This window comes from Paenibacillus aquistagni, from assembly GCF_900177815.1.
Lineage (GTDB): Bacteria > Bacillota > Bacilli > Paenibacillales > Paenibacillaceae > Paenibacillus_B > Paenibacillus_B aquistagni.
On record NZ_FXAZ01000001.1, the window covers coordinates 1441790 to 1499460 of the forward strand.

52 protein-coding genes and 1 pseudogene (2 of these 53 running past the window's edge) are annotated in these 57671 nt (G+C 47.5%); 4 read left to right on the forward strand and 49 right to left on the reverse strand.

All coding sequences use genetic code 11. The annotated features are described in order from the left end of the window. The 16 genes from B9Y93_RS06755 to metH form a co-directional block, all read right to left on the reverse strand. Window positions 1-1256 carry the 5' portion of a hypothetical protein gene (locus B9Y93_RS06755; protein WP_085493533.1) on the reverse strand. It extends 847 nt beyond the left edge of the window, so 1256 of the gene's 2103 nt are visible here — the first part of the coding sequence; the start codon lies at window positions 1254-1256; its stop codon lies beyond the left edge, outside the window. Then, window positions 1219-3159 carry an ATPase, T2SS/T4P/T4SS family gene (locus B9Y93_RS06760; protein WP_244903306.1) on the reverse strand — a complete coding sequence of 647 codons (1941 nt, stop codon included), beginning with the start codon at window positions 3157-3159 and terminating at the stop codon, window positions 1219-1221. The genes B9Y93_RS06755 and B9Y93_RS06760 overlap by 38 nt, the downstream gene beginning before the upstream one ends. After that, window positions 3150-4016 carry a hypothetical protein gene (locus B9Y93_RS06765; RefSeq protein WP_085493535.1) on the reverse strand — a complete coding sequence of 289 codons (867 nt, stop codon included), beginning with the start codon at window positions 4014-4016 and terminating at the stop codon, window positions 3150-3152. The genes B9Y93_RS06760 and B9Y93_RS06765 overlap by 10 nt, the downstream gene beginning before the upstream one ends. Further along, on the reverse strand, window positions 4003-4734 hold the full coding sequence (locus B9Y93_RS06770; RefSeq protein WP_085493536.1) for a hypothetical protein: 732 nt from the start codon (window positions 4732-4734) through the stop codon (window positions 4003-4005). The genes B9Y93_RS06765 and B9Y93_RS06770 overlap by 14 nt, the downstream gene beginning before the upstream one ends. A 57-nt stretch (window positions 4735-4791) precedes the next feature. Beyond that, window positions 4792-5982 carry an SAF domain-containing protein gene (locus tag B9Y93_RS06775; protein ID WP_085493537.1) on the reverse strand — a complete coding sequence of 397 codons (1191 nt, stop codon included), beginning with the start codon at window positions 5980-5982 and terminating at the stop codon, window positions 4792-4794. An 85-nt stretch (window positions 5983-6067) separates the two neighbouring features. Beyond that, window positions 6068-7579, reverse strand: coding sequence for a serine/threonine protein kinase (locus B9Y93_RS06780; protein WP_170936537.1), 1512 nt, complete (start codon window positions 7577-7579; stop codon window positions 6068-6070). Between the two features lie 189 nt (window positions 7580-7768). Further along, window positions 7769-8851, reverse strand: coding sequence for an SAM-dependent methyltransferase (locus B9Y93_RS06785; protein ID WP_244903307.1), 1083 nt, complete (start codon window positions 8849-8851; stop codon window positions 7769-7771). A 14-nt stretch (window positions 8852-8865) separates the two neighbouring features. Then, on the reverse strand, window positions 8866-9645 hold the full coding sequence (locus B9Y93_RS06790; protein WP_085493540.1) for an ABC transporter ATP-binding protein: 780 nt from the start codon (window positions 9643-9645) through the stop codon (window positions 8866-8868). Next, window positions 9642-9977 carry a thioredoxin family protein gene (locus B9Y93_RS06795; protein WP_085493541.1) on the reverse strand — a complete coding sequence of 112 codons (336 nt, stop codon included), beginning with the start codon at window positions 9975-9977 and terminating at the stop codon, window positions 9642-9644. Before B9Y93_RS06795 ends, B9Y93_RS06790 begins: the two co-directional genes overlap by 4 nt. After that, the gene (locus B9Y93_RS06800) at window positions 9974-10312 is read right to left on the reverse strand and encodes a cyclic-phosphate processing receiver domain-containing protein (RefSeq protein ID WP_085493542.1); all 339 of its coding nucleotides are present in this window, start codon (window positions 10310-10312) and stop codon (window positions 9974-9976) included. The genes B9Y93_RS06795 and B9Y93_RS06800 overlap by 4 nt, the downstream gene beginning before the upstream one ends. A 76-nt stretch (window positions 10313-10388) precedes the next feature. After that, the gene (locus B9Y93_RS06805) at window positions 10389-11270 is read right to left on the reverse strand and encodes a deoxyribonuclease IV (protein WP_085493543.1); all 882 of its coding nucleotides are present in this window, start codon (window positions 11268-11270) and stop codon (window positions 10389-10391) included. After that, window positions 11270-12094 carry a DNA-formamidopyrimidine glycosylase family protein gene (locus tag B9Y93_RS06810; protein WP_085493544.1) on the reverse strand — a complete coding sequence of 275 codons (825 nt, stop codon included), beginning with the start codon at window positions 12092-12094 and terminating at the stop codon, window positions 11270-11272. The genes B9Y93_RS06805 and B9Y93_RS06810 overlap by 1 nt, the downstream gene beginning before the upstream one ends. After that, complete coding sequence (locus B9Y93_RS06815; protein WP_097675937.1) at window positions 12063-12959, reverse strand: TIGR01457 family HAD-type hydrolase; 897 nt, start codon at window positions 12957-12959, stop codon at window positions 12063-12065. Before B9Y93_RS06815 ends, B9Y93_RS06810 begins: the two co-directional genes overlap by 32 nt. Window positions 12960-13062: 103 nt before the next feature. Continuing rightward, entirely contained in the window at window positions 13063-14154 is a 1092-nt protein-coding gene (locus B9Y93_RS06820) for a Gfo/Idh/MocA family protein (protein ID WP_085494003.1), read from the reverse strand. A gap of 292 nt (window positions 14155-14446) precedes the next feature. After that, on the reverse strand, window positions 14447-15373 hold the full coding sequence (gene rnz, locus B9Y93_RS06825) for a ribonuclease Z (RefSeq protein ID WP_085493546.1): 927 nt from the start codon (window positions 15371-15373) through the stop codon (window positions 14447-14449). A gap of 165 nt (window positions 15374-15538) precedes the next feature. Continuing rightward, entirely contained in the window at window positions 15539-18976 is a 3438-nt protein-coding gene (gene metH / locus B9Y93_RS06830) for a methionine synthase (protein WP_085493547.1), read from the reverse strand. Window positions 18977-19147: 171 nt separating this feature from the next. Between metH and B9Y93_RS06835 the strand changes: the two genes are divergently transcribed. Next, the gene (locus B9Y93_RS06835; RefSeq protein ID WP_085493548.1) at window positions 19148-19690 is read left to right on the forward strand and encodes a 1,2-dihydroxy-3-keto-5-methylthiopentene dioxygenase; all 543 of its coding nucleotides are present in this window, start codon (window positions 19148-19150) and stop codon (window positions 19688-19690) included. A 97-nt stretch (window positions 19691-19787) separates the two neighbouring features. Here the strand turns inward: B9Y93_RS06835 and B9Y93_RS06840 are convergent, their stop codons facing one another. The 10 genes and pseudogenes from B9Y93_RS06840 to yneA form a co-directional block, all read right to left on the reverse strand. Next, window positions 19788-20975: a saccharopine dehydrogenase family protein gene (locus B9Y93_RS06840; RefSeq protein ID WP_085493549.1), complete on the reverse strand. Its 1188-nt coding sequence runs from the start codon at window positions 20973-20975 to the stop codon at window positions 19788-19790. 12 nt (window positions 20976-20987) lie between these two features. After that, complete coding sequence (phnW, locus tag B9Y93_RS06845; RefSeq protein ID WP_085493550.1) at window positions 20988-22181, reverse strand: 2-aminoethylphosphonate--pyruvate transaminase; 1194 nt, start codon at window positions 22179-22181, stop codon at window positions 20988-20990. After that, window positions 22178-22978, reverse strand: coding sequence for a phosphonoacetaldehyde hydrolase (phnX, locus tag B9Y93_RS06850; RefSeq protein ID WP_085493551.1), 801 nt, complete (start codon window positions 22976-22978; stop codon window positions 22178-22180). The genes phnW and phnX overlap by 4 nt, the downstream gene beginning before the upstream one ends. Window positions 22979-23014: 36 nt before the next feature. Next, the gene (locus B9Y93_RS06855) at window positions 23015-24751 is read right to left on the reverse strand and encodes a putative 2-aminoethylphosphonate ABC transporter permease subunit (protein WP_085493552.1); all 1737 of its coding nucleotides are present in this window, start codon (window positions 24749-24751) and stop codon (window positions 23015-23017) included. Continuing rightward, a pseudogene (locus tag B9Y93_RS06860) lies at window positions 24690-25055 on the reverse strand (putative 2-aminoethylphosphonate ABC transporter substrate-binding protein); the annotation flags it as partial. The pseudogene B9Y93_RS06860 and the gene B9Y93_RS06855, both read right to left, overlap by 62 nt. A gap of 219 nt (window positions 25056-25274) precedes the next feature. After that, window positions 25275-25694, reverse strand: coding sequence for a FixH family protein (locus tag B9Y93_RS06865; protein WP_085493553.1), 420 nt, complete (start codon window positions 25692-25694; stop codon window positions 25275-25277). 482 nt (window positions 25695-26176) lie between these two features. After that, the gene (locus B9Y93_RS06870) at window positions 26177-26989 is read right to left on the reverse strand and encodes an HAD family hydrolase (protein ID WP_085493554.1); all 813 of its coding nucleotides are present in this window, start codon (window positions 26987-26989) and stop codon (window positions 26177-26179) included. A 17-nt stretch (window positions 26990-27006) separates the two neighbouring features. Beyond that, window positions 27007-27513 carry a hypothetical protein gene (locus B9Y93_RS06875; RefSeq protein ID WP_085493555.1) on the reverse strand — a complete coding sequence of 169 codons (507 nt, stop codon included), beginning with the start codon at window positions 27511-27513 and terminating at the stop codon, window positions 27007-27009. A 137-nt stretch (window positions 27514-27650) separates the two neighbouring features. Beyond that, window positions 27651-27869, reverse strand: a complete 219-nt coding sequence (locus B9Y93_RS06880) for a DUF896 domain-containing protein (protein ID WP_085493556.1) — start codon at window positions 27867-27869, stop codon at window positions 27651-27653. 172 nt (window positions 27870-28041) lie between these two features. Continuing rightward, window positions 28042-28425 (reverse strand): cell division suppressor protein YneA, encoded by a 384-nt coding sequence (yneA, locus tag B9Y93_RS06885; protein WP_085493557.1) that lies wholly within the window; start codon window positions 28423-28425, stop codon window positions 28042-28044. Between the two features lie 184 nt (window positions 28426-28609). Here yneA and lexA point away from each other — a divergent pair, with 184 nt between their 5' ends. Then, window positions 28610-29239, forward strand: a complete 630-nt coding sequence (gene lexA, locus B9Y93_RS06890; RefSeq protein ID WP_085493558.1) for a transcriptional repressor LexA — start codon at window positions 28610-28612, stop codon at window positions 29237-29239. A 187-nt stretch (window positions 29240-29426) separates the two neighbouring features. After that, a complete protein-coding gene (locus tag B9Y93_RS06895; RefSeq protein WP_085493559.1) occupies window positions 29427-29759 on the forward strand; it encodes a hypothetical protein in 333 nt (110 codons plus the stop codon). 352 nt (window positions 29760-30111) lie between these two features. On the opposite strand, the gene B9Y93_RS06905 is transcribed toward B9Y93_RS06895, so the two are convergent. The 3 genes from B9Y93_RS06905 to B9Y93_RS06915 form a co-directional block, all read right to left on the reverse strand. Next, window positions 30112-30432, reverse strand: coding sequence for a hypothetical protein (locus B9Y93_RS06905; RefSeq protein ID WP_085493561.1), 321 nt, complete (start codon window positions 30430-30432; stop codon window positions 30112-30114). A 137-nt stretch (window positions 30433-30569) separates the two neighbouring features. Beyond that, window positions 30570-31094 carry a GNAT family N-acetyltransferase gene (locus B9Y93_RS06910; protein ID WP_085493562.1) on the reverse strand — a complete coding sequence of 175 codons (525 nt, stop codon included), beginning with the start codon at window positions 31092-31094 and terminating at the stop codon, window positions 30570-30572. 188 nt (window positions 31095-31282) lie between these two features. Continuing rightward, the gene (locus tag B9Y93_RS06915) at window positions 31283-31963 is read right to left on the reverse strand and encodes a queuosine precursor transporter (RefSeq protein WP_085493563.1); all 681 of its coding nucleotides are present in this window, start codon (window positions 31961-31963) and stop codon (window positions 31283-31285) included. Between the two features lie 256 nt (window positions 31964-32219). Between B9Y93_RS06915 and B9Y93_RS06920 the strand changes: the two genes are divergently transcribed. Next, the gene (locus tag B9Y93_RS06920; RefSeq protein WP_085493564.1) at window positions 32220-32591 is read left to right on the forward strand and encodes a hypothetical protein; all 372 of its coding nucleotides are present in this window, start codon (window positions 32220-32222) and stop codon (window positions 32589-32591) included. 50 nt (window positions 32592-32641) lie between these two features. On the opposite strand, the gene glnA is transcribed toward B9Y93_RS06920, so the two are convergent. From glnA to B9Y93_RS07020, 20 genes are all read right to left on the reverse strand, one after another. Next, the gene (glnA, locus tag B9Y93_RS06925) at window positions 32642-33970 is read right to left on the reverse strand and encodes a type I glutamate--ammonia ligase (protein WP_085493565.1); all 1329 of its coding nucleotides are present in this window, start codon (window positions 33968-33970) and stop codon (window positions 32642-32644) included. Window positions 33971-34034: 64 nt separating this feature from the next. Continuing rightward, window positions 34035-34445 (reverse strand): MerR family transcriptional regulator, encoded by a 411-nt coding sequence (locus B9Y93_RS06930; RefSeq protein WP_085493566.1) that lies wholly within the window; start codon window positions 34443-34445, stop codon window positions 34035-34037. Between the two features lie 207 nt (window positions 34446-34652). Next, on the reverse strand, window positions 34653-35894 hold the full coding sequence (locus tag B9Y93_RS06935) for a methionine gamma-lyase family protein (protein WP_425320337.1): 1242 nt from the start codon (window positions 35892-35894) through the stop codon (window positions 34653-34655). 232 nt (window positions 35895-36126) lie between these two features. Beyond that, a complete protein-coding gene (locus B9Y93_RS06940) occupies window positions 36127-37110 on the reverse strand; it encodes an AAA family ATPase (RefSeq protein ID WP_085493568.1) in 984 nt (327 codons plus the stop codon). 100 nt (window positions 37111-37210) lie between these two features. Next, window positions 37211-37867, reverse strand: a complete 657-nt coding sequence (locus B9Y93_RS06945) for an ElyC/SanA/YdcF family protein (RefSeq protein WP_085493569.1) — start codon at window positions 37865-37867, stop codon at window positions 37211-37213. Window positions 37868-38004: 137 nt separating this feature from the next. Continuing rightward, on the reverse strand, window positions 38005-40644 hold the full coding sequence (locus B9Y93_RS06950) for a PBP1A family penicillin-binding protein (RefSeq protein ID WP_085493570.1): 2640 nt from the start codon (window positions 40642-40644) through the stop codon (window positions 38005-38007). A 311-nt stretch (window positions 40645-40955) separates the two neighbouring features. Next, window positions 40956-41195 (reverse strand): RNA chaperone Hfq, encoded by a 240-nt coding sequence (gene hfq, locus B9Y93_RS06955; protein WP_085493571.1) that lies wholly within the window; start codon window positions 41193-41195, stop codon window positions 40956-40958. A 51-nt stretch (window positions 41196-41246) separates the two neighbouring features. Further along, window positions 41247-42194, reverse strand: a complete 948-nt coding sequence (miaA, locus tag B9Y93_RS06960) for a tRNA (adenosine(37)-N6)-dimethylallyltransferase MiaA (protein ID WP_176228876.1) — start codon at window positions 42192-42194, stop codon at window positions 41247-41249. Then, window positions 42184-42969 (reverse strand): class I SAM-dependent methyltransferase, encoded by a 786-nt coding sequence (locus B9Y93_RS06965; RefSeq protein WP_085493572.1) that lies wholly within the window; start codon window positions 42967-42969, stop codon window positions 42184-42186. Before B9Y93_RS06965 ends, miaA begins: the two co-directional genes overlap by 11 nt. A gap of 89 nt (window positions 42970-43058) precedes the next feature. Continuing rightward, window positions 43059-45302 (reverse strand): DNA mismatch repair endonuclease MutL, encoded by a 2244-nt coding sequence (gene mutL, locus B9Y93_RS06970; protein ID WP_085493573.1) that lies wholly within the window; start codon window positions 45300-45302, stop codon window positions 43059-43061. Window positions 45303-45343: 41 nt separating this feature from the next. Beyond that, a complete protein-coding gene (gene mutS / locus B9Y93_RS06975; protein ID WP_085493574.1) occupies window positions 45344-48127 on the reverse strand; it encodes a DNA mismatch repair protein MutS in 2784 nt (927 codons plus the stop codon). Window positions 48128-48226: 99 nt separating this feature from the next. Beyond that, a complete protein-coding gene (locus tag B9Y93_RS06980; RefSeq protein ID WP_085493575.1) occupies window positions 48227-49765 on the reverse strand; it encodes a putative amidoligase domain-containing protein in 1539 nt (512 codons plus the stop codon). Window positions 49766-49947: 182 nt separating this feature from the next. After that, window positions 49948-50505, reverse strand: coding sequence for an outer spore coat protein CotE (locus B9Y93_RS06985; protein WP_085493576.1), 558 nt, complete (start codon window positions 50503-50505; stop codon window positions 49948-49950). Between the two features lie 204 nt (window positions 50506-50709). Continuing rightward, entirely contained in the window at window positions 50710-51711 is a 1002-nt protein-coding gene (locus B9Y93_RS06990; protein ID WP_085493577.1) for an aromatic acid exporter family protein, read from the reverse strand. A gap of 258 nt (window positions 51712-51969) precedes the next feature. Continuing rightward, window positions 51970-52572, reverse strand: a complete 603-nt coding sequence (locus B9Y93_RS06995; RefSeq protein WP_169028044.1) for a 50S ribosomal protein L25 — start codon at window positions 52570-52572, stop codon at window positions 51970-51972. Window positions 52573-52795: 223 nt separating this feature from the next. Continuing rightward, on the reverse strand, window positions 52796-53641 hold the full coding sequence (locus B9Y93_RS07000; RefSeq protein WP_085493579.1) for an ABC transporter permease: 846 nt from the start codon (window positions 53639-53641) through the stop codon (window positions 52796-52798). Then, window positions 53634-54428, reverse strand: a complete 795-nt coding sequence (locus B9Y93_RS07005) for an ABC transporter ATP-binding protein (protein ID WP_085493580.1) — start codon at window positions 54426-54428, stop codon at window positions 53634-53636. The genes B9Y93_RS07000 and B9Y93_RS07005 overlap by 8 nt, the downstream gene beginning before the upstream one ends. A gap of 38 nt (window positions 54429-54466) precedes the next feature. After that, window positions 54467-55480 (reverse strand): ABC transporter substrate-binding protein, encoded by a 1014-nt coding sequence (locus tag B9Y93_RS07010; RefSeq protein ID WP_085493581.1) that lies wholly within the window; start codon window positions 55478-55480, stop codon window positions 54467-54469. Window positions 55481-55797: 317 nt separating this feature from the next. Continuing rightward, complete coding sequence (locus B9Y93_RS07015; protein WP_085493582.1) at window positions 55798-56940, reverse strand: ABC transporter permease; 1143 nt, start codon at window positions 56938-56940, stop codon at window positions 55798-55800. After that, window positions 56937-57671, reverse strand: partial view of an ABC transporter permease gene (locus tag B9Y93_RS07020; RefSeq protein WP_085493583.1) — the 3' portion only. Its footprint extends 408 nt past the window's final position; 735 of the gene's 1143 nt are visible here — the last part of the coding sequence; its start codon lies off the right edge, out of view; its stop codon occupies window positions 56937-56939. The genes B9Y93_RS07015 and B9Y93_RS07020 overlap by 4 nt, the downstream gene beginning before the upstream one ends.

Below are 57671 nucleotides of genomic sequence, written 5' to 3' on the forward strand. Positions count from 1 at the left end.
TGATACAGCCACGCTTCAGGCGCCTTTAATTGCTGAAATGAGACCACCTGCAGCATGATGCATACCCATAATGCCAGTGCACCTAATGCAGCAGCATTCCATAAACGATGTCGATACCAATGCAATAAAGACCTGGCTTCATTTGCTTCTCGCAGCAGATGAAGCTGCCGATGCAAGGATGTTCGTGGAATTCTGCTTATCCATAGCTCTACACCTCTATTCACCCACTTCCACGGTTCTGAGCGCTGGAAGGATGGCACCCGCGAACTTTGCGGCTGCAAACGCGGCTGTCTCCATTGGAGCTCCCCTAGCAACCGATGACATAGAATGACGCATAGAAACACAAGAAGATGGATAAGCCAGCCCGTCTGACTATCATAAAAATGATTCATATTGGGGAAAAAGGAGCGCGCCCACTGCTCTATTGGATTTGCAAACAATATCGGAATGACCGCAATCATCTTCAACCCTTTCAATAAGGAATCAAGCTTTCTGCGCATTAGATGCTCCGTTTGCATATCCGAAACAAGCATAGAAAGCCCTGTCAAATAAGTGGACCGATCCCTTTCGATGGGATCGCCATACTCGGATACCAAGCGCGACAGCCTTGCAAATAAACGATAATGACGGTTTGGCGCGTGCTCATCATACTCTAGCAATGCCTTGTCGCCATCTGGATCAATCTGTGATTGATACAGCCTTTCCAAATGAGGTCTAACAGCAGGCCCAGCCTGATCCAGCGCTTCTTCTATAGCCAGTTCGACCATGCGGTGCCGTTGATAGGCATGGCGTATCTGCGTAAACAGATGTATGCTTTGCTGAAGCAGCTGCAGATCGCCGCGTTGAATGACAAAGTCTGTATAGAGGCTCTCTGCGATACTTAGCACGAGAACCAGCATAAGAATAGATATCCAATCCTGTTCAAACCAAAAAAAGAAAACAATAACCGTTATGGCTGTAATCCACAGCCCCCACATGATTTGGGCAGACTTTTCTCGCAATATCCATTCATCGTAGCCATATAAGCTGGTGAGCTGGACACGAATCGATTTCAACTTCCTTCTTAGCAACGGCATTCGTTGAAACATAAGATAACTCGCTCGCAGCCCTCTTTTGTATCTGGGGATGGAAATGGATCGGAATGAATAGCTGAGAAAAGATGAGGATCGATCCATCCTTATGACAACAAACCACAGTCCGGCCGCGATGACGAGGCTGCTAATCGCAAGCAGCAGAAATAGCGTTTGCATGGACATGCTCCCCTCTCCTCGCTGTCAGCCACTGATCGAATTGAAACGCATCCTGCGCAGTCATCTCTTCCTTCATGCGATTGACCTGATGATCAGACAGCTCATTCACCCACATATATCGTCCGTCCTTATATTCGATAATGTTGCGATACTCAAACGCATGAGACTGCTGCTGTTCGATATAATATGCGGATGCCGCTTGAATATAGGGAGCCCATGCTCCTGACTCATCCGCCGAGCGTTCATCAGCATCTCTCCTTTCTACTTGATCCTGCTTCTTCCCATAGCGAGGAATGCACTCGGTGATGCGTTCAATATAACGTTTGCCTTGCGCATCACGTGTGAGGTGTATATTGTAATGAATTACCGCTGCGACCTGCTGCTCAGCAACCTTCTCATTTTGGAACATTCCTGTCTTCAATAAGGAGTTGCGAAGCGACAAGATCAGATCCGGAAAAGTCTTGGCATGATGCGTGAAAACCGTAAACAGGCTTGCAACCTGCGACATCTGTATCATCCATGCAGCAACAGGATCTGAAGCAACCTCGCCAAGAATATGGACAGCGCCATCGGTCTTCTTCTGTACGTCTAGTCCATCTTGACCTGCAATCATGTCGGTCTCACGCAGCGTGAGTATATTGCGTTCAGGATACATGTCTCTTAGGTGAAGCTCAAAGGCCTGCTCCTGAACACGAATTGGATAGAACCCATAAATAGACTGAATCATGGCCATCAGCAGCGTAGTCTTCCCAGAGCCTTGAGCTCCCGTTATTGCCGTAATTCTCGCTCCTTTCATAAGGAATCGCAGAAGCGTAATGGCAAGGTCCGCATGCTGGTCCATGAGGAGCAGCTCCAAGGACGGCTTGTCACGGTTGAACTTGCGCACAAAAAAGGACCAGGATTCTGCAAATGGAGGCCGAAGCACGACCACACGCGACCCATCCTTCATATCATTCACGCGATATCCATCTGCTTCCGTTAAGGGGCCAGGAGCTCCATGCTTATAGATATTGTGACATACTCGCTTCAACTCAGACTCACTTCCAAAGCCTAAAAAACTTAATCGAATCGATTTTCCTTGATAAAACAACCAGACACTATTGCATGCTTGAGTGTCTTCCCTGTACTCAAGCCCCTGATTCCAGTCCAAACGTGTAGAAAGAATGGTAGAGATACTCCCATAAGCCCCTGTTCCGCTTACACCGCCCGATATGCCATCAATCTTCATATCACGCAGTGCATCGATGACCGACAACCCTTTGTAGCTCTGATAGATCCGTTGGGCAACAATTGCGATGCGGTCTTCTGGTGTACAGTGTAATTGCTCAGTACGGTATGCATGTTTAATATCCTGCTCGTCAATCTCGTAATAATGGTATTCATCGCCATTGTCACCGCCTCGCTGCCTTAGCTCATCCCAATGATAGTTTTGCATCAGTCTGTGCATCGCATCATAACCATGCTGCTTGGCATTCTGATACAGCAAAATGTCAAATTGATCCCGAGCTGTAAGCAGATTCGGTTGATCGAATGCAATAAGCGCATTCCATTGTTCGTTTGACCACTGGACTTGCGACTGTAAAAGCTCTTTTATAATGGAGATGATGTATTTTTTTTGAGCCGTATCCCCACTTGCACAACTTCGTAATGCATTTCTTAATTGAGCTCTTCTCGAATATTCACGACGAAAGCTCTCTTCATTCCCGTAATGATCCAGCAATGGGTCTGAAGTCAGCTGCTGCAGCGCCTCTTTTACCATTAGCTCTAGCTGAAGCCAAGTCCATATTTTGGGGGCAGGAGGCCTTTGATGGACATCTCTCTGCTTGAATCGAATGATGACGATGCCAATAACCATAAGGAGGGTGGCAACAATTAAAGCGACATTCATTCCATGTGCTGCTACCCCCACCTTAAGTCCCTCCTCCATTTCGGACGTCCAACATGACTGGATACATCCATGATTTCTCTGACGATTCCGTCCACACTCTCAATCAATGGCACGGATTCCCCTCGCTCATGACGATGCTGTTCCTTTAAGTAATAAGCAATGAGCATGCCCTCTGCCATGCTCTGCCGCAGACTTGAATCATAAGGTATTGCATGTATGGACACGTCTTTGCACTTACGCTTGGCATAACGAATATTCATTGTCAGCAAAGGATCATGCATATTCAAAACAGCAGCTTGAAATGAAAAGGATGATTGACGCTTAGCAACAGCTTGAAATTCAGCTAGATTAGCTTCATCTTGTGATATTAGATGAATACAGCTCATTTGTACGTTATGATGTGCAGATTCTCGTTCTCGATAATAACCGATGTCCCATAAAATCAAGTCATAGGCAGCTGCTGCGATCTCCGTAATGCCTGTCTCTGCCTCCATGCTATCGTAAGGAAGTCTAGAATCCTGCTCACGCTGTCCATCAAGCTGCAGCTCCAATCGATCCAATTGGGGAAGCACCGGTATGGTAGAAGAAATGAAAAGCTCCGGGGTCAGCTGCTGGGATGCAGCCATGCGCGCGATTGCCTGCCAGCCTTCCAGCATCGTTGGTTGAGAAGTACGCCACTTCTCTTCAGGCGATGAAGCACTCGCTTGCTTCCATCTCGAACGGTAGGATTGAAATGCACAGGCGGAATAATGGTCGTGCACAATAAGCACTTTAAATCCATTCAAGGATAAATGCAGGCCTAAGAGAATTGTAATGGTTGTCTGACCCCTTGCATGTCGGTGAGCAGCATTAACCGTCCAATGCTTATATGGCTTCATGGTGTCTGCTTCCTCTCAGTGATCCTTTAATGATTGTACGCCATATCTTGTCCGTCAACGGACCTGCGGAGCTCTCCACCAATTCTCTCCATACATCCCTGGTCGATCTGGCATAAAGCTTAAGCTCAATGGTCTGGCGGGTATCGCTTCTAAGCTTAGCGATCCAGTCCGATTCTTCATACGGAATGACGAGCGGCTCTCTTGTTGAATGCACGCCCGCAGAAGTCAGGACCTGCTCGACATATCGTCTATCCTCTTGCGGATCCGCGGCATGCATAATAATAAACTGCAGTTGATCATTAATATCCCTTTGATGCTGCAGCTCATAGAGCATCATCCATTCCAAGTGACGATGGATGGAGCTTGTCTCTGCTGTCAGCACCAAGTATTTCTCATCCAAGCTGCTGAACCGTTCAGCTGGATAAAAGTCTATTTGGTCCGTATCAATGATGATATTGTCATATCCCTCAAGATCGATATGCAATGCCTGGACTAATGCTTCTACTTCATTCCAATCTCGAACTCCGGATGCGCAGTCCCATCCATTCCATGCCACCCACTGTTCCTTCGTGACCCATGCTCCGTTGCGGAACTTTAGCCAACCAAGGGTAGTTCCATCGATTAACAGCACTTTACGTTCCAAGCGACTTAACAATGCGGCTACAGCCAGCAGCATATCGCTTTTATCACATGCGCCCACATAATAAGCGATGTTCACGGTTCGCACTCCTCCTGTTTTATTCATATTGGAGTAAACAGATTATTCGATGACGTGCTACTGCGACGTCTTCATCTTTGGTTCACCTGGCAAGCTGTCTCCAATGGCCTTCCTGACATAATCTCCATAACTGTCCGAGGAAGCGCCTTCATTCCGTTCTTCCAGATTCTCAGACTGCTTTATTAATCCATCCTCCTGAAGCTGCTTCTGATGGTCTGTTGATTGCTGATAAGAGGGGGCAGGATCTTGAGGAAGCTCGGTTGTCGATGGCTCCAGTCCTTGTTCTCCGACAAACGGCGAAGTCCTAGCTGCCGCTTGCGAATGTCCAATAAATGGAGACTGGCTCTGGCTGCGATTCCTTATCCCCCCTCCTGCATGGTTAGCATCATCATTTATAAAGCTGAGGTGAGCTTCAGTCTGGGTAACAGCACTCCTCTGCAACCGCTCCTCAAGCACTTTTCGCGATTGAAGTGACAAGGCTTGACGAGCTGTCTCCAAGAGATTCGGATTCTTCTCCATAAGCTTATACACAGCTTCATTAACGGGATAATTGACGATCGCCTCCTGTTGAAGCATCGGTTCAATATATCGCAGTGCATAGATTTGCCCCCCATTTATGAATGCATCTACATATGCAGATGACATCGTTAGGAGTTCCTGCTCAGAGAGATACATCCAGAGTGTTGGCTGCTGAAGCTTTTTAACCCACTTTTTAGTTAGAACAACATAGTCTTGTCCATCAGAAAAACGAATCCGCACATCGATTGCTTCATTCTGCCTCAGCTCTAATGGAAGCTGAATCACAGCTGTCTCCACCCATCTTGCATCTTCTCTCACATCATCTTGTTGAGCTAACAGCTCACTCGTAATCGGGATGTTCGACCCGATCTGCAGCTTCATCACCTTGCCAACAATATCCTGTTGGCTCATTTGCATTGAAGGAGGAACCATTGATGCTGGAAGCCTTAGCCTGCCTATATCCTCCTCTTGAACAACAGCGCCTGCAGCCATTTCCTTTTGAAACACCCATGTGTCAGTCATTGTAATGGGAGCATCATCAATTTGGTATTGCGACATGATGTTCTTCGTCTCAAGCAAATCCTTGGCTAATGCTTGCTTCTCTTTTTGCCACAGATAATGGGTATAGAACTGCAATCCACCACCCAACGCACCAGTAGCAGCAATGGATATCGCTGCTGTCATAACGAGCTGCTTCGTCCTTCTTGTCCATCTTATATTTAATGACATTAACTAACTGCCCCCATCCTGCAGTTCACTTAGACTTCGATCAATATTTAATCTCATTAATTAAAAGCATTTGCTGAGCATTCTTCTATGAACTCAGCCACTTGTGAAAGTAAAATCTTCTTTTTTTCTTAGCTGCACTCTGGAACCACTGCTCCAGCCACTTCTCGATTCTCTCGTCTATCATAAACGGATTCGACACGGTTGGAACCGAGATAAGGTGTCTGCCATATGACCTTGCAGCAGAGGACCGCAGTTCCTTATCTCCAGCGTGCGGAACCGCACATATCCATTGATTGAATCTTCGCTCCTCAAGAAGATGTACGGCTTGCATGCACTGCTGATGCTTCCAAGCAGATATGCTGTGAATGAGCAAGCTAAAGGCAGCTCTCATAAATTCATCCACATGATCACTCGACTGCGAAAACCCGATATCCAGCACAATATAATCATACTCATGGAGAAGGAACGGCAAAAAATTGCCGTCGTGCTTGCGCTTCAAATGACTCGTGTGAAAATAATCCACTCCTTGATAGCGGAGCTTCTGCTCTTCCTGATAAAAACGCTCCTCGCCGTCAATAAAGGTTGATAATTGTTCAACCACCGACAGCTCAGTGCTGCTGTAATCGATGAATGCTATCCGACCGTGTGCTGTACGGTTTAACACATTGGCTATAAGGATCGACGCATGTGTACACCCTAGCCCTGCTGCAGCGCTCATGCAAGCAATAACGATGCCTTTGTTCAAGGCGCCGGTCGAATAGGGTTGAACAAGATCTTGTTGACTGGCATTGCCTGCCGATGCAGTTAGCAAACAGCCATGAAGATCTGTCCTGAGAGAATGAGCATCTTGGTAACGGTCCGCTGGCCTCTTGGACAGAAGCTTCAGTATAATAGAGACCATGCTTTCTGGCACATCAGACCGAAGCATGCTCGCTCGAAAGGAGTTGTGTCCCTGCCAGTGTCCATCTGACAGCACAAATGCCATCAGAGCGCCTACACCGTAAAGATCAGTTCTTGCATCACTTTGGACATCTTCATATTGCTCCGGCGCAGCAAACCCTAATGTACCGAGCTTTATCGTATCTGAGCTGATCTCGTCCTTATGTGCTCTTGCTATGCCGAAATCGATTAGCTTTACTTGCCCCAATCGCGTAAGCATCACATTAGATGGCTTCATATCCCGATAAATAATTGGCGGTGAATGTCCATGCAAATAACTTAACGCATCACATAGCTGTATACAGAGATCAACAGCCTCTCGAAAAGTGATCGATTGGCGGCTTATCCGCTCAGCAAGAGTCTCGCCGTCGATATACTCCATCACCAGATAAGCCCGGTCATCCTCGTGTGGAGGATAGAAGTCTACGATTAACGGCAAATTCGGATGTTTCAGTTCCGTAAGCCACTTGGCTTCCTGCAGCAGATGCGCTTGATTGTAGTGAATAGGGATGCTCTCCTTAATCGCCCAGGTCTTCCCCATTAAGCGAAGATCAGAGGCAAGATAGACGTAGCCCATTCCTCCAACGCCAATCAGCTTCTCTATTCGATAGCGCTGCTGAAACAAGCTTCCTACTTCTAATCGAGAAGCGGGCCTCACCTTCATTCCTCCTTCACAGAACTGCCAGAAAACACAAAAAACCCGAATACGGCCTCTTACAGGCCATACTCGGGATGCTTTCCCAGTAGGTATTCATTCATTTTGCGTTGTTGATGCTATTATAATAGGACCCTTACCTACTGTCTAGTCCATATTACCCAAAATAATGAAATAATTTATTTGATGTGGTTAATATTTAATCATATACAAGGTGATCTCGTCACGATTATGGAACAACTGCTTCGCTCTTAAGATCTGGAGATCATGTTCAAACATTTCCATGCAATCTCGTATCGTTTGCAGCGGCTTCTTATGCATAAGCTTTACCGTCACAATGACCGTTCCGCCACGCTGTACAGCGTCAAGCAATTGAATGACAAGCTGCGCCGTATGCTTGGGATTCCAACTCATATCACATACGAGCAAGTCAAATTCATTTGGCTCAAAAGCAACCTCGCCCGCATTCTGGTTAATGATTGTCAATTGAGGATGGCCCTGCAAGCTCTCATGCATTTTAGCGGGGTCAACCGCCGTCACTTCGACCCCGCGCTCAAGCAGCAAGCTGCTCCATCCGCCTGGCGCTGCTCCAATGTCCAAGCCGCTCTTGAATTGGCTAAAGTCAATGCCAAATACTTGTTCAGCCTCAAGCAGCTTGAACTTTGCACGCGAGATTTGCCCTTCCTCCCGTTGAAAGCGAATCGCGCCGCCGGGCCAATCCACCCCTTGATCTACCAATGTAGATAGACCAAAGTAAAGCATCTCCTCATGCTCATACACTGAGCAGATTAGATGCGGCGCCTGAATGACCACTTGATGGCCCTCGCCTTCCATGATTTGCTGCAAGCCTGCTCGGAGTTCGTGCAGATCGAAGCTGCTTAGCTTTCCACTTTTACGAGTATGAATCGATATCGATGTTGGTTCTTCTAGGTAGAGGCCTGCTCTTTCTTTAATCCTCTCCCATAGGTTCTCAAGCCGATCTTGAGTCAGTTCCTCACTTGTCTTTGCTGCAGCCAATATCGGAAACATATCTCTTACAAAGATCGAAGGTGCTGTACGCTGCATCTCCCATACCTTCTCATGATTTTCCGGAAGCTCCATAAGCGCCACTTCTCCTGAAACAAGAATTTGACTCTTCAGCTTGCCGTAAGTACGCCGCAATTCTTCCTGCGCATACGGTATAAAACCATGATTGGCCGTAATCATCCAATGGGATGATGTCTCAAACTGCTTGGGTAACTGTATATCCGATAATTGTTCACCTATATGTGTCAAAAAGTCGTTCTCCTCTAACGATTCGTCGTTCTCTTCACTCTCACCCATGGACGTTCATCCATCCAATCGAGCGATACGGGCATTCCATAGGTTTGAGAAAGATTTTGTTCTGTTAAAACTTCATGCTTAGGTCCTGCAGCAATAAATTGTCCGCCTTCTAGTAAGGCCACATGGCTGAAGATCGGAATGATTTCTTCCAAGTGATGTGTCACATACACAATGTGAACATCTCTCTCGCCTAAAGCTGCTAGATCGAGCAGCCATTTCTCACGCTCGTACAAATCTAGGCCAGAGCACGGCTCGTCCATAATCAGAAGCTTCGGATTGCTCATTAACGCACGAGCAAGCAGAATTTTTTTGCGCTCGCCTTGAGAACAGACACCGATAGGCTGATCTGCTAGATGTTCAAGGCGCACTAAGCGAAGATTCTCCTGCGCTCGTTCACGGATCTCGTCATCAATGTGTTCATAGAGGCGTAAAAACGCATTTGCTCCTGTCGCAACGATCTCCCACACAGGATCGCGCAGCGTTATCTTTTCCATTAAGGATTGCCCGATGTAGCCGATTTCTTTCCGAACCTCTCTAACATCAACTCGGCCGTAGCGATGGCCAAGTACATTGACCTGCCCTGTTGTTGGAAACTGGTATCCCATTAGGAGCTCCAGCAAGGTTGTCTTGCCTGATCCATTGCGCCCTAGTACGACCCACTGCTCATTCGCACTTGTCTTCCACTGCAAATCTTGCAGAATCCAGCGATCCTCTCGGCGATAGGATACATCGTTGATCTCAATCATTGATCGAACCTCCCTTGCAGCTCCTCATACAAATGCGTTACAGAATGCATGGCATAAATATATTTCGACTGCTTCTCAGGGTGTGATGAATGCCATTTTATAACACACGGCACACTTTTAATCCTCAGCTGGGCTGCAAGATCAGGATGCCGCATAATATTTAACTTCATTAATCGACAGTCAGGCAGCGATTCATTCACCACTTCCAACAAGCGTTCTGCCAAGCGGCAGGTTCCACAAAAAGGGCTGTATACATATAAGGCGTCCATTAACGGCAATACCGTTCCTTCACGCAGCGCTGCCTTGACCTGCTCGCCTGACACCTCGTTCATTGCGCCTCTCGCTTGACTTCCTCTAGGACAGCAATGGGCATCGGACCGTTGAACAAAGCAACGCCTTCTGGCTTATGCTCATACAGCAATTGATACATGCGCTGACGGCCTAAGGCGCTTGATGTGTGCAAATATATGCGTTTGGCATAAAGGCCGCGTCGAATCATCTCCTGCACAAGTTCGGTCCCTGTAGGCTCTCCAGGTCCCAAATCATGATCCAAGGATAAAATATCAACCTCATCGCTTTGAAGAAGCTCCAAGCACTCGTCCATATTGCGTGCAAGTACGAAGCCATCGGGTCGCCTGCGCCAGTCATCCAGATAAATATGAATCATCCATTCACCTCTCCCTTATACGTGCGTATTCAGATGGCTTGCAGCCATTAGCGGATAGCATACCTCAACTGTATGCTTACTTCTCATTCAGCAAACTTCGTAATTGCTCCCATTCATCCGCATGCAATTGAGGTCCGATCGGCTCTGTTTCAAGAATCATCGGCTTATGAAGCAGCTCCTCGCTTGTGAGCAGTTCCTTAAATGCCGCCTGAGAGATGATGCCAGTGCCAAAGCGAGCATGACGATCTTTTTTTGAACCAGCGGCTTCAAGCGTATCATTCAAATGAATGAGCTCAACATGGGGCCAGAAGCCATGCTCCGCTCCCGATTTGAGCAATTCTGCCGTTCCACCAGCTTCATCTGCGCGCCACAAGCCGCTGACATAAGCATGACAAGTATCGAAGCAGAAGCCGATCTTCTCAGGGTGCATGCAAAGCTTGCGGATATTCGTTAATTCCTCGAACATAATGCCAAGTCCACCGTGCATGCCCGCTTGATTCTCCAACAAAATCCGTGCAGATCCGTTCCATACCGGTGTGATTGTATTCAGCATCGTGAGAATGTCTTGATAGCCTTGAAGCTTATTTTGATGCTTAATGGTTCCAAAGTGAACGACAACCCCTTGTGCTCCAAGCGCATCTGCAATTATCAATTCTTGCATGAGGCTTGCTGCTGTCTTTTGAAACCATTCTGGCTGATCGCTGACATGTATCGCTAGATTCAATACATATGCAGAATGCGTAAAGCATCGAATGCCAGCTTGCTGAAGTTTGTCTTTACATATAGCCGCGTCCCGTTGCGACCATTGGTGCTGCTCTATGCTTCTCGGATTTTTGCCGAACAGCTGAATGCACGATACGCCTTCGGCTTCTTGAAGCCTTAACGCCTCGTCAACTGCATGAATGAAGCTTCCGTGCTTTTTCACATGACAGCCATAGTGAAGCTGGCGTGTCTTCATTACTTGGATGCATGAGCTGGGACCTGTGCATGCTCATGCTGACAGTTAGAACAAAATACCGCTTGTCGACCATTAATCTGTGTTTCTTCAAGCACCGAGTCACATTGCACGCAATGTGCGCCAGCTCGATTAGCAACAGCATAAATCTTATCTGCCGATGAATCTTCTGCTTCAAAGGAGTCCTTTAACCACTCCGTCAGTGCATGATACAGTGCTTGATAATCTTCATCATTCAAGGTTTCAATTCGTACCGTCGGCAGAAGTCCTGCACGAAAAGCGATCTCGTCAGCAAGCGTAGATGATATTCCAGCAATAAGGGCTGGATTTGAAAGTGCCGTTTTCAAGGACGATCTGCGCTTTTCAAAACGCTGCTTTAGAAGGGCTGGCGACATATTTCTCGACAATGGCTCAGGCCCCACTGCTTTCAGCTGCTCATCCAACTCCCTTGCGCTGATCCACTGTAACGTAATAGATCTTGCCCCAGCTATGCTCCAGCTTCCATCATCAAACGCAATAGACAGCTGCCATTTCTGCTGAGCATCCTGAGCATCATCCTTATTAAAGTCATGGGTATGGGTCGTTAGTTGACCAAGACTCGTCATATTTAACATCAAGCGATGTCCGTCATCCAAATGAAAAATAATGGATTTGCTTCTGCGTTCCGCATAGAGCAGCTGTCTGCCAACCAGCTGTTCTTGCAACTCTGTCAACGTCACATTGGCCCAAGACTCCTTCTGCAGCTTAACAGCACGAATCCGCTGCCCTACAAATCGCTGATCAAGCTTTTTACGCTCACGCTCGATTTCTGGAAGTTCCCACATCATATCTCTTCCTCTCTGTATGCTTCATTACACCTTGATTTCGAGTATATTCTCTGTATAACCAATCCTTCATCTCAGCTAACGTGCTGCAGATCACTTCAGGCTCTACACCGGATGATGCTTTATAGGATGCAAGATTCTCCGACGTGGTCACACCTGTAAGCACCAGCGCAGTACGACATCCAGCTCGCGCGCCTGCCAGCATATCCGTCATCATGTTGTCTCCAATAACGATAGCCTCCTGCGGTGTGCACTGAAGCCGATCAAGCGCAATATTCATTATAATGGGCTCAGGCTTGCCAATATAAATAGGCTTCACGCCTGACGCCGCTTCAATCGCTCGGCTAAGACTGCCTGAGCCTGGAGACAGCCCTCGATCTGATGGCAGCATAACATCAGGATTCGTTGCGATAAACACGGCACCTTTGCGCACTGCCGTGGAGGCTGCCTCAAGCTTTGCATAATTGAAGCTCCGATCGATTCCTTGTACGACGACCTCAATCTCACCCGCGTAAGCTTCATCCATCTCGACAGTCCAATTCAATCCAGCTTCATTACAGGCCTGCTCAAGACCCGTTTCTCCTATCATATATACCCGTTTTCCTTCATAATTACGCTTAATGTACAAAGCTGCAGCTTGAGCCGTTGTAAGCACATCTTCCGGGCGTGCAGGGATATCCATGTGGTTGAGCAGCCCTGACACCTCCTCCGCCGTTCTTGAAGAATTGTTCGTCACGAACAAATACGGAATGCTCCACTCCTGTAGCGCACGAATGAAGAGTTCCGCACCATCAATTCGTTCTGATCCATGAAACATCGTTCCATCCAAATCAATAAGCGCATATATTCGACCCGATGCAGAAGTCATCATCATCCATCCCTTTCGCATCGGCCATTTATTAATTTATAACATTAATTAACGACCGCTTTATTATCAATTCAATATTCGCATTCGACAGCGCCCTCTTCGGCTAGCTCTCGTTCTGCTCCGATTGCTTAAGCACATGATCAACCCATTTCTCGACGGCATACCCATCTCGAATCGTAGGCGCAAGTTCGCTCCAGCGCTCGTCACCAGCTTGACGCAGAATAAAATGATGCAGTGCTGCTGTGTGACTGTCCTGAAACACGCCAAGGGTTGCTTTATCATCTGGAAGCAGCTCCAACGCTGATGGAATAGGCAGTACCGGAACCGTTCCATCTAATAAATGAAGGGTTGGACGTTTATCTTTTTCCAGATCGGCTGTAATGCTTCCTTTTGTGCCGACAATGTCAATTCGGAAGGCATCCGCGCCATACGCGATACGCGACACTTCTACTTGTCCTCTAACCCCTTGCTCCGTCTGATAGGCCATTGTCGCCCAATCATCAACCTTCACGCGCACATGATCCGCTGCTCCAGCCGCAGAGGGACGTTCTGGCACGAACGTATACGCTTGACCGTCAACATGCTTGAACTCACCAAATAAATGACGCACAAGGTCAAGCGCATGAACACCAATATCGGTAATCGCACCGCCTCCTGACAAGGAGTCGCTAAGCCTCCAGCTCACCGGCCGCTTTGCATTCAGGTAACCTGAGCGCAGATACGTAACTTTACACTGCAATACCTCTCCAAGGACGCCTTCAAGGAGCCATTCCCGCATATGCATTACAGCAGGATGATATCGAAATACAAAAGCAAGCTGCTCGTTATATTGCTCGGGAATGTCCTGAAGCAGGGCACGAGTCGCTTGACCGCTCTCCGTCACAGGCTTCTCGCAATAAATCGCTTTGCCATGCTGTACTGCAGCTTTAACCTGCTCCGCATGCAGCGAATTAGGCGTACAAATGCTTACAGCTTGCGTTTGTTCACGCTTCAAAGCTTCATTAAGATCTGACGTAATATAAGAAAAGCCAATCTGTTCAGCTTGATGCTTAAGCTCCTCAGGTCTTCTTGTCACCAATGCATCCAGTACTGGCGTTAATGGCAGTGGCTTAATAATCGGCAGCGTCCTGAGCGCGACCATATGTGTCTTTGCAATGGTTCCAAAACCAACGATGGTAAACCCAAGTGTATTCATCTCCATCCGCCTCTCTTCTATGTATAACGCATCTGTAGTTGATGCTTCATTCATTGTAATGAACCCGCAGCCAACAGGCAAGGGAAGGACATGATTTCGACAGCATTAGCGATAGAGACCAGTCGAACCACAGAGAATGCGGTAGCCACGTGGAAAAGGCATCATTTTTTGTCATTCCCTGCGCTTTCCCGAGAAATAATTTGAGCCTCTGGAAATAAAAGAAACGGCTGAAACAGCCGTTTTACAGCATAACATCTACATTCTTTCTCGACGGGCCCTCTTGCATTCGATATTACTCAGCATCAACCGCGATTGCCTCAAGCTCTTCTGCAAGATAAGTCTCAGCGAATACCTCTCTTGCTTCGCTCAGCAATTGATCCATCTGCTCTTCGTCTTTGTAGCGGGAGCTGAAGTGCGTCAGCGCGAGCTTCTTCACCCCTGCCCTATCCGCAATTCTCGCTGCCTGCTTCGCAGTGGAATGGCCGAATTCGTGAGCATGCTCCACTCGATCCTCCATAAAAGTTGCTTCATGCACGAGGAGATTGACGTGGCGAGCAAGCCGAACAGCATGATCACAGGGACGAGTATCTCCCAATATCGCGACAGAGCGTCCTGGAATGGATTCTCCAAGCACAGAAGCAGCAAACAGAAACTCCCCGTCCGGCAGCTGAACATCCTTGCCTTGCTTCAATTGGCCGTATACTGGGCCTGGTGGAATGCCCTTCTCCTTTAGCAGCTCAAACTTCAGCCGACCTGGACGATCTTTTTCTTGAATCCGGTACCCTAAGCATGGGACTCGATGGTCTAATGGCAAGGCCGTGACCGAAAAAGTATCATCTGACCAAATGACGCCTCCGTCGACTTCCTTAATGACTAATGGATAAGGAACTTGGGTATGGCTGACTTCAAATACGATCTTCATATAATCCCCAAGCCCTGGAGGACCAAATACGGTCAGCGGCTTGGTTCCTCCCTGATGGCCTCTGCTCGACAAGAGACCAGGCAGGCCAAAGAGATGATCACCATGCAAATGCGTAATAAAAATAAATTCGCACTTGCTAAGCTTAAGCGAGGAGCGCAGCACCTGATGCTGGGTTCCTTCACCGCAATCAAACATCCAAAAGGTCCCGCGTTCTTCATACAAACGCAATGCAATGCTGCTCACATTACGCTTGGTGGTCGGCATGCCCGCACCTGTACCAAGAAAGTATACATCCATCTGTTACACCTTCATTTCTCTTACATCAATGATGGCTGAAAGGCCCCTGCACCATCAAGTGATACAGAGGCCTTTACCTATGTCTATCTTATCATGACCGAAAACAACTTTCATTAAGCAGAATGTTCAATATTCTATCAAAATGTATTCATTGAACACAAAAGACTATGCCTTATCAACATTAAAATATTGGGCTTGAGGATGTGCAAACACCATCGCACTAACTGAAGCCTCAGGCTCCATCATACAGCCTTCTGTTAGAATAACGTCGATATCCTCTGGCTTCATCAGCTTGAACAGCGGCTCCTGATCCTCAAGATTCGGGCAAGCAGGGTATCCAAACGATACGCGAATGCCTTGATAGCGGGCACCGAAGCGTTCCTTCATCGTCATGCTCTCTGGATCAGGATAGCCCCATACTTCGCGCATCATGTGATGCACGCGTTCAGCTAGACCTTCAGCCAGCTCAAGAGCGAGCGATTGCAGCGCATGCGAGCGCAAGTATTGCCCTTCCTGCTTCCACTGCTCGGCTTGATCACGTATGCCGCGTCCTGCTGTTACAACTAGGAAGCCCACATAGTCCATCACGCCGCTCTCCTTCGTACGGAGGAAGTCGGACAAGCAAAGGTACGGCTCAACCTGCTGCCTTGGGAATGTAAAGGTATGAAGAAGCTCCTTGTGATTCTCCGGATTATAAATATGAATAGAATCGCCTTCCGACTGAGCCGGGAAGAACCGATACATGGCATTGGCCTGCAGCAGTCCATTGGCAGAGCCTTCGCGAAGCAAAGATTCCACTATCTCTTTTAGCTCCAGAACCTTTGGATCCTTCTCCGCAACGAGCTTCTCTACATTTCCTTTAAGACCCAGATGATGGCCTAGAAGCATCTGCATGTTCAAATACGGTACGATCTGCTGTGTTGGAATATCTCGCAGCACATGGCGATCACAATCAGGCGGAAGATATACATCCGCTTCTTTGATGCTTGAGCGCACGGCCCTTGTCAGCACAGGCAGCGTCTTCTCTTCCTCTTGTTCGCGGGCAAGACGCTCCTTGTGTGCGCGCAGCTCCTCTACGAGCACATGCCGCTCTTCATTATTCATAATTCTGTTGGCGATATCGAGTCCATCCATCGCATCCTTCGCATAGAGGACCAAGCCGTCATATTCAGGACTAATCCGGTTCTTCGTAAACTTTCTCGTTAAGGCTGCACCGCCTACCAGAATCGGAACATCAATCCCAGCCGTGCGTAGATCCTGTGCCGTAATGACCATCTGCTGTGCTGATTTGACTAGCAAGCCTGACAGTCCAATCGCATCAGGCTTCTCCCGACGATAAGCTTCAATAAGCTGCTCTGGCGGAACCTTGATCCCTAGATTGACAATGTTGTAGCCATTGTTAGCAAGAATAATCTCGACAAGGTTTTTTCCGATATCGTGCACATCGCCCTTTACTGTCGCGAGCAGAATTTTGCCTTTAACCGCTGATTCCGCCTTCTCCATGTGAGGCTCCAAGAAAGAAACGGATGCCTTCATCACTTCCGCACTTTGCAGCACCTCTGCCACAATCAGCTCGTTGGCATTAAAGAGGCGACCGACCTCTTCCATCCCTTTCATAAGCGGGCCATTAATAATATCAAGCGGTGAATACTTGCTTAAGGCTTCGGACAAGTCAGGGGTCAGCCCTTCCTTTGTACCTTCAACCACATAGGATGCCAGCCGCTCTTCCAACGTTAGATTGCTTGCTTTCTCCTTCTTCTCCACCTTGCGATTGCGGAATGCAGCTACAAATGCGGCCAGCGTCTCATCATTCGTGTTGTAGAGCAATTCCTCTGAGAGCTTGCGCTCTTGTTCGGGAATGGACGCATAGCGTTCCAGCTTCTCTGTGTTCACAATGGCGTAATCAAGTCCCGCCTTCGTGCATTCGTACAAAAATACCGAGTTCAGCACTTCGCGGCCAGCTTCAGGCAGACCAAAGGAAATATTGCTGATGCCAAGAATCGTCTTCACTCCAGGCAGTGTTTCCTTAATCAGTCGGATGCCCTCCACTGTCTCTTTTGCAGATCCTATATACTGTTCGTCGCCTGTACCTACAGGGAACACGAGCGGATCAAAAATAATATCTTCTGGAGCAATGCCGTAATCATTCACAAGAATGTCATGCGAGCGCTTGGCAACTTCCAGCTTATCTTCACGCGTAATGGCCTGCCCGCGCTCATCAATCGTTCCGACAACCAGCGCACCGCCAAAGCGATGCACGAGCGGAACGACCTGCTCGAACTTCTCCAGACCATCCTCTAAGTTAACAGAGTTAATAATGGCTTTACCCTGTGTATATTTCAGCGACATTTCAATCACATTGCGGTCAGTCGAATCAATTACAAGCGGAACCTTCACCTTTTTTACAACCTCTTGTAAAAAGGATGCCATATCTTCTACTTCATCCCGATCCGGGTCCTGCAAACAGACATCGATAACATGTGCGCCATTCTTCACTTGAGCGCGCGCAACCTCAGAAGCTTCCTCAATCTTGCCTTCGCTGATCAAGCGCTTGAATTTGCGGGAACCAAGCACATTGGTCCGCTCACCAACCATATAAGGCCGTCCTTCATCTTCGATATAGACAGTCTCGATGCCAGACACTGCTGGCGCATGCTCGCCGTATTGTCGACGAGGCAGGTAATTGGACATCACCTTTACCATTTCTGCGATATGCGCAGGCGTCGTTCCGCAGCAGCCTCCAGCGATATTCAGCCAGCCCTGCTCTGCGAAGGTCCCGAGCTTGCGCGCAAGCGATTCCGGCGACTCATGATACTGGCCATTCTCATCGGGAAGTCCAGCATTCGGGTAGCAGCTGACTGCCGCATTCGCAATGGTTGCCAATGTGCGCAGATGGTCTCTCATGAATTCCGGCCCAGTGGCACAGTTCAGGCCAATCGATATCGGCTTCAAATGCTCCAAGGAAATGTAAAACGATTCAATATTCTGGCCAGCAAGCGTCGTTCCCATCGGTTCGATCGTGCCCGAGATCATAATCGGCAGTTCCTTGCCCGAGTCTTGCAGCGCGCGCTGTATCCCGATAGAGCCCGCCTTGACGTTAAGCGTATCCTGTGACGTTTCTAGGAGGAGGCAGTCTACTCCCGTCTCGATCAACGCCATCGCCTGCTCATAATAGCTGTCCACCAGCTCGTCAAATGTTACCCCGCCGGTTACCGACAACGTCTTTGTTGTCGGCCCCATAGCCCCTGCCGCATAACGAGGATGCTCTGGTGTGCTATACTTCTTAACGGCTTCAACCGCCAATCGGCCCGCAGCAAGATTCAGTTCTCGCGTGCGGTCCTGCAAATCATATTCGGCAAGTACAACACTTGTCGCTCCGAATGTATTCGTCTCAATGATATCTGCTCCCGCAGCAAGGTATTGTTCATGTATACTAGAGATGAGATCAGGACGCGTGACGACAAGAATCTCGTTACAACCGTCAAGACTTTCTCCCCCAAAGTCATCTTCGGTAAGATCCGCTTGCTGAATCATTGTGCCCATGGCACCATCTAATATAAGAATGCGCTCTTGCAAACTTTCTTCTAGCGTACGTTTACTCATCCTGTTGCCACCCTCTATCTTTACTCAAGTCCAAAACATTAGAAATAAGTGTATCAGAACTCCTCCTATTAGGAAAGAAAGGAATTTCGGTTTGAAATGTTTCTTGCCCATTCTTTTCCTGTGTATTATAATACCAATTAATTAATCATATTGGAGAAGTGGGGAATTGATATGGCACAAATACGTATTCGCAATACAGAGCAAGTCATCACAGGAGAAGAGAACGTGCGCGCATTCCTAAATGATCAAGGAGTATTGTACGAGCATTGGGACGCTGCGAAGCTTCCAGAAGCTTTACGTCATAGATTCAATTTGTCCGATGAAGATAAGGAGCAAATTCTCGCTGCCTTTGATGTCGAGATTCGCGACCTTGCTTCTCGCCGCGGTTACCTGACTTGGGATATTATCTCCTTGTCCGATGCTACACCTAACATTGAAGAGCTGCTTAAGAAGTTTGAGCAGGTGCATACACATACAGAGGATGAAGTACGCGCCATTACAGCTGGAGAAGGTATTTTTGTGATCAAAGGCTCTGATGAGGTTGGCTACATGGATGTTCTTGTAGAAGAAGGCGACGTCATTTCCGTGCCTGAGAATATCCCGCATTTCTTTACCTTGACTGAGTCGAAGAAGATTGTTGCTGTGCGCTTGTTTATTGAAACAGAAGGATGGATTGCTCATCCGTTTGAAGATCCTGCCTTCATTAAGGCATAAGCGATTAATAGCGCCATTCATGATAACACCCCCGTCAGTACGAGCCTGGCGGGGGTGTTCATATTCGTTAAGCATAGTTGAGGAGCACGGCATCCTTCTATATGAATACGGACGCATGTTCCTCATGTCGATCCACGACTTCCTCATGAATATAGATTTCTCTTCTCGCTAACTCATGAAATATCGTCTCTGGATTAAAGGCATCTTCAGGGTTCAGCATTCCTGCTTGCTTAACATGGCCGCTCGCAATCAATTCTGTGGCAATGGCAAGCGGGATGCCCACATTGCGCGTATAGGCTCTAAGCCCTTCCCATCCCGCAGCAGAACCATCGGACTTAGGATGAGTATGCGTGAGCACATGACGCCTTGAATTGCCTTCCTTCGTTCCACTCACCTCAACATGAAGCGCGTAGCCATATACTTCGGTTTCTTGACCATAGGAAGAGCCTGCTAGATAGGTGCTAATACAATCCAGCACCCCAACCTTCGTACCTTCTATATCCACAGTCGGGTTTTGCAAAATGCCATATTCGTACAATGAGCGTACGAGCCTCATATTCGCCTCTGGCCATGTTCCTCTCACTTCAATTAAGTGAACGCCCTTATGCTTTAATGCTTGAGCCAGCGTCCTCGTTTCACTATGGGGAATAATATATTGAGTGCTCACACCGTAAGGCTCAGGCAGCTTAATGTCAAGTGGTCTTGCGAAAGGAGGGACTTGAATAAACGCGCCATCTTCATAGACGACACGTCCTGGCAAGTCCGGGTCATATTCGTACGTTGTCGTCTCGGCGATCGACTTAGAGAAGGCAATCGGCCGATAAGAGCCGTGGCTGACACGAATCGTATCCACAACGTCTAATTGATTAGCCGCATGCATGGCCATCATTTGCGTTACCCCAGGTGTCATGCCGAACCCAGGCACATGAATCTTTCCATTTGCTTTGAACAAGTCAGCATAATGAAATTCCTCGCCAAAGCCGTTCAGATTAATGCCGTGACAGCCTGCGAGTGCAATGGCTCTAGTAGATAATCCATTAAGCGATATAGTCGTTGCGTCCATGACGATATCATAGCAAGACAAGTTGGCGGCCGTTTCTTCCGTCCGTCTTACATCAACTTGAACAAAATCAACACGGGGATCATTCAGCCATTCAACCACCTGTTGCCCTTCTTCTACGCTAAAGTCAGCCACTGTGATTTGATCAAACGAAGAATACTGGACAAGATCAAGCACAGCTTCCCTTGCGATCTTGCCTGCACCACCCAAGCAGCATACCTTCATATCTTCTCCCCCTCAGTCTGATAGAACGCACTCGCTTCCTTGTTGTTGCTTCATCACTTGCTTGACAGCATGAATGAATCGATGCATATCGTCTGGAAAGACATGGCCAATCGTGCCTACACGGAACGTATCCGCATCTGTAAGCTTGCCTGGATAGATGACGAACCCTTCCTTCTTCATTCCCTCGTAAAATAAAGCAAAATCAAATGCTGTGCCTGCCTCCCCTATCGGATAATGGAAGCTTGTAATAATCGGCCCCTGCAATTCAGGCGGGAGAACAGGCATGAAGCCAAGCGCCTTCATCCCTTCCACCAGCACCCTATGATTGTTCTTGTAACGCTGATAGCGTGCTTCTATTCCGCCTTCCTCTTGCAATTCCTTCATTGCGGTAGACAATGCATGAACCGTATGCGTTGGCGATGTATATCGCCATTTCCCTTGTGTCTTCTCCATCGTATTCCATTGGTCATAGAGATTGAGCGATAGAGACCTTGCCCAGCTATTTGTTTGTTCAATAGCGCTCCGCTTTGCAATGACATAACCGAAGCCTGGCACGCCCTGTAGACATTTATTGGAGCTGCTGACGACAAAGTCAATATCCAGTGCTTCGACGTTAATAGGAATGCCTCCAAAGGTGCTCATTGCATCAACAATCAGTGTACGATGATGCTGCTTGGCGACACGGCACAGCTCTTCTAGCGGATTCAGCATACCCGAGGTCGTTTCACCATGAACAAAGGCGACATGGGTAATATCCGGATGCTCCATCAGATATCTGTCCAGTCTAGCAGGAGATAACGGAGTCACGTGAGATTCTACCATCGCAATATGATCAATCCTGAGCGTAGCAGCAATCTCGACCATACGCTCGCCATAAGCCCCATTTGCTCCAATCAGGAGCTTTCCTTCAGGCGGCATCACACTGCCAATAACTGACTCAACAGCAAATGTTCCGCTTCCCTGCATGAGAACTGACGTATAAAGGCTGGGACTTGCCTTTGCCAAGCTTATGAGATCATTGCGAATACCCTCTGTAAGCGCCTTGTAATCCTCATCCCAAGTACACCAGTCGAGCATCATCGCTTGACGGACTTGGCTTGAAGTAGTGAGCGGTCCTGGAGTCAGCAGCAAGTAGTGTGATTCGGATGATTCATACGATATGACCGTGTCGCGTTCTTCCTTGTTCAACTGAGATGGTGTCTTCATAAGGCACGACCTCCTGTTGCCAACAGCATCTCAATATGCCGGATCGCTTGTGGAACGTCTGTGATGCGGTTGATGACAAGGTGAGCGCCATGTTCGATCAAGCGCTTATGCACCTCTTGCTTCCGCTCATTCAGTGCTTCTTCGCTTAGGCTCTCCACCTCATGCTTGCCGAGTCCAAGCTCACTGCTGCCTTCGATGACGCCTACTGTCCATACACCTGCAAGTCGTCCTTCCTGCATATCGCTCACAGTGTCGCCGATCTTCATGACTTCATCTTTTGAATCAATGCCTAAATGCTTCATATTTTCATAGATCATCCAAGGATATGGGCGTCCTGCTGGAACCTCATTAGGGGTAACGAGACAATCCGGGGCGTAACCATGTGCTTTCGCTACAGGTACAATCACATCCATCATCTCTTTGGTATAGCCGGTTGTGCTGCCAATTTTCAACCCGTCGTCTTTGAGCTTGAGAACCATGTCGGCGACGCCTTCCAAGGGTTCTCCATATTGATGAAGAATACGGAATAATGCTGGTTCAAACTGCGCATACAATTCGTCGATATCATTCTCGGTTGGCGCATGGCCGTATTTCTCTTCCCATAAAGCACTCACTCGTTCCTGGCTGCATATTGCCGCGATATGGTCTCGCTTCTGCATGCCCATTGGCTCTCTTGCTTCTCTATCTGTAATCTCAATCCCGCGCTCACAGAACACCTGCTTAAATACTTGCATAGGTGCAAAGCATCCATAATCAACCGTAGTCCCTGCCCAATCAAAAATAATGGCTTTAATCATCGTGTCTCCTCCTTTAAAGGTCCTTTCTCTTGCAGCTTATCGCTGCTGCCAATGTTCATTTTTCTTGCGAATCTTAGATGTAATCAGCTCATACATCAACCTTACTGCAATGCTTGTTAATACGATTAACATGGACAGAGCGGCCGCCGGGGCTACATCCCCCGCATCATCCATGTTCACAATGGCCACAGATGCCAGCTTCAGGTCAGCTGCATAGAGAAAGACCACCGCCGAAATCGTAACCATCGAATTGATAAAGTAATACATGCCAATCTCAAGGATCGCCCCCAAGGTCATCGGCACCGTGACCTTAACCATCGTTCGGTAAAAAGGGATACCAAGAGATGACGAGACACTCTCGAACTCTGTATCCAGCTTCTTCAAAGCAGACGAGGCTGTCACATAGGAGACCGAGAAGAAATGCACCATGTTAGCGAGTACGAGAATGCTAATCGTCCCGTACATGATATGAAGAGGATTGCCCTTTATATTGAAGAAAAGGATATACGCGATACCGATAACAAGCCCTGGCAGCGCGAGCGGGATGATTGCCAATAAGCGCGCAGCATTGCGCATAATAGGCAGCACCTTCATCTTTTCCACTGCATAAGCCGTTAAAAAGGTGATGATCGTCCCTGCCGCTGCTGTCCATAGAGATACAATGATGCTGTTCCAATAGGGATTCATTCCTGCACCAGCAGCCTTTGAGAAATCATAGTGTTTGAATGAGAGAGTCAGATCATAGGGCCACACCTTAACAAGCGATGCCCAAGCGACCGTCCCCATAAGCAGAAGGATCAGTCCTGAGATGACATAGCATACACTGCCTATTAAGCAATCTCTTAACGGGTTTTTGATCACCTTGTAAGGAACAGCCTTAGAGGAATAAGACATCTCCTGCTTCGAGGACACATACCGATCAACCCACCAAGCAGCAAGTGCCGGAATAAGCAGCACGATGCCTACTACCGCACCCATGGACATATTTTGCTGGCCAATCACATACTTGTAGAGATCTGTAGCAAGCACATTATAATTACCGCCCACAATCTTCGGTGCCCCAAAGTCTGTAAAGGCCAGCGTGAACGTAACAAACAGCGCACTTAACAGCCCATACTTTACCGAAGGCAGCGTTATCGTTTTAAACTGGCGATAACCGCTTGCTCCCATCGTCGTTGCTGCTTCATACAAGCGATAATCTGCCATTGCAAATGAGACGAGCAGGATCAAGTAAGCTTGTGGGAAAGTGTACATGACTTCAGAAATGATAATCCCGACAGGGCCATATAAAGGAATGGAGAACCCCGGAAAAAGGCCAAAACCTCCTGTCGTAATCACTCCTTGATTTCCAAACAGATAAGTCAGTGCAATGCCATGCATCATCGATGGAGCGAACAATGGCAATAGCGCAATATACTTAAGCCATGTCTTGCCTCTCAAGGAAATGCGGGTAACCCCATAGGCATATAAAAACGCTAGACTCACGGCAAAGATTGAGCTCATCACAGCTACCGTCATCGTATGAGTGAGTGATTGCAGCAAGCTTGGTGATGACAAGTATTCCATTATTAAAGAGAAGCCTGCGAATTGCCGCTGTTCATTAATAAATACTTGTGAGAATAAGGCAAACAGCGGCAGCAGCACCGCGCTGCCTAGCAAGAGCACAATAGCAACGATCATACTCCGCTGTAGATGCAGTTCATGCTTCACCCTTCGCTGGACTGTTCGTATCTTTGAACTGATCCTGGATGCGGTCAATGCCTTGCGGATCATAGCCTTCTAGCATATGATTCTGATCCAGCACAAGGAGACTCGTCGCCGCTACGCCCCATACGACATCAGCTACTGGATTATCCTTTTCTGCCAACAACTTTGCTGTAATTACCCCTGTTGAATCTCGCACCATGTTCAGTTTGATATCAGGATGTTTTTCTTTAAAAGAAGCCGTATAACTCTCGATGATGTCATCTTCTAATGCGGTGTAGATCGTAATCTCTTTCTGTCCCCCTGAGCTGCATGCTGCCAGAAAACTCATACTCATCATGATAGTCAATACCAGCGTTATCCACCTTTTCACGTTAGGTTCTCGCTCCTTCTATTCCATCAAATGTTGTGACATGATAAGCATAGTCCCTTAACGTAAATCTTAAATTATCGGGATGTTAAGGTATTGTATAGATTGTGCTGTCGACATAGGATCTACGGCTTCGAACAGCAAAAAAAGACCATTGATTCACTTCATCAATGGTCCTCTCTCATTCCTATGATCGCAATATGCTTTGATCAGAACAAAACGCTATTCTTTGACTTCAAATTCCTTCTTAGGCATCGAATGCATGCCTTCAGCAGAGACATGAGAAATAATCGTATACTTGCCAGGCTGATCGAAGGCATGCTTCAATTGAAATACTCCTTCGCCTCCAGATACGGCTTCTTCCTTTTGATGCGTCTCATCGCCTTCTTTCCAATACTCGAACTCTACCTTTTCCGCTTTTTCAATCGGCTTGTCCTTTAATGTCACGACAGCCTCAAAGGTAGCTTCTTCATGGACTCGAATCTCATCCGGGACCTTCAGCTCCACACTGATCATTGCTATTTCGCCATCCTCTTGCATGTTATGCCCGGCATGATTGCTGCCCTGACTGGCATTATTGCCCGAACATCCTGCCAAAAGACTTGCGGCAACCAACAATGCGACACTTGCTTGCTTCCACATGTTCTGTCACTCCTCAATTCCATCCCAACGAAGGATATCACCTTAATTTTCCCATATATCTATACTATAACGTAATGCGGATGGCTCGATGGGGCTATATATGATTGGAAGTCTTGAATATTTTGTGACATATCTCACACGAACTATATTTGACAAATCGAAGAAACAGCCGAGAAGGCAAAATGGAAATGAAGTTGACTTTGTAATCATTTGTTCCACCTCTATAGATCATGGCATTTCAAACGACGATCTTCGAAGCTTCAAAGGGCTTCTATGCGAAGAGCAATGGATGATCTGTTTGTGCACTCCTTCAATTTGCATATGTATCGTATTCGTTCCAAAGGATGAACGAACATGAAAAAGAGCTTGCGCATATCTCGCAAGCTCAGCTATAAGGAATATCTGCGCTTCTACTATAAGAGAGCACTCCGCTATTCATACTGTTGATCGTTCACAAACGATATGTCTATTCGATCTAGCCGCTACACCGTTGTCTGCTTCTGATTAATGTGGTGAATGATATCAAAAAGCTCTGATAAACTTGAAATTGTGTATTCAGGCGTAATGTCTCCATTCACACTTACTCCATGATGGTTGATCCAGGCATTATGCATGCCCGATCGAATAGCTCCGATGATATCTGTCGTCAGTTTGTCCCCAACCATAATGGTTTCCTCCGGCTTAACGCCTAACAAGCTCAGCGCGTGCTTAAACAAGCTTTGTGATGGCTTTCCTTCTGGATGGTCGCCTGAGATGACAATATGTTCGAAGTAATCTGCGATGCCCGGAACTCCTGCTAGCTTCTCTTGCTGAAGCGAAGGCGATCCGTTTGTCAAAAGCAAGAGCGGATACTGTTCGCGAAGCTTATCTAGAACCTCAAAAGTATCCTCATAGACATAAGGTCGATTGCGACGCTCCTGCATAAAGCGTTCAGCGCATGCCGCACCGAGCTTCTCATCATCAATTCCTAGCGCCAGCAAGCCATTCGTCCAAGCTGCTACTCGATATTTCGGTGCAATCTCTTCAAGCATCCTAAATTCCTTATGCTCTCCACCTGTAAAATGCGCCCACAGCGCCTCAAACGGATTGATTCCGATATTTTGTGTAAACGCATAAGTCTCATAGGAAGCATACAATGCTCTTGCCGCGCCTCTTACCTTCTCCTCCAGCTGGAGCGCATCAAGTTCTGTTTGTAGCGATGCGAATTGGCATGTGGCTTCAAACGCCTCACGTACACTGCGCTCATCCCACAGTAAAGTGTCATCCAAGTCAAAACATACCGCTTTAATTGTCACGGCTCCCCCACTCCCATTCAGTTGGTTTGTTCATACTCAACCTTTTGTTGTTGAGCAAATTGAATGAGTCGATCTGCCATTGCATCGGTGTCAAAACGGTTAGTCAGACGAACGAACACCCAATTCGATCCTTTCTTGGCCGGCTCAATCTGAACAGAGCCCTTCGTTAAGTGAATTTTCTTGATGTCCTTCGCATACAGCACTTTCACGCGGTTCCACTTGGTCGTAATCAGATGGTCTTTGGCAACCTTAAGATACGGCCGTTTGAAAAAGATCATTAGCGCTAACAGCAAATACAGTACAATGGTAATCCAATACAGGGTCGTCGACTGCTCCTGAGAAAATTGGAACATAAATCCGTAGACAACCGTCAAAATGATAAGCACACTCGGTAAAATAAGATTGCGTCCCTTGAACTCATCCGGCTCACCTGGCTTATTTGTTTGTCCAGCTCCATTTTTTTGACGATGCTTGTACATCTTTTCACTATTTTTTCGTACCTGACGCTCCCACGATCGCGACATTTGGCTTGTCCTCCTATCCCTTCGCTCATATCTATAATCTAGATGCATGAACCAGCAACTGCTGATTATCGCTGATCATACAGATGAACCTGACCGAATAAGACTTCAGCAGGCTCATGTTCTATATGGAGTAGACATTAATGGAAGTTGCGAGGATCGGAGTTCGCCTCTTGTTCCCCTTCTTCATCTTCTACATAGCGAATATTATCCAGATGATGACGAACCTGAGCTCGGAACAAGACTAAGTATTGTTCGCGTAATTTAGCCCGCTCTGCGATTTCATCTTCCGTCAATCCAACCGTCTTCTGTTTTCTTGCCAATTCATTAATCCGTGCAATCAATTTCTCATTGTTCATCGAGTAATTCTACCTCCATGTCATCCCTTGCATTAATCTTTACTTTGACATGGTAAAGGGGCATTGTCAAGTCTCAAGCCTGACAGGTCATGCAGCTGCAATGGAGGTGTGCTCGAATATCCGTCCATCTCACTTCACACACTCTTATAAATGAATTTCTTCAGAAAACTGCTCATCTAGAAGCTTTATTATAGATAGGAATCTCAATGACTTCACCAGCCATAAGAAAGCCTCCCCGTATATGATTATGCTTCGCAATCTCATTAACATAGTCGCGAATATCCATGTCATACGGCAAGTACTGCTTGGCGATGTCCCATAAAGTATCGCCGTTCATCACGATTACTTCCTTATATAAGGCATGATTTTCATTCTTGTCTTGAGTCCAGGCTTGGACAATCGAACCACATGCAATAAAAAGCATTAAGATGAACAAAGCAGTTACGATCATTCGACGAAGGCGGCGAGATTGTCTGCGATAGAATCTATGCTGTACGTTCTTCACGGTCTGATGATTGTTGCGAACTGAATAAATGGATTGATAGCTTGTATACATGCTCTTCACTCCTCCAAACGTTTGTTCTGTTTATAGCGATAATTTAACACGAACATTTGTTTGAGTCAATATAAAAAAAGAACAATCGTTCGTATTTTTTTAGCAATGTTTAGAACTTACGTTTGTGCGAACGGAGGTTCTATGTTATACTTTCTTAAAAGTGTACTCATTGGAGTTGATATCATTGACCAAATTATCAAGTCGTCAACAAGCGATCCTTGAATTTATACGCAACGAAGTTCGTCTTAAAGGCTACCCGCCTTCTGTCCGCGAGATTGGAGAGGCTGTAGGACTTGCTTCCAGCTCTACCGTTCACGGTCACTTGGATCGTCTTGAGAAGAAGGGCTATATCCGTCGTGACCCTACGAAGCCAAGAGCCATTGAGCTTTTAAGTCACGAGCAATCTGAACGCATCAGTGAATACAATCATTCCTTTATTCGTGTGCCGATTGTTGGTAAAGTCACTGCCGGCGAACCAATCACAGCTACAGAGAACATTGAAGATTACTTCTCCCTTCCCTATCATATGGTTGGTGACGAGGAGACTGTATTCATGCTTAGCGTGCAAGGCGAGAGTATGATTGAAGCAGGAATACATAACGGCGACTTTGTTATTGTTCGTCAGCAGCAGACGGCAAACAATGGGGATATTGTTGTTGCCATGACGGAGGAGAACGAGGCTACTGTGAAGACATTCTATAAGGAGAAGGATCATATTCGCCTTCAGCCTGAGAATATGACAATGGAACCTATTCGACTTCACCATGTGACGATTCTCGGGAAGGTTATTGGACTCTTCCGTGACTTCCATTGATTCAGATGTTGTTTGTTAAGCACGCAGGTACGATTTACAACATAATGTTATGCATATTAGAGACATGGTTTCCACTTAAGGAATCATGTCTCTTTACTATTATTTTTTCATATTGAAAACGGTGAATAAGTTTAGCCCATCATTCACATGATAAAGCTTGGCTAACAAATAAAGGAGGAGAATCTCTATGCATTCTCATACACAACAAATTCGTCAGGCTGTCGAGCAGCTTATTCAACAAACCAATCAAGCAAGCGCGAAGTATCAACAACTCATGCAGCAAGAACTTCAAAATGTTCAGCAGTTGGAGATGCTCGCACAACGTGAAAGACAAGCAGCACAAATGATTCAAACTGCACTGCAAGGACACCAAGTTGCCATCAACCAAATGCAGCATATCTTGCAGGAATGCAGTCATATTGAGTCCACACATACTGCTAACCCTTACACGCATGTTTATCAGCAGCCGATGAGCGCACAAGCATCCACTTACATGCCGCAGTCCTACACGAACCACTGAGCATAAGAGAGGCATCACTCAGCATGTCATTGGGAAGTGCTGCGATTAGAAGTTCAGTCTGCCATTTAAAATGATGCTTATATAATGATTGTGATGTCTACCAATGATGGACATGGCTATTCATGGATGGCAAAAAAAGAGCAGGGCCGTCGAGTAATCGAGAACGGCCTTGCTCTTTTGATTTGGAAGCATCATGCAAACAATAAACTGCGATATATCGTCATCAATCCATGTGTAGCTGCTGCCCATCCTAAAGCTGCTCATCACGTACACGAAGCAAGCCGTAATCTATTCGTAACAACTTTTATTCATGACAAGCAAAATGAAAGCATCGCGAAGCTTTATGTCGAGACTACATCCCTATATACGTATTTGAACGATTCGTATGATTCTTCCGAGCAGCGCTAAACAACAGCACAATGCCTGTGACAATATGCATAATCATGCCTACGATCGGAATCCAGGCGATAAGAGAGGTCACAATCCCGAGAGCAGATCCATACTTCGGCTCATTTTCCTTGGAAGATAGAATCCATGTGATGACATGCAGGATAAACATAATGACTAAAGGGGCGTAGGCTGTAGAAATAATGATCAACCCGCCTAATACCGGTATTCCAAGGAACACCTCGCATGCTCCTGTAATCCATTTCATTATTTTTGCATTTGTCATCCAATACTCCCCTATTCCATCTTTAGAATCAACTCTTACCCTTACCTTCCCCATTCGTCTGCATCATTTTGCTAAGCTGCCAACAATGTTATCCTCTCTCTTCACCACTTCCCTCATTGTATGAGAAGATCGATCGATTATTCGTTGGAGTTGTTTCGTCCATTATGAAATGTTATCGCCGTGCCCGGCAAATCATCATAAATACCTTCTACGTCATGATGCACCGTGTATTCGTTAAGGGTATACTCGGATACCACCTTCGTCCAAAAAGCGTAGGAACCTGGATTATGCGGATGCATTGTTAGCTCCCAGTGGCCTTTAAAGCGATCAAATACTTGTTTTGCCGCCGCTGAACCTACACCTAATTTCCGATACTTCCTCATTACAAAAAACTCTCCGACAAAATAAGCATCCACGTCCTTTAGAATGTAACAGTAATCACAGATCAGCACAAAACCGGCTAATTTCCCATCTACTTTAATGAAGAAAGGAGATCGCTTCTCTTGTGTCCAATAGTAATCCAAGTACGAATAGCCATATCGTCCATACGCATTGATATCCTTCCCCGTAAACTCTGAAAAATCATATTCGTACAATTCGATGAGCTGGCTTAAGATCGATTTTTCTTCTTCCAAGACAGGCACAATTTCAATATGCAGCATCAGCTGTAACCTCACATTTTCTCTATTAGATATGTATAAAGTGTATCAGCTTCTAGCTGAACATAGTATGGAATCATCATTTACATATGATTTTTCTAAGTGGAGCGACGAAAGAGATAATGGACGTCAACGAGTTTCTCTACATTTAAAAACCGCATGCTCTCATACGAGAACATGCGGCAAATGAATCAGCTCTTCACCTGAAAGCTGCGTGCCAAGTATAGAGCTGGCGTGGAAGCAACGGACACGACAAATTTAAGCAAATACGTCGTAAGGAAGATATCAAACCAAACATCCCAAGTATAGACACCTGCAAAGGCAATCGTACAAAATACGGCAGAGTCGATGAGCTGACTAATGCCTGTGCTGCCGTTGCTGCGAATCCAAAGCTGGTTCGGCTTGTTGAACCACTTTTTAATTAGTGTGTACAATCGGACATCAAGGAACTGGCTAACGAAGTATGCAGACAAGCTCCCAAGCGCAAGACGCGGCATCAAGCCAAAGATTGTCGATAGAGCGGACTGTGCTTCCATGCCTGATTCGTGAGGCTGGAAGACCAATGCCATCTGCATCATAATCGTTGTCATAATCAGCGTAAAGAAGCCGAACCATACTGCTTTCTTCGCTTCCTTCTCTCCGTATTTCTCATTCAACAGGTCACTTGTCATATAAATGGTCCCGTAAATCGTATTGCCTAATGTCATGACAAAGCCAAACATTTCAATATTTTTAGTAACCTGAATGTTAGCAATGACTGTGGCAACACCAATCCAAGCATACAGCCCTACCTTGCCAAATGCGCGATAGCAAATTAAAAACAAGGTGAAATTAACGAGGGCAAAACATACCCCAAACAGCAAGTTGAACAAAGTTGTCTCTCCTCCTAGTTTTGATAACGCGGGATGGTTACGAACCGCGGCCTTGACCTCTTTTTTGTCAAAGCAGATATCAATATAACATAGTTAACAAGAAGTTGCTAGTCTTGTGAAAAATTTATCTTGATAAGTAAATGAGATCAACGTAGTAAGCAAATGCGTACAAAAAGCCAAATAACTAGAACCCATTTATATCTCGCCACATACATTAGCCTATACAATGTTTGTGATAAAGGAGATGAAATCAACGATGTATCCTTATCCGCGAGGAATGGTGTACGGCTACGCTCACCCTGAGCAGCAGCATGGTCAACAGATGTATCGAGCAGAATTGTTTCCCTCCACAGCTACTAGAGTCAAAGACATAGGTAATGGATACAAGCTATTTCAATGGGAACAAGAAAAGATCTTGCGTACAAATTACACCAATTATTTTTTAAATGCTCCTTCAGGATCCATCATTATTAATGCTGGATATACATGCTATACATCAATTCCTCTGAACATTTTAACAAATACGGTGCTATCTGAATCAACATGGACTTTTCTTATACAAAACCCTTCTATGATGGATGCTGATATTGGCTTTGCACTGATGACTAAACAACTTACAGTGAATTAGATGAAGATGAACAAAGCCCCAGAAGCCTAACGGCTCTGGGGCTGAATAAATTAATATAAGGTCATGTATTGATCACGTTCCCATTGATGAACTTGTGTTCTATACATATCCCACTCGATTTCTTTTAGCTCAAAGAAATGCTGGAGGGCATGATCGCCAAGTGCTTCACAGATCGTCTCATCGCGAAGCAGCTCATCCAAGGCTTCCTTCAAGCTTGCAGGCAAGCTCGGAATGCCTTCTGCGATGCGCTCTTCTTCTGTCATCACATAGATATTGCGGTCTGTTGGAGCTGGAAGCCCCATTTGCTGCTTGATGCCGTCCAAGCCTGCTTTCAGAATAACCGCAAGCACCAAGTACGGGTTAGCGGATGGATCTGGATTGCGCACTTCAATACGTGTGCTAAGGCCACGGGAAGAAGGTATGCGAATCATTGGACTGCGGTTGCTTGCCGACCAAGCAACATAGCAAGGTGCTTCATATCCCGGTACAAGTCGTTTGTAGGAATTGACCGTAGGGTTAGAGATCGCTGCAAAGCTGCGTGCATGCTTCATAATACCGGCCATGAAGTAGCGCGCATCCTTGCTCAAGCCAAGAGAATCTGACTCGTCAACAAATGCGTTCTCTGCGCCTTGGAACAAAGAGATGTTGCAGTGCATACCAGAACCGTTCACGCCAAACAATGGCTTCGCCATAAAGGTTGCATGAAGACCATGCTGTCGAGCAATCGTCTTCACGACAAGCTTGAAGGTTTGGATTTGGTCAGCTGCTTTGATCGCATCTGCGTATTTGAAGTCGATCTCGTGCTGCCCAGGAGCAACCTCATGGTGAGAAGCTTCAATTTCAAAGCCCATTTCCTCAAGCTTCAATACGATCTCACGGCGGCAGTTCTCACCAAGATCCGTAGGAGCCAAATCGAAATATCCACCTTGGTCATTCAATTCAGTCGTTGGGTTACCTTTTTCATCTGTCTTGAACAAGAAGAACTCCGGCTCAGGACCAACATTCATCGCGGTAAAGCCCATTTCTTCCGCTTCTTTTAGTGCACGCTTCAAAATGCCGCGAGGGCAGCCTGCAAACGGTGTGCCATCTGGCATGTACACGTCACAGATCATGCGAGCGACACGGTCTTCTGTCACCCACGGGAAGATTACCCAAGTATCCAGATCAGGAACCAAATACATGTCAGATTCCTCAATACGAACGTAACCTTCGATGGAAGAGCCATCAAACATCATTTTGTTGTCGAGTGCTTTTTGAAGTTGACTCGTAGGAATTTCTACGTTCTTGATCGTTCCAAGCAAGTCTGTAAATTGCAGACGAATGAAACGAACATTCTGTTCTTTGGCAATGCGAATAATATCCTCTTTTGTGTAACCCACGGCATACAACTCCTTTTAGCATGGAATGCTAGAATAGAATGACTAGAATGAATTAGGACTACTGCTATTTAGTAAAAAAACGAGACAGCTCTCCTTGAATCAAAGATACCTGCCCCGGTCTTTTGCCGGTCATTAGTTGCTGCTTCAAGATGCGATGCAGCTGCATATCGGACAGCTCCTTGCGCTTTGTCTCCGTATCATCATTGAGAACCGTCGCCTCATCAGAGCCTTTCGTCACCGGGTTAAGCATCTGCTTAATCCCGGCAATATTTACGCCTTTTTCGATTAAAGCCTTGATCTCCAACAAGCGTTCCACATCATTGAAAGAGAACAGGCGTTGGTTCCCTGACGTTCGCGCTGGCATAATGAGTTCATGCTGCTCATAGTACCGAATTTGACGCGCGGTCAAATCAGTCAGCTTCATCACGATGCCGATCGGAAACAACGCCATATTTCTACGAATCTCATCACCCATCGCTCATCAACCTTTCTCATCAAGAATACCAATCTTTTTTACCATTCTACTCCTCGGGAGCATAAGTGTCAAGTTATGTTAGAATAACTCACAACCATTTTTCGGAGATTATTTTCCCACATTCATCCATTCATTCTATCCGTCCAAAAGGAGCGGCTAAGCCTTCCTCAAGCCATTGTTGTCCAACAACCAAAGCGGATCTAACCCTTATTCGTTCGACGACAAAACAAGCAGCTTGCGATCTAGCATGGTCTGGAGCGCTATCAATGCACCAAGCTTGGCATGGGCATAAGTTAATCCACCCTGCATATAGGCCGTATAGGGCTCTCGAATCGGAGCATCTGCCGACAGCTCTAAGCTGCCGCCTTGAATGAAGGTTCCTGCAGCCATGATAACAGGATGCTCATAACCCGGCATATCCCATGGCTCAGGAACGACATGTGCATCAACAGCCGAAGCGCGTTGAATCCCCTGTACAAAAGCAATCAGCTGGCCTGCCGTATCGAATCGCAGTGCCTGGATCAAATCCGTTCGCGGCGTCGACCAATGCGGCGACGTCTCATAACCAAGCTCTTCAAACAGCGCTGCGGCAAACACACTGCCTCTAACCGCTTGTCCCACCATGGCAGGTGCTAAGAACAACCCTTGATACATATAGCGTGTTGCCCCAAGCATCGCTCCTACTTCCGCACCAATTCCCGGTGCCGTTAAGCGCTGGGCAGCCTTGTCTACAAGATCTCGTCTGCCTGCAATGTAGCCGCCAGTCGGAGCAATGCCCCCGCCAGGGTTTTTAATTAATGAACCTGCAATAAGATCTACACCGACATCCGTTGGCTCATTGAGCTCGGTAAATTCACCATAGCAGTTGTCGGCAAACACAATGAGATCATGGCGAAGCTCCTTCACCCGCTTCACCATCTCGCCGATCTGCTCAACAGTAAAGGACGCGCGCCAGTCATATCCTCTGGAACGCTGAATGCCGATCACCTTGGTGCGTTCGTTAACCGCTGCTTGAACCTTGTTCCAGTCCACGCTGCCGTCTGGAAGCAGATCGACCATGTTCACTTTGATGCCCCAATCAGCAAGTGATCCATTGCCGTCATTCTCCTTGCCGATCACTTTATGTAGCGTGTCATAAGGAGATCCTGTGATATACAGCAGCTCGTCGCCTGGGCGAAGCACGGCAAACAAGGCCGTAGCTATCGTATGTGTTCCTGATGCAAAATGCGGACGAACAAGAGCAGCCTCAGCCCCAAACACCTCGGCATATACCTCATCCAGTACTTCTCTGCCTCGATCGTTATAGCCATATCCAGTAGAGTCTGCGAAGTGATAATCGCTAACCTTGTGCTTTTGAAAAGCTTGGATGACCTTCCATTGGTTTCGTTCCGCAATATGCTCAATATGACGAGTCATCGAAGCTATTTTTTGTTCTACTTTCGTTTCCATCTCAAGAAGTTCAGGTGTCCAATTCATTTCGTCTACGTTTCCCCTTGCTAAATTGAATTCATCATTACGCATGCGCACCATAAACGCCTCTGCCGACCATCCGCAGCAGTGAGATAACGCTTGCCCCTGCCTATAACGAAAAGCCCCCACGTCAAGACGACGTGGGAGCACGCGGTCTGTATGCAAGCGAACGCATCCGCTGGATGCAGCATGCACTTGCAAACAGTATACCTTATTTGCGCTCTGATTTTAAATCTTCGGCGTGCAAAGTCATCAATTCGAGCTTGCCAGGCGATTGCTCCGGGTACAAAGACAAGAGGCGTACAGCTTGATTGCGCATCGCTTTTTCCATCAGATTGCGAACAAATCTTGCATTGCTGAAGAGATGCGGCGACATCACCTTTTCTTCCAAGATCATGTCCTTTAGCAGCGCCAAGGTTTGCGGCATTAACACATAGTCCTGGTCCTTCGCCATAGTCTCTGCAATCTGCAGCAGCTGATCGACGTGATAATCGGGAAAATCAATATGAATGGGGAAGCGTGAAGGAAGACCTGAGTTCGTCTGGATTAGCGAATCCATTTCATCGGAATAACCTGCTAGAATCAGCACAAATTGATTCTTGTGATCCTCCATCGCCTTCACCAGCGTATCAACCGCTTCCTTGCCAAAGTCTTTCTCCCCGCCGCGAGCTAAGCTATAGGCCTCGTCGATAAACAATACGCCGCCCATTGACTTTTTAAGCAAATCCCTCGTCTTCTGAGCAGTATGCCCAATATACTCACCCACTAGGTCGGCCCGCTCCGCTTCAATCAGATGGCCTTTGCTTAAGATGCCAAGCTGTTGAAACATCTTGGCCATAATGCGTGCCACAGTCGTCTTTCCTGTACCGGGATTGCCCTTGAACAGCATATGATACACTTGATTGGAACTTGCAAGCCCCGCCTGCTCGCGCCTGCGATTCATCTGAATCATGGCGTACAGCTCAAATGCAATGTCCTTAATATGCTGAAGACCTATCAATCGATCAAATTCCTTATTAATCTCCGCAAACGTATGATGCCTTTCCAAATCTATGCCCGTTGAGCTTTTTTCGATTTCTGTGCTTAATGCTTGCGGTGGATCATACGGCCTAAGCACCACATTAATTTGACGAGACGGTCGGTTCTGAGATACCACATCGGTCGAAGCCTGGGCCGCCTGAGAACGACTATGCATAAGACTCACCCTCTCACATTCATAAACATGCTTAGAGCCACTTCTATTCACACTTCACTATAGCAAGCATATTCTATCTATTCTCAGGTTATTAAAAGAGTTACAGCCACAGCTCGTCCCATTTCCACTTTGTGTAGGCAAGTGTCTCGCGGCTGAAGTACCATAAATGGTTCATCACCCTGCTTGTAACGGTTTCAATGTTAATCCGACTATAGTCGAGCTTCTCGGCAATCTCTCTTGCTCTCGTTCCGTGAAAGTCATGTGTAATGATCGTTACCGAGCTGTGCTCTTCGTTCATCGCAGCCAGAATCGCTTTCGCATTTTGCAAATTCTCAAGTGTGCTCGTCGAATCATTTTCAAGATGAATGTGTTCCGAAGGAACGCCTAAGCTTTCAAGATAACGCTTACTGCCTTCAGCCTCAGAATATGGATCACTCGGAGCACCTTTTCCACCCGTAACAATGATCTCCTTGAATCTGCCTTCCTGATACAGTTCAGCCGTACGCTCCAGCCGCTCTGCCAATCCAGGACTTGGCCGCTCCCCCCACATTGCAGCGCCAAGAACAATCCCTACATCTGTTACCTCTTGAGAAGAGGCTCCGCCTGCCTTCGAGATTTGGAACTGTGTATAAGCCAGCCAGCCGGCACCTATCAATACGATCACCACGATTGATAATAAGATGTTGCGAACCCACCGTCTCGCCCTTCCCTTATTGTTTGCCGAGCGGCGAAGTGTTAGCTTATCTTGCTCTCCCACCGATTCATGACCTCCCCATGCTGTTGCTTGAAAAAAAGAGGACACACCAAACCTTGTGTCCTCTCATCGTAGCTGTTACATCTTATAGTCCAACTTATGAACGGCGTACAGCAGTAACACCGCATCTGCGAATCTACTTAAGCAGCTGGGGTTTCCGTCTGCTGGCCGCCATCTACTTCTGTAGCCGGATCAGACGAATTTGAGCCGTCATTCGGGTCAGAAGTCCCATTTCCGTTTGACTCGCTGCTTCCATTTCCATTCTGATTGCCGTTTCCGTTCCCATTGTTGCCTGAGTTTCCGTTATTTCCAGCATTGCCATTGTCCGTTCCCTCTCCAGATCCTGCACCTGGCTCCTGACCGCCATTGTTGCCAGTTCCACCGTCTGGCGGAGTAACCTCGCCGCCAGGCTCACTTGGGTCTGTAGGGTCGATCGGCGGCTCGGTTGGATCAATCGGCGGCTCCACTGTCTCATCCGCTGGAATCGTAACGGCCACTTCGCCGGACTTGCCGAATTCGCCTGGATTGTCATCGCTTGTAGCCGTGACATAATACGTATACGTTTGGCCTGGGAATACACCAATATCCTCTGCATTCAAGACGCTAAGATCAGCTAGGATCTTCGTGTACTGCTGCTCTTCGGCAGACTTGCGATAGATGTGGTACTTCACGTTCTCTCCCTCGATTGCATTCCAAGAAAGAGAGATCGTCTTCGTATTCTCAGAGTACGAGGCTGCGAGGCCTTCGATCGCAGATGGCAGCTCTGGCGTCGGCTTCTCTTCTACGTTGCCTGGCTTGCCGAAGCTTCCTTTATCCATGCCAGACATAGCCTTAGCCATGATCTTGCTGAACAATGCCGCAGGCTGGCCGCTGCTGCCTTTCATCACATGATCTTTATCGGTCTTATCATAACCCATCCATACCGCAGCCGTCCATTGAGGCGTATAGCCGACAAACCAAAAGTCACGGCTGCCCGGACCATTATATCCTGGAATCGAATGCTGCGTGGAACCCGTCTTTCCTGCTACCGGACGGTCCATTTGTGCGGCACGGCCAGTACCGCTGCGAACAACCTCTTCCATCATTTGCGTCATATAATAAGCAGTCTGCTCCTTCATAACCCGTTTTGCTTTTTCCGGCTTATAGGAATATACCTGCTTGCCATTACGATCATCAATCTTCTTGATGCTGTATGAATCGTAGTGAATGCCGCCGTTGGCAAACGCATTATACGCTTCTGCCATTTCGATCGGAGTTGCCCCTTTCGTCAAGCCTCCAAGCGCAATTGACAGGTTATAGTCTTCATCTTCAAAATGGATACCCATATTTTTTGCAAACTCAAAGCCATTTTTAAGCCCAATCTCGTTAAGGAGCCATACCGCAGGCAAGTTCGTCGAACGCTTCACCGCCTCCGTCATCTCAATCGCACCTACATATTTATTGCTGCCAAGGTCCGTTGGGCAGTAGTTGCCGAAGCACTGCTTATCATCGCGAAGCGTTGACCACGGGAAGTACTCGCCTGATTCAATGGCTGGAGCATAAGAGACAATCGGCTTAAAGGAGGAGCCCGGCTGACGCTTAACCGTTACTCGGTTCAGCCCCTTCACCGCATAATCCCGACCGCCCATCATCGCTACGATTGCACCATTCGAATGATCGGTAATGACCATGGCACTTTGCGACAGCACATCCGTATTGCTCTTCTCGAAGTTGTCCGCGTTCTGGTACTCTTCGAACATTGCTTTTTGTGCTTGGCTGTCCATCGTTGTGTAAATTTGATACCCGCCTCGACGAAGCTGATCCTCGGTAAAGCCTGTTCGCTCCTCAACCTCTTCCATCATATAGTCGATGAATGATTGATAAGCTGTGGTGCCCGAGGAGCCACCCTCTTTTTTAGAAGGCGCCAAGGAAGGATCATACTCCACCTTCTTCGCCTCTTCGAACTCCTGATCCGTAATATAGCCCTGCTCTCTCATCAAGCTGAGCACGACATTGCGCCGTTCCTTCGAACGCTCAGGATTAAGCAGCGGACTGTAATGCGAAGGCGCCTTCGGAATAGCAGCCAGTGTCGCCATTTGCCATACCTCAAGATCGTTAAGATCCTTCACGCCGAAGTACGTATAAGCAGCTGATTTAATGCCATACGCACCGCTACCGAAGTAGATGCGATTCAAATACATCGTCAAAATCTCATCTTTGGTGTGATGGTTTTCAATTGCGAGTGCGATCGACATCTCGGTTGCTTTACGGAAAAATGTTTTGTCTGAGGACAAAAACATGTTTTTAGCAAGCTGCTGGGTGATTGTGCTTCCGCCTTCAACGAGGCCGCCAGCCATGACGTCCTTTACCATCGCACGCCCGATTGACCAGAGGTCTACACCAGCATGCTCATAGAATCTGCGGTCCTCTGTCGCAACAAAGGCATCTTCCACCTTCTTTGGAATTTCGCCCGGCTCGGCGATCTCACGATTGCTTTCTGCTGCCCCGATCTTGCCAAGCTCCACGCCCTTGCGGTCATATATGGTAGAGGCAACAGCTAATTGGAACATGTCCTTTTCCTTATATTCGTTCATTAGACGTTCGCCATTCAGCAGGATAAACAAGTATCCGCCGACGGCACAAAAAATAGCAAATGTTGTGGTAAAGAATAATAGCCACCACGTCTTCTTCCATGTCCAGCGTTTCTTCGGCTTCTGCTTGCGTTGATTAGAGGCCTGAGAGCGGCTTGGACGATTGGGACGCTCTGGCTGAGTACGTGATCGATAATCTTGTCTAGACATACTTTCCGACTCCCTTTTTCCTAATTTCTCTATCTCTCTATACGTAGATACCCATTTCAGATAAGAATGCAGCACATTCCTTCTAGATGAACCGCAAATGACAGCTTGCCTAACTCTGACGAATCATACCTAGTATACCCCTTCATCGCCCATTGAAGGTTACATGAATGAAAAGAACAACCCTGTGTGGGTTGTTCTCATCAGAGTTCTATCCTATTAGACGTTTGATTTGCAATAAAGTTTCACAAACCTTCCATGCTTGCAGGAGTCGCCCAAAAGGGCTGCATAGGATAGAGATGTGCGTTGGCTCCTTAAGAATCAGAGCCGTTATCTTGCATCAGCGATACATTGCGCATTGGCGTAAAGGTAGAAATCGCATGCTTGAATACCATTTGCTGGCGGCCATCGCTGTCAATGACAATCGTGTAGTTGTCAAAAGCGCGAATAATCCCTCTGATCTGAAAACCATTTGTCAAATAAACGGTTACTGGAATGCTCTCCTTGCGCAATTGGTTCAAAAACGTATCTTGGATATTAATAGGCTTATTCATCGTCCGTAACCCCCATCATCATTCATATTGTGTTGAAATATATTCAACCTGCTATCGAAACTTTCCTGCTGTAAGCTTGCAAATTTCTAACAATTGTTGTTCATACTGACTGCTGTCTGTAACATCAATCCAAAGAATATCCTTCATATGACGGAACCAAGACAGCTGACGCTTCGCAAATCTTCGAGTATCTCGCTTCAACAGCTGAACGGCAGCCTCATAAGACATCTCGCCTTCTAGATATGCTGCAATCTCCTTGTACCCGAGTCCTTGCATTGAAGTCATCTGACGAGAATAGCCTCGTTCAAGCAGCTGTTCGACTTCTTGAACAAGCCCTTGCTCAAGCATAAGATCAATACGATCCTCTATTCGGTTATATAGCAATTGCCTATCCATTGTCAAACCTATCATGCATAAGTTGTATTTTGGTTCACGTTTTTGACCAGCAAGCTGATCTGACATCTTTATCCCAGTTAAGTGATAAATTTCCAGCGCTCGGATGACTCTTCGCACATCATTGGGATGCAGTCGATCTGCTGAATCCGAATCCACAAGCTTCAGCCTTTCGTGTAGGGCTTCATTCCCATGCTGCTCAGCAAAGGCTGCCATCTCCATGCGAAATGCTTCATCTGAGCCCTCTTGATTAAATTCAAACCCATAACACACCGACTCTACATACAAGCCCGTTCCGCCAACGATAAAAGGGATCTTGCCACGATCATCAATTTCCTCAATCAATGCCGTGCACCGATCCTGAAACTCCGCGACCGAAAATGGTTCATCAGGCTCATGAATGTCCATCATATGGTGCACAATTCCCTCTTGTTGCGAAACAGGCAGCTTGGCTGTACCGATATCCATGTAGCGATACACCTGCATGCTGTCTCCAGATATGATCTCTGCATCCACATGCTTAGCCAGCTGCAAACTGAGCTTGGTCTTGCCGACAGCAGTGGGCCCGACAAGCACAAGAAGTGGGCGCTTGGCATTAGTTGTTATCGGCAATCTCAATCACTCCATATGCTAATTTGGTTCCTGTTCGCTCTATTCGCTCAAAGCCAAGCCGCTCGAATTCACCGCTATGTTTAAGCTCCTTAAGCACTACGGTCTTTCTAGCAACACGCTTAGCTTCATGAATCGCCTCATGCGTCAGAGACTCATGATTGGCCACCTGCCTAAGCGGTTCAATGGAAGCCGACTCTTCGACAGGTACGCGAAACATAGGGTCAAAGTAGACAATATCCACCGACTTGTCCTCCAACTGCTTAAGCAGATCCAAGTGCTTCGCATGGCGCATCTCGATTCTTCGCATGGCTTCATTAATTACCGGTACTTGGGACATATAATGCGTAAGTCCCGTTTTGACTAATGCATACAAGGACAGCTCGCTTTCGCAGGCTATCACACGTCCACGTTCGCCTACTGCAACTGAAAAGACGAGTGAGTCGCTGCCAAGACCGGCCGTGCAATCGAGCACGACATCCCCTTCTTCTGCACGCGCTGCGACAATCATGCCCTCGGATCGGCCAGATAGAAGCCGCTTCGCACGTATAAAAGCCATACTAGGATGATAGACCATATCTGTCTGCCCGACACGAACGAATCTAACACGATCCTCCAGCAAGATGAGAAAGTCTTCCTCTCGATATTTCTTCGCCATTCTCGGTACAGACTGACCGCTGCGCACGACATAGCGCGCGCTTATCTCCTCCGCGATATGCTTCGCAAGCTCGATCCATTCAGGAGAAGTCGAGTCCCCCGTTGTTACAATCATTGGTGCCTCCTCATTATAACCAGGTTTCAAAATCAATTACAAATGTGAAACCGCCGCTGCGAAGGACTTCACATTTAACCCTCAATATGTTACATCACTCGCTTAAACATCTTCTCTAGATCATACGTTGTAAACTTCACAACGATCGGACGACCATGCGGGCAGGTATAAGGCTGATGGCATGCCCCAAGACGCGCAATCAGCGTCTCGGCCTCTGCATCAGATATCCGCTGATTCGCTTTTATCGAGGCTTTGCAAGAGCACATAATCGCAGACGCCTCTCGCATTGTGCGAATATCCGGCGATTTTTCCTTCAGCACCCATTCCATCATCTCGTGAATAAGGGCTTCCTCTTCCCCTGATGGAAACCAATAGGGATGGGAACGAATGAGGAAGGTCTGTGCGCCAAAAGGCTCAAGCACAATCCCCACCTGTTCCAGCAGGTGCATGCGCTCTCGTATTCGATCCGCTTCACTAGGCGTATACTCCAGTGTGATCGGAATAAACAGTTCCTGCGAAGCTTCAATCGGCTTGCCGAAAGCTTCAACATAATACTCATAATTAATACGTTCATGCGCTGCGTGCTGATCAATCAGGTACAGTCCTTCTTCGTTGCCGCAGATCAGATATGTTCCGTGCAGCTGGCCAATCAGCGACAAGGCTGGGAACGGAGGCAAGCTAACATCAGATGCAGGCTTGTCCAATACTCTATTCCATGATGCCACTTGCGCTTTGTCGCGATTAACGGTCCCTCTGTCTCCACTCGATCCAACATAAGAAGAAGGACGGACACTAGTCTGCGGCCGTTCCTGTGAGGCACTGATCTGGGAAGCTGCCTCGTGATGCCGGTCGCCTTCGCGTGGAGAGCTGCAAGCTGTCCCAGCTTTGTCTTGCAGCGATGTAAGTGCCTCTTGGCCAGTAGATGTATGTGAAGGCAAAGCATCTGCTGCGTTATCACCATACCCTTGTCGTTCTTCACGCACTGCTCTTGTTGGCAGTGGCTGCGGCTTGCTCCAAGCCGCGCTTTCATCCCGTTCCGATTGTGGTTCAACCGCCTTTGCAGGCATGACATTCGCTGCACTTGGATCTGACTTATCAGCCCCGGAATGGTCATGGACAGCCGAAGATTGGGTTGGTTCTTTGATGGAACCATCATTCGAGCCGGATGGGCGCCGCTCCACCTCTTCCCCAGCATGAGACGAAGCCTGTTGGTTCGGAACAAGCGCTCCCCGTGAAATAATCGGTACGCCTCGCTCATCCGTCGCCGCAGCCCAACTCCACTGCTCCTGCTCGACAAAGGTCTTTACCTTCGCTTTCTCATTGGAAGCCGCACGCGGAATAAGCGGCTCGCTGACAAGCTCCTGACGTAAGCTCTTCTCGATAAAATCAGCCAGCTCCGCTTCCTTGCTGAATCTGACCTCCATCTTGGAAGGATGAACGTTCACATCAACGAGTGTCGGATGCATATTCACCTGCATGACGATAATCGGGAAGCGATTGATTGGCAGCAGGGTATGGTACGCCCGCAGGGCCGCTTGATTAAGCGAATAGCTTCTCACGTATCGCCCATTCACAAACCAAGACAACGCATTGCGATTCGATCTAGTCAGTTCTGGCTTGCCGATATAGCCGGATATGTTGTAATCAAGCTGCTCCGCCTGAATGGGTACCATCTGCTTCGCTGTGTGGACGCCGTAGATGGCGGCAATCACTTGAAGCAAATCTCCGTTGCCAAGCGTCTGCAGCAGCGTATGATCGTTATGCTTCAGGGTAAAGCTGATGTTCGGATAGGATAAAGCAAGGCGATAGATCAGATCCGATACATGGCCAAGCTCTGTCTGAATCGATTTCATATATTTAAGACGCGCTGGAGTGTTGTAGAACAGCTCCCTTACCATGAACATCGTTCCTTGCATCGCAGCAGCAGCCTCGTGCTTGATCAGTCGGCCGCCTTCAAGCTGAATCAGCCGGCCCAGACCGCTGTTGTCTGTAGAGGTCAACATCTCAAGCTTGGATACGGCTGCGATACTTGGCAGCGCTTCTCCGCGAAAGCCGAGGCTTCGAATAGAAAACAGGTCTCGATTCGTTAAGATCTTGCTTGTCGCATGGCGTAGAAATGCGGTCTCGACATCATCCTCAGCCATTCCCGCTCCATTATCCTTAACCTGTATAAGCTGAAGTCCGCCCTCTTCCACGACAATATCGATTCGACTGCTGCCGGCATCAATGGCGTTTTCAACAAGCTCCTTCACAACGGATGCCGGTCGTTCTACTACTTCACCAGCTGCTATCTGGTTTGCCAGTTGATCATCTAATATATGAATGACTGCCATTCGAACACCTCATTTCTAATCCGTTATCGCTCAATCTAACATTAGGACGGAATGGCTCGCGCACGCTTCATTAGCTCATGAAGACGGTTCATGGCATCTAGAGGGGTCATGTCCATGACATTAACCTCACGAAGCTGTGCAAGCAATTCGGACAATTCAGGCGATATCTCTGTGCCTAATGCATCTTCCCCTGCTGCATCCTTTGGATTGTCAGCAACCGCCGCCTTTACACGCTGCTCCGTGCTATCGGCCTTTGCGCCAATCTGTCCTGCCGCCGCCGATTCCTTAGCTCCACTATCGATACCGAATAAATCAAGCTGAACGGGACTTTCCTTCACCTGCGCGGCCTCATCTTGCTCTGTAGTCGACATTATAGATACAAGGGCATCCGAGCATGCTGATTCCTTGTGTTCCACCGCTTGTTCCTTCTTCGGCACCATGCTCTCATACTGATGTAGAAGATCATAGGATCGGTCGATAATCGTATTCGGTAGGCCGGCGAGCTGAGCACAGTAGATTCCGTAGCTCGTGCTGGCGGCACCGGCAACAAGCTTGCGCAGGAAGGTGACATCATTGCCGTTCTCCTGCACAGCCATGCACACATTGAGAAGTCTTGGCAGGTGTTGATCTAGATGGGCAAGCTCATGGAAGTGGGTCGATACGAGTGCTTTGCACCCAATATGATTATGAACATACTCAATCACCGCTTGCGCAATCGACATCCCTTCGCTGGTTGATGTTCCACGGCCAAGCTCATCAATGATCACAAGACTGCGTCTCGTTGCCTTCTCAGTCATCACTTGTATATCCATCATCTCGACCATGAACGTGCTCTGTCCGCCAATGAGGTCATCCGCTGCGCCAATTCGCGTAAAGATGCGGTCAATGATCGGGATAGATGCTTGATCAGCGGGGACAAAGCAGCCAATCTGAGCCATGATGGAGATCAAGGCAACCTGTCTCATGTAGGTGCTCTTACCCGCCATATTTGGTCCAGTGATCAAGAGCATCGCAGACTCTTCGGCTTGAAGCGTCGTATCATTTGGCATGAAGCTCTCGCCTTGCATGACGGCTTCCACAACAGGATGGCGTCCATTTTGAATATGAAGATCATAACCGCTGTGAATAACAGGCTTCACGAAGCGCTGCTTGGCGCTTACTGAGGCTAAGGACTGATAGACATCAAGCTCAGCGATGCATTCTGACAACGCCTGAAGACGCTTGATGTGTTCATTGATGCGTTGTCTAAGCTCCGCAAACAGCTCATACTCAAGACCCGTCATCTTATCTTCTGCTTCAAGAATGAGCGTTTCCTTCTCCTTAAGCTCCGGCGTGACAAAGCGCTCTGCGTTCGCAAGCGTCTGCTTCCGCTCATATCGGCCTTCTGGCAGCGAGGCTAGATTCGACTTCGTCACCTCGATGTAATAACCAAACACTTTGTTGTAGCCAATCTTCAGCGAACGAATTCCCGTCGCTTCTCGCTCTCTTCGTTCCAGATCAGCAATCCAGCGTTTTCCGTTCGTGCTGGCTTCCTTTAATTGATCCAAATAATCATGGTATCCCAGCTTAATCAGATTTCCATCCTTCACGGAGATCGGAGGCTCATCAACAATTGCGGCATCGATCCACTCGGCAATATCCTCGCAGGTATCAAGCGATGAAGCCAAGTGCTGGAGCGTCTTTGAAGGCATGCTCATGCACAGATCCTTCAAGGCCGGAACCTTAAGCAAGGAATGCTTCATCGCAATGAGGTCGCGTCCATTCGCTGTACCGAATGCAACTCTAGCAACTAAGCGCTCCAAATCATAAATCGCAGACAGCTGCTCTCTTAGCTCCTCGCGCGATATCAACTGATGGTACAGCGTATCAACGGCCTCAAGCCTGGCTTCTATAGCCGTCGCGCTTAGCAGCGGCTTATCAATCCAGCGGCGCAACAGACGTCCTCCCATGGAGGTTTCCGTGCGATCCAAAAGCCACAGCAAGGAACCCTTCTTCGCTCGTTCTCTTACCGTCTCCGTCAGCTCCAGGTTGCGTCTTGTAAAAGGATCAAGCACAAGGTACTGATCCGGCTCAAGCTCGCGAATGGAAGTCAGCTGACCAAGTGATCTCTTCTGGGTTTCCCCAAGATAAGACATCATCATGCTGACCGCCTGCTGACGTTCTAGATCAAGCCTGCTCCAAACTGCTTCGCCGAACTGCTTTCTTGAGAGCTTGTCATCTTTGTCAGACCAAGGCGTGAAGAGCACACGCTGCGACCATCCGATCGTCTGTGGCTTGACCTGTTCGAGAAGCTCCTCATCCCCAATGATCTCACTAGGCATGTACACATTAAGCTCGTCCATCAGCCAATTAAGATTGGCAAGCGATGAAGAGACAATAAGCTCGCCAGTCGTAATATCGCAGGCGACGAGTGCTATTTTTCCTTCAGTTGAAGTCACTCCGATTAAATAATGATTTTTCTTCTCGTCAATCGTCTTGCCTTCCATCACTGTCCCTGGTGTAACAATGCGTACAATTTCACGCCTCACCACACCCTTTGCAGCTGAAGGATCTTCCACCTGCTCACAGATGGCGACTTTAAAGCCCTTTTCGATTAAGCGTTGAATATAATTATCTGCAGAATGGTAAGGAACTCCGCACATCGGAATGCGCTCTTCCGCTCCTCCACCACGTCCTGTTAGCGTTATTTCCAGTTCCTTTGACGCAAGCAGCGCATCTTCAAAAAACAATTCGTAGAAATCACCGAGACGAAAGAACAAAAAGGCGTCCTTCGCCTGCTCCTTTATAGATAAGTATTGCTGTATCATCGGCGTATATGATGCCATCTCATCTCACCGTCCTTTGTTAAATAACTTATCTATTATAGCAAAAAAAGAGCGAATCCTCATCCTTCTTGTCACAGATTGCAAGCAAAGCTTTGCAGTCTACAGCCAAGCGGAAGAGATATCTTCGCTCTCCTTCCACGTCCAGCCCCGCTGAACACGTTCATAAAATTGTCTAATCCAATACTGCCTTGCACCTTCGGTATGCGCGGACAGCTCCTGAACCGCATTCAGAGCAAGCTCGCGATATCGCTCCTTCTCACCTGCTATGAAGGAATATTGCACTTGATTCATTACCCAGCTCTGATGGGTCAGGTTCGGATAATGCTCCACGGTTGCTGCAAATAAGCTCAGAACCTCCATTGCTAGTTGAGGGCTGTATGCAAAGCTTGGCAGAGTGCGATATTCAAAGCCCCCATCTCCGTCATGGTCTTGAAGGCGAATGTCGCCGAGCAAGCCGTAGCTTGGTCTTCTTGACGCCCCCGTCGTGCTCTTGGCTTCTATCAGCGATACAGGCAGCGCAACATAGACATCCAGTGCACGGCTAAGCTCCGGCGTGAGCGGGACACCTGAGAGATGCACGTGTCCGCCAATTGGCAAGAGCGGGTGTGGAAGCGAACCAGCACACCATTTAACCGAGTTAACATAATGTGGTTTATGTTTTTTATATGCTTCGAGTGTACGCTGTATCGCCTGATTCGCGGTTATCATCGCAGCCTGCAAATGCTGCACCAGATCTTCAATCTGGGCCGAGGGCCTTGGGCGCAGCTCGACTAACGGATACTGCACTTGACCTTGAATGCGCACAGCGTCGCAGCCTGCAATTCCGCTATAAGGCAAAAATCGCGAAGCAGATACAACCCTTTCCCGCTCACGATCAAGCAGTACATATTCCATATCTAAGCCATACTGCACCGCAGGCTGCTTCATGCATTGCGGCTTATCCACAGGCATAAGCGCAGCACCTTGCGCTGACAGCTGTGCGATGTAACGATCCCACACCCATTCGGGAACCAACAGTCGACTAATAGGTGAGCATTGCAAGATAACATCCCCCTCTTGCAGCTCATCCATTACGCCTCCTATCGCTTCTTCAGCCATATGCTCCTGTGGCGCTCCCTGAACGGTCACCTGAAGGGTATCCCAGCCAAGCGCATATGCAGCACGGATCGCCAAACGCGCAAGCCTTCGATAGGGCGGCTTGAGCCAATCTTGTATAGGCTGCTGCACCTGCAACCCGCCATTTGGCTGAATGAACGCAATCCCGCATGCTGCGATATCACATTGATTGACCCAGAACGTTACCGTTCGGACATAACGTGCAGACTGCGCCTTTGCTCTGCGTCCCCATGCCGCCTGCTTCGCGGCAGGAATACCTAGACGCTGCAGATGCGAGCGCAGCGATGAATCCGTCCAGCTGCCACCGAAGCGATTGATGACGACAGGCCGCTCATCGCCAGTTTGCTGCTGCAGCTTGGCAGTTTGTAATTGATTCCATGGCGGAGAACCAAGCAGCCAGTGAAGCTTGGCAGAATGTTTGAGGCTCGAATCCATACTCAGCGCTTCCTTACTTCCTTCCTCCCAGATGTGAAGGACTGCATCTAACGGAAGCTCCTGTTTGCATGTCTGCTGACTCATCATTGTAATGTAGCCCCCTCCCGATCAGCTGAACCGCACGAGATATCCACCTATTTATCCATAACAGGGCTTGGCGAATAGAAAAAAGAGGGCTTGCGCCCTCGTCGAATTCCAGCTTTGTGCATATGCTGATGTTAAGTTGATAAGGAAAAGAGAAAACGCCGCATGGGCTTGCGGCGATTCTGTTACACCTCATCCGATAAGTCTGGATCAAAGTCATCATACTCGCTCGTGCTGGCCCCGAAGTCGTAATCCTTATCGACATAATCGTTGCAGCCATTCGGACATACACGAACGCATACTTTTGTCTCTGCAATCATCTCCACTGCAAATTCACGCTCAACACGTATCGCGACACTCGTTCCGCTGGACGTCACACTTGCCTCGACACAGTTTGGCTCTTGCGTTGCCTCCGCAGAGACCTCTTCCGTTGCAGCACGGTGTTTTGGATCCACATACGACAAAGGAACGAGTTCTACATACGAAACCGTCTCTTTCGCAACATCAGTCTGAGAATTGTTGTTGTACGAGTACCAGATGTTGATATCATAAGTACCGATAACCTCAATCCCATCCCCCGCCCGCACCGCCTCATATTGATGGTTAATAATCCATGCCCCCAATATGCTGGTCGGATTGTGAGGCGGAGTGACCGTATGTGTGACAACGGAGAACTTACGACCTTTGCCGCAAACCGCTTTTGTGATGATTTCTCGGCAGTGGTGTTTATCTGTAATTGCCATCCTAGGACCTCCTCCATACAATCATTCACTTAAAGTGTATGCACGAGATAGGCGATTGTTGATTAATTGGACGACAATTAATTAAAAGAGATGATAAGTTCTCGGAACAGCCCTTATCCTTCCTATATATAGGATATGAAGCGCTCTACGGGGAAATGAATTCGTTCCAAACCGAATGCATCGCGAAGTATTTTACATCTTAAATTATGAAGAGAATTGAACATTAACAAGATTAATTTCTTGTTTTACCTTCTTTGCTATTTTCAAATATTGATTAATTTCTCGCGTTAATTGAAAGAGTGTGGCTCGCACTTCGAACTCCTCCCGTGTCTTTGGAAGCTCCATATATTGAAGCTGTTCATTGAACTCGGTAAGCAGCTGTTCGGTCTTGCCTGTGTACATCGGGTCTTTGACATCCACACTTAGCTGCTCCAAAAGGTTGGCTACGCGCAGATTTTGCGGCAGTGCAAGATAGATTTCGGATAGAAGCTGGAGCATGTTGTTGATTTGGTCAAGCTGTGACTTTCTCATATAAAAGTACAGCAGCCACCGCTCTTCATCTTTCATATCTTCAGAAGGCATAATATGATTCTCAAGCGCCTTCGACGCTAGGGTGATCCCCTCTTCAATCTTATCAGAAGCTTCCATCAGCTCCTGTCCATCCCAGACCATAGAAGTATCCTGAAGATTCTCACTCATCTTTGAAAAGATTTTGGAAAAGAGCATGTCCACATCTTCGCGCGCCTGCTTGAGCTTCAGATCTTCCTTAGGCATATACACCATATTCACTAACGTCGCCGCTCCAAGCCCGCAGATTAGCTGAACGACCACGTCAGCAAGTACAAGGAATGATGCCTGCTCCGTCTTATAAAAGCTAAATACAACGACAGCGCTGGTCACGATGCCTTGTTGAAAGTTCAGCTTCGCACTAATCGGAAATGAGATAAGTATGTAGATAGCCAGTACCCATAAATGAAAGCCAAGCAAACTAAATAATATCCAAGCGATCAGCAAGCTGACGAGTGAAGCGAACAATCGCTCTGAGACCGACTTCACGCTCTTTTTGCGCGTAACATCAACAGCAATAATGGCGAGTGTGCCCGCTCCAATTGGATTATGCAGTCCGATAGCACTCGCGACGACAATGGCCAGTATCGCTGCGATAGCCGTTTTAATGACACGAAATCCAACGAATCCAAAGATCATAGGCAATTCCTTCCTTCGCATACAGCTCCATCTGCATGTCTAATAGGGTATGCAATGAATTATACTTCGGCCCTCGATATGTTGCAAAGATTCTGTTGAAATATTTTCGTTATCTTTCATGAAAATCATTTTATATGTTACACTCACCTTATTCTATCTTGTTAAGTTATGACGTGCCGTATTCATGAAAAAGGCCTCCTGCATGCAAAGATGCAGGAAGCCCTTAATGGAATCATGGATAGACAGATCTATGATCAACTATTCAGCTGTATCTTCTTCTACAACATCATCTGCTGCTTGGCTGCTCTGAGGAGCAGTAATAGAAGCGAGCAGTGTGTCTGGTGGAGCAATCAGTGTCAGCCCTTCCGGCAGCTTCACATCTGCAGCATGAAGCTTATCGCCCACATCAAGCGATGCTAAGTCGACAATGATGGAAGGTGGAAGCAGCTTAGCCGGTGCTTCAACCTCAAGCTCTGTGACAACGTGCTGTACGATGCCGCCCTTCGATACGCCGATTGGCGTTCCTTCGAATTCTAGCGGGATATTCGCTTTAATCGGTTGATTTTCACGAACGACATAGAAGTCCGCATGCTTAGGTTCGCCATCAATCGACTGCACCTCTTTTAGGACAACATGGATCGGTTTATCCGCTCCCACGGTAAGCTCAAACATTTCCGCGCGTCCTTGCTGCAGCAGCTTCTTCAAATCCCTGCCTTGGACGTGAACAGGTATATTCTCAGCGGCAGCACCATACACGATCGCAGGAACGCGTCCTTCCTCTCGTAATTGATGGAGTGTTGACTTATGATCAGCACTTCTTCGTTCTGCAATCAATTGAAACAACGGTTGTGTATTGCTCATTTGCTTGACAGCCTCCTTGTGCACAATGCCCAAAGCTACGAATTGCATGATATAAGGCATTCGAATATGTATATGGATTACCCGGCTTGTCCTGCGATGAAACAGGAAAGAAAATCCATGACTTCTTTCTAAAAAGAAATCCATTCCTTTCTCTCCCTTTCATCTCCAAATGACCGATACCTGCTATGCCCATGAATGATGCATTGAAGCCTGCTCCATCCATTCATTCATTTGCTTTACGGCGCGTCAGCAGTCGCTCCAAGTAAGAGACGCCTTGATACATCAATGTTGCCACTATCGCAATCAGCACGATTGAAGCCATAACCAAGGTGAAATTAAACACTTGGAACCCATATATGATCAAATAGCCAAGTCCACTCTTGGCCACTAGAAATTCACCAACGATAACCCCTACCCACGCCAAGCCTACATTTACCTTTAGTGTAGATATGATGGCTGGCATCGAGGCAGGAAGAATTACTTTGCGGAAGATTGTGCTGCGAGTGCCGCCAAACACCTGAACGACTTTTACATAATTCGGATCAACCTCTCGAAAAGCCTGATAAACGACCAAGGTAGTAATAATGACAGTGATGGATAAGGTCGTGGCTACAATAGCCGAGAAGCCGGGTCCAAAGCCTACAATGAACAAAGGGCCTAAAGCTACCTTCGGCATGCTGTTAAAGACAACCATATAAGGATCAAGCACTCTCGCCAAGAATCGTGACCACCAGATCATAATAGCTAGAAGTGTACCAAGGAGCGTTCCAAGCAGAAATCCAACGATCGTCTCTCCCACCGTTACCGATAGGTGAGGCCAGATGCTCCCATCCAACATATCCTTCCAGATCTGATAACCGACCTTGCTTGGGTAGCTGAAGAGCAATACGTCAATCCACTTCAATCGGCCGGCAATCTCCCACAGGGATATAAAGACAACCAGCAGAATCACCTGTGTTGCAATGACCGAGGAACGAAAGGACCTTTCTTTGCGTTTGTATTTCTGAAAGGTCGCGTGAACCAGGCTTGTCGAGGAGGTTCTTACCTTCGGTTGAGATGTATCAGACATAAGCGCCGCCTCCCCCTGTACGATCAGATGCTTCTAGCTCCATCCACACTTCATGAAACAGATCATTAAAGCCTTCCTGCTCGCGTGCGTAAAAAGGCTGTACGGAGCGAATCTGCTCTGGAATGACAAAGCTTCTTCGGATACTGCCGGGGTGGCGATTCAGCACGATAACTCGATCACTAACTGCAATCGCTTCAGACAGATCATGCGTAACCAGAATGGCTGTCTTTTCCCGCAGCTTTAGCGTCTCGACGATCAGATCCTCAAGCTGAAGCTTGGTCTGGTAATCAAGCGCAGAAAATGGTTCGTCTAGCAGCAGGATCTCTGGCTCAGTGGCAAGCGTGCGAACCAGCGCCACTCTTTGACGCATGCCGCCTGACAGCTGATACGGATACAGATTCTCCGTGCCCTGCAATCCCATTCCTTCCAGCAGCTGAATCACTTTCTGCTTTGTTTGATCATTGAGTTGGCCGGTTAATTCCAATCCCATGCAGGCATTGTCCATAATCGTCCGCCACGGAAACAAGTAATCCTGCTGCAGCATATAGCCAACAGAAGATGATGTCCCTCGAACAGGCTCGCCATTAATAAGTACATTCCCTCTAGTCGGCTTCACAAGCCCAGCGATGATCGATAGAATGGTCGTCTTTCCGCAGCCGCTGGGCCCAACCAAGCTAACAAATTCCCCTGGGGCAATGGAGACGGACAGCTCTTCAATGGCTAGCTTCGCTTCTCTTGGCGTAACATAGACATGGGTGACATCTCGAAGTTCAACTGTTGAATACATCCTTCCGCCTCCTTAGATCTGTCTGCAGTGCTTCGCATCTATTTTACATCCGCCTTCGCTTGTTCCGCGAAGCTGTGGTCAACGATGGAATGAAGTTCAACCTTCTGCTTTAATTCCCCAGCCTGATCCAATACCTCCAGCAAATGATTCCATTCCTGTTCATCAAGGGTCGGATCTGAGGCATATGACCCCTGTTCTTTGTAGCGCTTCACCGCACTTGCCACGATTGCAGGGTCTGCATCCTTAAAATATGGCATAATTAGCGCTGCGGTTTCCTCTGCACTATGCTGCTCTACCCACTGTTGGGCCTTGTATATCGCATTCGTGAATTGTTGAACGGTATCCTTGTTTTTAATAATGTAGCTGCTCTTTGCCATATATACCGTATATGGCAGCTTGCCGCTCTCCACACCGAAGGAGGCAACAACATATCCCTTTCCCTCTTGCTCGAAGATCGAGGCCTGCGGCTCGAACAATTGCACAAATTGCCCCGTTCCTGAGGCAAAGGCGGAGGCAATATTGGCGAAGTCTACATTTTGGATCAGCTCCAAATCTTTCTTTGGATCGATTCCATGCTTCTTCAAGGTAAATTCTCCAGCCATCTGCGGCATGCCGCCTTTTCGCTGACCAAGGAATACGCTTCCTTTTAGATCATCCCAACTAAAATCATCAAGCTTCTCTCGCGACATCAAAAACGTGCCGTCGGTTTGCGTAAGCTGAGCAACATTCATCACGACATCATCTGAACCCTGTTGATACACATATATCGACGTCTCTGCACCTACTAGGGCAATATCAATAACATTGGACAATAACGCCGTCATCGTCTTATCTCCACCAGCTGTCGTCTGCAGCTCAACCTGGAGTCCTTCTTCTTTAAAATAATCATTTGCCAGCGCAACATATTGCGGAGCATAAAATACGGTTCTTGCGACCTCGCCTAGCCGGACCTTCGTCAATTCACCTGAATCCTTGGAACAAGCGCTTAGCAGCATACTTAACAACAGCATGCTTGCGACTAGAAATGAGGCCAACCTTCTATAGGGTTTCATCCGCTCAACCTCCCAAGCCTCTCTTGCATCGCCTCTCATCTGAACAGATTGAAGCATCTGCTACTGCAGTGTATGCAGCTGCCTAGCAAGTGGGAACCGAGCTGAACTTCTCCAGCACTTAACGGATTCGTACACATCCCACAAGCTATAACGACTGTTTTAGCCAGCAGCTCTTCATCAAAAAAAGGCGGTCGAAAATATTCGACCGCCTGCCTTCGATATGACTGTACGTATAATGTACATATAAAAAACAATCTTCAATTCAACATTTCCATAGAGGCAGCAGCAATCGCCAGCTTTTACACAATCAGGCAACTCTAACGAAGCGACTCCTTGGCGCTCGGCTGAAGCACAACCGAACCCAAGCATAGAAAGAACAGCGTGAACAAGCATAACACAACAAGGTGAAGCCAGATGGAAGAGAGCGAGTTGCCTGCAGCAAGCAGCTCGATGCCATCCAAGGCCCAGCGCTGCGGCACCGCATAAGACAGCTGCTGCATATAAGGCTTCATCATCTCAATCGGCCAGAAGCAGCCTCCAATCATGCTTGCTGGGAAGATAAATGCAAACCCCATATTCGAGAAATGAGCCGCAGAAGCGATGAGCGACCCGAGCATGCATCCGATGCTTATGCCTGCACATAAAAACAATTCCAGCATGACAAATTGTTCAATTGCACCAATTCCCATCGGAATGCCCATAATTCCTCTTGTGATCAATAAGACAATGATGAGCTGAATGGTTCCATAGATGACGATGCCAATATAATAACCGGCAGCAATCTCCCAAGCTCGAACAGGTGCTGCATACACACGGGACATCAGCATATTCTGCTTATCTTCCTTCATGACAATGACCGCATTCAGAGCATTGTACAAAATGAAGATCATGAATATGCCCATAGCTGTTCTCAAATTAGGCGGCGCTTTGGCTGCTTGCTCCTTTACCTCGAAGCTTGGCTTGAAAGCTAGATATCTCTGAAGTCCAGCCTGAATCTTATCGCTTGTCACGGCTTGCTCCTGCTCAAGCTGCGCAGCTACCCGCAGCCACTCTCGTGATGCCTGCTCAGCTGCCAGCTGCAGGGTAATCGCGGCTTCATTAATACCCAGAGACACAATACGGAGCTTGGGCGAGGCTTGCTTCTGAATCATCTCGCCATAGCCAGCTGGTATATAGAAGGCCGCTTTATGCTTTCGTTCTGTTACAAGCGCTTCGATTGCTTTTGCATCCTTTAATTCAACTAATTGGAACGACTGTGCCAATGAGTCCAGGAGGGCTTCCGACCAGATGCTGTGATCTTGATCGACATAGGGAATAGTCGGCGTTCCTGATACCTCGAAATGCAAAAGCCCCATAATAAGCGATAGCAGCAGAGAGGGAACGATAAAGAGCAGCACCCATGTTTTTTTCTTGCCTAGCAAGCGTAAGGTCAGCTGCTTGGCGACAATAAACGTATTCATCGGGTCACCACCTTTTTGCTGAAGTATAAGGAAAGCCCTCCCAAGATGATTGCCCACAGCGCGAGGATCCCTAATCCATGCTGCGTTGCGGCTGGCGCGGCATTAAGCATTTGGTTATAGAAGATTTGCATGCCCCAATAAGGCAGCGTGTACACTCCAGCAGCTTGTTGAAACTCTGGAATGAGCACATAACCCCCGCTTGCCGCCACCATCGCAATAATAATCGTTTGCATAAAGGTATGAAGCGTCTTCGATTGGCGAAACCAAGCCGCCCCTATCAGCCCGATGCACAGCGAACAGAGCGTTACGAATCCGCAGGCGATGACCACAGTCCCTAAATGAAGATGCCAGTTCACGCCATAGACGACAGCGGATATGACGATCATGCATCCCGCTTGAAGAAGTGAGAGAATAAAGTGCGCAAGCATCATCGCATAAATGATTTCTCGCGGCCTAGCCGGAGTAGACTGCATTCGCTTCAGGGTATAGCTCCTCTCTTCAACAAGCAGGGCTGAACCGAATCGAAGTCCAGCGTATAGCAAGAACATGATCAGAATAGAGACGGCATAGTACTGCATTGCCGTAACGGACTCTGAAGAGATGAGTCCCATGCTCACGAGCGGCTCGCTGTCCTGTAATGATGTGCCCTGTTCTTCTCCACTTGTATCCTCGACCGTATGATCAGCTTCCAGCTTCAGGGCATGCATGGCAGACGCACTGGCAAACTCATT

Excerpts from the sequence above, each read along its gene's own strand:
- B9Y93_RS06765 (WP_085493535.1), bottom strand. The coding sequence starts at position 4,016 with ATGAAGCCATATAAGCATTGGACGGTTAATGCTGCTCACCGACATGCA.
- B9Y93_RS06775 (WP_085493537.1), bottom strand. The coding sequence starts at position 5,982 with ATGTCATTAAATATAAGATGGACAAGAAGGACGAAGCAGCTCGTTATG.
- B9Y93_RS06790 (WP_085493540.1), bottom strand. The coding sequence starts at position 9,645 with ATGATTGAGATCAACGATGTATCCTATCGCCGAGAGGATCGCTGGATT.
- B9Y93_RS06795 (WP_085493541.1), bottom strand. The coding sequence starts at position 9,977 with ATGAACGAGGTGTCAGGCGAGCAGGTCAAGGCAGCGCTGCGTGAAGGA.
- B9Y93_RS06800 (WP_085493542.1), bottom strand. The coding sequence starts at position 10,312 with ATGATTCATATTTATCTGGATGACTGGCGCAGGCGACCCGATGGCTTC.
- B9Y93_RS06805 (WP_085493543.1), bottom strand. The coding sequence starts at position 11,270 with ATGAAGACACGCCAGCTTCACTATGGCTGTCATGTGAAAAAGCACGGA.
- B9Y93_RS06810 (WP_085493544.1), bottom strand. The coding sequence starts at position 12,094 with ATGATGTGGGAACTTCCAGAAATCGAGCGTGAGCGTAAAAAGCTTGAT.
- B9Y93_RS06815 (WP_097675937.1), bottom strand. The coding sequence starts at position 12,959 with ATGACTTCTGCATCGGGTCGAATATATGCGCTTATTGATTTGGATGGA.
- B9Y93_RS06820 (WP_085494003.1), bottom strand. The coding sequence starts at position 14,154 with ATGAATACACTTGGGTTTACCATCGTTGGTTTTGGAACCATTGCAAAG.
- rnz (WP_085493546.1), bottom strand. The coding sequence starts at position 15,373 with ATGGATGTATACTTTCTTGGTACAGGTGCGGGCATGCCGACCACCAAG.
- metH (WP_085493547.1), bottom strand. The coding sequence starts at position 18,976 with ATGAGTAAACGTACGCTAGAAGAAAGTTTGCAAGAGCGCATTCTTATA.
- B9Y93_RS06835 (WP_085493548.1), top strand. The coding sequence starts at position 19,148 with ATGGCACAAATACGTATTCGCAATACAGAGCAAGTCATCACAGGAGAA.
- B9Y93_RS06840 (WP_085493549.1), bottom strand. The coding sequence starts at position 20,975 with ATGAAGGTATGCTGCTTGGGTGGTGCAGGCAAGATCGCAAGGGAAGCT.
- phnW (WP_085493550.1), bottom strand. The coding sequence starts at position 22,181 with ATGAAGACACCATCTCAGTTGAACAAGGAAGAACGCGACACGGTCATA.
- phnX (WP_085493551.1), bottom strand. The coding sequence starts at position 22,978 with ATGATTAAAGCCATTATTTTTGATTGGGCAGGGACTACGGTTGATTAT.
- B9Y93_RS06855 (WP_085493552.1), bottom strand. The coding sequence starts at position 24,751 with ATGATCCGCAAGGCATTGACCGCATCCAGGATCAGTTCAAAGATACGA.
- B9Y93_RS06865 (WP_085493553.1), bottom strand. The coding sequence starts at position 25,694 with ATGTGGAAGCAAGCAAGTGTCGCATTGTTGGTTGCCGCAAGTCTTTTG.
- B9Y93_RS06875 (WP_085493555.1), bottom strand. The coding sequence starts at position 27,513 with ATGTCGCGATCGTGGGAGCGTCAGGTACGAAAAAATAGTGAAAAGATG.
- B9Y93_RS06880 (WP_085493556.1), bottom strand. The coding sequence starts at position 27,869 with ATGAACAATGAGAAATTGATTGCACGGATTAATGAATTGGCAAGAAAA.
- yneA (WP_085493557.1), bottom strand. The coding sequence starts at position 28,425 with ATGTATACAAGCTATCAATCCATTTATTCAGTTCGCAACAATCATCAG.
- B9Y93_RS06895 (WP_085493559.1), top strand. The coding sequence starts at position 29,427 with ATGCATTCTCATACACAACAAATTCGTCAGGCTGTCGAGCAGCTTATT.
- B9Y93_RS06905 (WP_085493561.1), bottom strand. The coding sequence starts at position 30,432 with ATGACAAATGCAAAAATAATGAAATGGATTACAGGAGCATGCGAGGTG.
- B9Y93_RS06910 (WP_085493562.1), bottom strand. The coding sequence starts at position 31,094 with ATGCTGCATATTGAAATTGTGCCTGTCTTGGAAGAAGAAAAATCGATC.
- B9Y93_RS06920 (WP_085493564.1), top strand. The coding sequence starts at position 32,220 with ATGTATCCTTATCCGCGAGGAATGGTGTACGGCTACGCTCACCCTGAG.
- B9Y93_RS06930 (WP_085493566.1), bottom strand. The coding sequence starts at position 34,445 with ATGGGTGATGAGATTCGTAGAAATATGGCGTTGTTTCCGATCGGCATC.
- B9Y93_RS06935 (WP_425320337.1), bottom strand. The coding sequence starts at position 35,894 with ATGGAAACGAAAGTAGAACAAAAAATAGCTTCGATGACTCGTCATATT.
- B9Y93_RS06940 (WP_085493568.1), bottom strand. The coding sequence starts at position 37,110 with ATGCATAGTCGTTCTCAGGCGGCCCAGGCTTCGACCGATGTGGTATCT.
- B9Y93_RS06950 (WP_085493570.1), bottom strand. The coding sequence starts at position 40,644 with ATGTCTAGACAAGATTATCGATCACGTACTCAGCCAGAGCGTCCCAAT.
- hfq (WP_085493571.1), bottom strand. The coding sequence starts at position 41,195 with ATGAATAAGCCTATTAATATCCAAGATACGTTTTTGAACCAATTGCGC.
- B9Y93_RS06965 (WP_085493572.1), bottom strand. The coding sequence starts at position 42,969 with ATGATTGTAACAACGGGGGACTCGACTTCTCCTGAATGGATCGAGCTT.
- mutL (WP_085493573.1), bottom strand. The coding sequence starts at position 45,302 with ATGGCAGTCATTCATATATTAGATGATCAACTGGCAAACCAGATAGCA.
- mutS (WP_085493574.1), bottom strand. The coding sequence starts at position 48,127 with ATGGCATCATATACGCCGATGATACAGCAATACTTATCTATAAAGGAG.
- B9Y93_RS06980 (WP_085493575.1), bottom strand. The coding sequence starts at position 49,765 with ATGATGAGTCAGCAGACATGCAAACAGGAGCTTCCGTTAGATGCAGTC.
- B9Y93_RS06985 (WP_085493576.1), bottom strand. The coding sequence starts at position 50,505 with ATGGCAATTACAGATAAACACCACTGCCGAGAAATCATCACAAAAGCG.
- B9Y93_RS06990 (WP_085493577.1), bottom strand. The coding sequence starts at position 51,711 with ATGATCTTTGGATTCGTTGGATTTCGTGTCATTAAAACGGCTATCGCA.
- B9Y93_RS06995 (WP_169028044.1), bottom strand. The coding sequence starts at position 52,572 with ATGAGCAATACACAACCGTTGTTTCAATTGATTGCAGAACGAAGAAGT.
- B9Y93_RS07000 (WP_085493579.1), bottom strand. The coding sequence starts at position 53,641 with ATGTCTGATACATCTCAACCGAAGGTAAGAACCTCCTCGACAAGCCTG.
- B9Y93_RS07005 (WP_085493580.1), bottom strand. The coding sequence starts at position 54,428 with ATGTATTCAACAGTTGAACTTCGAGATGTCACCCATGTCTATGTTACG.
- B9Y93_RS07010 (WP_085493581.1), bottom strand. The coding sequence starts at position 55,480 with ATGAAACCCTATAGAAGGTTGGCCTCATTTCTAGTCGCAAGCATGCTG.
- B9Y93_RS07015 (WP_085493582.1), bottom strand. The coding sequence starts at position 56,940 with ATGAATACGTTTATTGTCGCCAAGCAGCTGACCTTACGCTTGCTAGGC.